Raw genomic sequence first — 57671 nt, forward strand, 5'->3', positions numbered from 1 at the left:
CATATATTAGGACGAATTAGCATTACTGTTTTACACGAATTTAGTCTTCGAAAGGGAAGGAGGTGATCGGCCAGGAATCAGGGTCATCAAAATCAAAATTAGGAAGTGATTCTTTAAATCAATCATTCATTCAAAACATCATTTCATGGGAGGTTAAAATGAAACGATTCACATCTTATGCTACGTTCTTTTGCGTTTTGTTGATAGCTGGTTCCGTGTTCGCCTCTGGTGTGGCGCTCACAGGCATTGGCGCCCGAGCTACTGCTTTGGGTGGCAACTATCGCGCAATTTCTAATGATTGGAGTGCGATGTTCTGGAACCCGGCTGGTCTAAGCCAAATTCAGGGTTTTCACATTGGTGGCAGTTTTGAGCTGATCACTCCAACATCAAAAGTGACGTTAGCTCCATACGCATTGCCATTTGCCGTTTACAAAACTGAAGAATTCAAAAATGAGCCCAAGACCTTCCCCATCCCAGCCGCTGGTTTTGTCTATGGCGCGGAAAAAATGAGCTTCGGCTTGAGCGTTTTTGCACCGTTCGGCCTCGGCGCGAAGTGGGACGCCATGAACACGGCTGCTTACAATCCCGATTATCCTGAATTCGATTTTGAAGATGATCTCCAGGTCATCGATATCCATCCGACCTTCGCTTATCAGGTGAGCGATAAATTATCTGTGGGCTTGGGGGGTAGCGTTGTTTTGACCAATATTATGATTCGCAAACCCACCACCACTCCGAATCCACTGTTGGCAGATCCAAATTATGCACCGCTCAAGGTTGGCGTCCTCAAACCTTTGGGTCTGGATCAACCGATCTATAATTATATCCTGACTGAGACCAAACTAGAGGGTGACGGCATTGGCTTTGGTTTCAATCTTGGTCTCAAATATAATCTGACCGAATGTTTATCTTTAGGTCTATCGGGCAATTATTATAACGATGTTTCTTTGGATGGCAAGATCAGCGCCACCACCTATTTTGCCAAGGCCGATCAGACGAAATTTGCCACTCTACAGGGTACATTGAACACAATGGTTCAACAGGGGATGTTGAGCGCGGCTCAGGCCCAACAGATTTTAGGGATTTATAGTGGCCAGAAGCAAGTGCGATATGATAACGCCAAAGGCGACGCAACCCTCCCCTTGCCAATGACATTAGGAGCTGGGCTCGCTTTTTCTGGCGTCGAGAATCTGCTGCTCAGCGCAGATGTCTCCTGGACCCAATGGTCTGCCTGGGACGTTATCCCCATTGAAATGGAAGACGGCACGAAAATGGAATTGGTCGAAAATTGGAAGGATGGGATCCGTGTTGGACTCGGCGCCGAATATACGCTGTTGCCATCACTAAAGCTCCGAGCTGGTTATTACACCGAGCCATCTGCTATTCCCGATGAGACATTGACCATCACCATTCCCGATATCAGTCGGCGCCATGCCCTGAACTTTGGCGCCAGTTACCATCTCGGCCCACTTAGCGTGTTCGCCAGCTATGAGAAGATATTTATCGGCGACCGCATAGTCAGCTCATGGGTAATGACCCAAGATAAAACCGGTTTTGATAATATGGCCGGTACCTACAAAATGGACGTGAACAACTTCATGTTCGGACTGGGCTACAACTTCTAATTGTGCTTTTTATAATATCCCATGCAAAAACCCCTCAAGGCGCTTGCCTGAGGGGTTTTTTTTAGCCAATTTCATGAATCATTTCAGATCAATTCTAATTATTCCAATAGCATCAACTGATTCCAATCATTTTCAGCTTGGAATTTTTTATTCAATCAATCAGATATTCGCAAGTTTCGTGGTGTTGGGTTCGTCAGAATATGGTTTTATAAGAACTGGATGTTGATGAAATTAATTGAGAGGTTACCTTGCCAAAGTTTCAAAGCTATCTTTCGATGTGGGAGCGCACCGCGCGGACGAAATGATTAAAATCATGATAGTTCAAATGGCAACAACCATAGTTGAAAAAAACGACCCACGCGCGCGTTCGCTTTTCTGACGCATCAGCGGTCCAAATCGAAAGCTGTTTGGGGTCAAAAATTGGATCAATATAAAGGCTGGTGGTTTCATTATGATTGCGCATCAAACTCATGGCTTCCTCTAAAGTCGGGAGCCGCCAATCATGATATCCACCATAGCCTCTTTGGTTTAGGGCCTTGAGCCATTCTTGCGTCTGTTCAAACCACATAGACTCCTGAGAGCCGCTCTGTTGCCAGAGCAATTTGGATTGCGGGTCGAAAACCATGGCGTCCCCTGATAGTTCGAATATTTCCAGTTGGCCTGAAGCCCCTCGCCCAGATATGTTTCGTTTGATGTCAAAAAAATCACACTTTTTAATCAGATTAGTAACCTGTGTTTCACTCAATTGCTGGGCTTGGTCTCTGGGCTTCATTCGGGTAGGATTAGCAATATCGCTGGTCTGACATGATTTTGCCTCAACTGGAGCTGACGACGGTTGGTCATTTAAATTCAGCAAGGTTTTGAGAGTGGCATAGCCATGATCGAAATCAGCAAATCTGACAAATAGAAAGCTCCGAAATGGGTCCAATTGTCGAGTATCGTCTAACAAACAACTCAGAATGGTCTTTTTTAGCTGCGAGGCCATTCGCCATTCTGCAAAAACATTCCGGGCAGCAGCAGCATGATATGACCAGACTAACAAAAAAATATCGCAATCTTCAATCGCGCTTCCAAACATCTCGACGGGATAATCGCGATCCTTGAGTTGCGCAAAATAAATCCAGACCTCAACTCCGTCATTCCGTAACTGTGTTGCCAGACGTCTGGCAAATTCATTGTCTTCCCAGGCATGGCTGATAAACACCTTCAACATGGGTTGTTTGACCATATTTCATCAATGCTCTTGTCGCGGGCTGAGATCAAGCCACAGCTCCTTGCCTTCTCTAAGTTGCTTTTGAAAGCTGCGCTCTGTTAACATATTATAGCCCAATACGACAGCTTCTGCAAAAAAATTTGACAATCTTTTATTGGAAAAATGGCAATTGTTTATTATATTTGCACGGAGGGTCATGGGTCATGGTAACACGCTTTGGTTTTCTGATCAATATTAACTCCTGAAACCGAAGCAGCTTCGTTAAAAAATTCGAAAAATCCCTGAGTTCAGAGATCAAACATCCCAAATGTGATCCAAGCACTAATCTGGAGGGACTGAAGCAGAATGAAAACCTATCAAATTTTCTATATTGCAGGATTGGCTTTGCTTATAATTTCGGTTTCAGCTTATTTCGTCGGCTCGCTGGTGATATTCTCCGCCGACGATGAAACGGCGGCCAATTTGCTCGGGAGAAAAATTCAACTTGACTCTAATTATGATATTCAGGAAAGCATTTCCGCGTTTGTTGATTCGAACCGTTTTCACTATCGCTGGCTGCTCTGGTTCGGCGGAGCGATTGGAGCGGCATTGATAGGGATTGGTCTTTGGCTGGAACGAAAAACAGAAGGTCCAGATCTGTTTTTAGATGATGAGTTAGATGAAGATGAAGAGGAATCATCATTTTGAACGCCAAGTTTCTGCGAGATATAGATTGTTAAAAAATCAAACACGTATCCTTCGGCCCCCAATGATCTCACAACTCGATCTCTCCATCGCCAAACCATTTTTCACCCCTTTTCAGCTGCTTTTCCGCAAAGACCAATAGCTGAATGTATTTTCTGGTGATACTTAAAACATTATAGAGCACTGCTCTGCATTCAATATTTCTAATGATAAATTCGAATTGTTTAATAATCTGTTTGCCGATTGCTTTTGGACCGTTTTCAATACAAAGAAAAGCGAGCTGTAAGCTGTTTAATCTAACAAACTGCCCAACGGACCGACGAATATGTCTATTTTTTATATGAGGGGCTTCGAAAGGATAGTTGCAATCCGCATAAAACGGGTCTCCACTTTACCGTTTCCATTGCAATATGGGCTATCTACACGTTACAGAATTTGAATGTCAGCCACCCCAGATAAACCTTTTTTAATAATCTGATTGATTGATGAAATAGTGATGATCGAGTGGGAGTCAAGATACGAATGAAGGTGAGAGGAAAATCGAAAATCGTATTTATGGGAGGCAATCTACTGGGTTGTAATTGTCTCCGATATTTGTTGCGGGCAAAGAATGTGAAGATTTTGAAAGTGGTTGGCAATTATCATGACAATGGTTCTGTGATTGAGCCGCGCGTTTGGAATGCTTCTTTGGCTCGGGTGGCATTGAATCGGAATTTGCCGTTTATTCAACCGAAATCGACGCACAACTTGCAATTCATCAATGATATTCAAAACATCGATCGTCCCGATTTTATTTTTACTCTTGAGTACGACAAGATATTGGATCCGATGATCCTCGCCATCCCTCGGATTGGAACGATCAATATCCATTTTTCACCTCTGCCAAGGCATCGCGGTCAGTTTCCAGTGGTCTGGTCATTATTGGAGGACGACGAAGCGGGAATCACCCTGCATTGGGTGACCGAGAAAATCCACGCTGGTGATATCATCGCCACTCAGAAAATCCGAATTGAGCCAGAAGATACAGCCTATTCTTTGTATATGAAACTAACAAAGGTCGGCTTAGAGCTGTTCAAAAGCTATTTTCCAAAGATCATCAAAGGGACTGCTCCGCGAATCCCACAGGATGAGAGTCAAGCCAATTATCATGCCGCCGGATATCCAGAACAGCGCATTATTAACTGGAACAAATCAGCAAAAGAGATCGATCGCTTCATTCGAGCGCTTACTTTTCCTGAGTTCGAACCAGCGCGCACCTATTTTCATGATATGGAGATAAGCATACTGCACCCCGTAGAGGTGCTGCCCCCTGAATCTAATGGTTCACTGCACGCACCTGGGACAATTGTTAATATTGGCACAGATGGACTGATTGTCAAGACCGGCGACGGTGATATTTTGATTAAAAAAATCCGGATCAATGAATCATTGCCGATCGATGCTTATAAGCTGGCTCGATTATTTGATCTTCACGTTGGCGAAGCATTCAGAAATATCGAAAAGCTCCATGTCGAAACGCAGCTCAATCTCATTGTTCCCTGATAACCTTTTCCGCAATCAATATCACATGTTCGTAATTACTTTGTTACTCTGATATCACTCCAGTGCAAAAAAAAGAGAATTCATCTGCTTGAAACGACAAGAAATCATTATAGAGCGGGTGAGGCTGATGGGCACTTTTGCTTTTGCAAATCTTTTTGATTGAAAGAAATAGACTCAGTTGATCTATGAGTAATTTCGAGGGAATAGAAACTTTGGACGTCATTGATTGTTGTGTTCAAAGGAAGATTTGGGGGGAAATGCTATGATAGAAAACAAGGACAACTGTCGTGTAGTGATTATTGGATTGGAAGGGGCTACTTTTAATCTCATCCATCCGCTGATAAATCGAAATAGCCTACCATTTTTCCAAAAATTGATGGGGAAAGCCAGCTATGGGATCGTCAAATCCAATCTTCCGCTTAATAGCGCCTGCAATTGGACATCCTTATTTACTGGTATGAACCCGGGCAAACATAATATTTACGATTATCTGCGATACGATAATGGATCCTATCAACCTGATTTGATAGGGTCGGATAGTTTTAAAGCTCCTTTGCTTTGGAACATCGCTAGTGCGAATAATGTGCAAACCATTCTTTTAAATGCCCCTATTGCCACATGCCCCGAACCTCTCAATGGCATTATGGTCAGCGGTATGCTCTCTTCGCATCATTCCTGTTATGCCTACCCAGAATCGATTGCAAAGCAACTACAGCAGCAAGATTACGTTGTCGATTGTAGTGCCGCTCGCCACGACGATCCAGAACGATACTTTGAAATGATCACGCAAACTCTCATCAAGCAAGAACAGGTGTTTCTCCAATTGATTCAGCAATATCCCTGGCGACTTGCAATTGTAACCTTCAACGCATTGGGAAAGGTCCAGCACAATTTTTGGCGGCAACGAGACAAACTGGAGTCGCTTTATATCCAATTGGATCGGTTCATCAATCAAATTTATAAAGCGACTTTGGGTAATACCTATTTCATCGTTGTCTCGCATCATGGCTTTAAATCGGTCAACAAGAAGTTCTTTGTCAACGAGTGGTTGTGGGAACTGGGTTTATTGGAGAAACGAATTACAATTCATCAACCTCGAACCACGGATGTCTATGATCTACTGGATCAAAACTTGAGCCAAGAGAAGCATTTTATCACTGACCTTTTGTCCAAAACTGGGCTTACAAAAGATAATATCAGGTCGGTGCTCCCGGTGGAGATTGCAGAATTTCTGAAACGGCTGGTGCCTCGTCGGATCAAAAAATTCTTCCCAAAAGAATATCTTGATATCCTTTGGGAAAAGACCCAAGCGTATTTTGTTTCGACCAATGTTCAAGGGATAAACATTAATTTAAAGGGTAGAGAGCCTCAGGGCATCATTGCCCCTGGCGCCGAATACGAACAATTGCGAAATCGGATTATTACCGAACTTTATCGGCTGAGAGATCCATATACATTCGAAAATGTCATTGATCAAGTTTATCGGAGAGAGGAATTGTTCGATGGTGAGTATCAGGCAGCCGCGCCAGATATCATTATCGTCCCAGCCAAATATGAATATTATTTGGACGCTGGCAAACGAACCTGTCGCTTGTTTATCGGCTCAACCAATGATGACTATCCGGTTCATGCCTATCATGAGCCGAAAGGCGTCTTTTTCATGACTGGCCCGGATGTGATCAGAGGCCAGAACCTGGGCGAAATTAGCATCTTTGATATCGCTCCTACCGTGCTCTATTTGCTTGGGCTGCCGCTTAACCAGAAGTTTGATGGAAGGGTGCTACGATCGCTATTCCATGAAAGCCGAGATTTCCATTTTTATCCTCTCCCCTCGTTCTTCACAAACGAAATTGATCAACCACTAATTCCCGATGAGTATTATGTGACAACAGATGCTTTTTCTTCTGTTTTGCCATGAGGCTTTGACAATTAATATCGATAAGCCCTATTGGCGTTACTCTGGTCAGCAGGCGTTGGTCATTTGCCAGAACAAATGCTCTTTCACCGCCATCGATAGAGCAATACAGCATTATGAATTCGGTAATTGATAGCTTGCCCATTTTGTTGATCCGAAAAGTGGAGCACTTGTAATTACCCGGCCCATTAAAAGAGCCGGGTTTTTTATTGCTTTTTGTGACAGAAATTTGTATAATTGGGCGCATTCATTTCGCTGGTGTCAGGTATTTTTTGGCGGGTAGTGGATCCGAATGGATTGCTAAAATCTTTGTAGTTCCATTTCACTTGAGATGAGATGCTGGCATTCGCAAGATCGATTGGCGTTCAATTCATCATCGTTACATCGTCGCTTTAATGGCATTATTTTCTTTGAATTGATTCTGAATGCAATCATATCCTTTTTTTACGGGGCAAACTCGTTATATTCAATCACAGAAATCGATTTTATTTATCATCAAACAAGGGATCGAATTTGGTCACAAAAATTGAAATCGGCACCCAGCCGCAATATGATAACCCCGCTAGAGATGCGATCACCAAGGATATTCAAGATTTGGGAATCCGTGGGGTCACTCAAGTCAAAGTATTTCAAATTTTCTATTTTCATGGTAACCTGAGCGAGCATGAAATTGAGCGGATCTGTCAGCAGTTATTGATCGATCACGTGAGTCAAGTTTTTGCGGTGAATCATCCGCTTGAGCCGGAAGGCGATCATGTCTGGAGCGTGGAAATTACTTATAATCCTGGGGTGATGGATCCAGTGGCGGAAAGCACTCTGAAGGGGATCAGCGATCTGGGGATCGTGGGCGTGTCTCAAGTGAAGACCGCTAGCAAATACCATATCTACGGGTCATTGAGCGATGCAGAAAAGAAGCTCATTATTGAAAAACGATTGGCCAACAAATTGATCCAGCATGTTGTGCAACCTGATGAAAAAATCTTTGCGGAACCAAAGCGGTATCAATTTTCACGTATCGAGGTGCCGTTGCTTCTGGCGGATGATGACGAATTGCTTGCGATCAGTCGTAATGGCCAATTATTCCTCAACCTCGAGGAGATGAAGGCGATTCAGGCTTATTATCGTAAGTTAGGCCGCCAGCCGAGCGATGTTGAGCTTGAGACATTGGCCCAGACCTGGTCGGAACATTGCGTTCATAAGACGTTCCGCGGCATTATCGATTATGATGGTCAGCGTATCGATAATTTGTTAAAGACCACCATCATGAAGGTCACCAGGGAACTTAACAAGCCGTGGTGTGTTTCGGTTTTTACCGATAATGCCGGGGTGATTGAGTTTGATGAGCATTATGATGTTTGTTTTAAAGTTGAGACGCACAATCATCCTTCAGCTCTCGAACCCTATGGCGGAGCTAACACTGGAATCGGCGGGGTCATTCGAGATCCTCTTGGCACTGGGCTCGGAGCGAAACCGATCGCCAATACTGATGTGTTCTGTTTCGCGCCCCCCGATTACCCGATGGATCAGCTTCCTCCAGGGACATTACACCCCAAGCGGATCTTTTTGGGAGTTCATGCGGGGGTACGGGATTACGGCAATCGCATGGGAATTCCTACAATCAATGGCGCAATTTATTTCGACGAACGATACGTCGGCAATCCACTGGTCTTTTGTGGCAACGTGGGCTTGTTGCCCAAAGGCATGACCGAAAAACAGGTGATGCCAGGGGATCGTATCGTCGTTGTCGGTGGTCGTACAGGGCGGGATGGAATTCATGGCGCTACTTTTTCCTCCGGGGAGCTGACCACTGAATCGGAGCTGGTTTCCAGCGGCGCGGTTCAAATCGGGAATCCAATCACTGAGAAAAAATTAGTCGATACCTTGCTTCAGGCTCGAGACCGAAGGCTTTATCGCGCCATTACCGACTGCGGGGCTGGTGGGCTGTCATCAGCAGTGGGTGAACTCTGTGCGGCACTTGGTGCCGAAGTGGACTTGGATCTCGTCCCGCTCAAATATGAGGGACTCAGTTATACGGAGATCTGGATTTCCGAAGCGCAGGAGCGAATGGTGCTGATCGTTCCCCCACAAAATGTGGACACCATTTTGGAACTGTTCGCTTCCGAAAACGTTGAGGCCACCGTCATTGGCACAGTGACCCGTTCTGGCCGCTTGGTGCTCCGATACCAGGGAAATGAGGTAGGCGACCTTGAGATGGAATTTCTCCATCATGGCCTGCCACGACTGACGCGACGCGCTATCTGGAAAGCCCCGAGCTTTTCTGAGCCAGAGTTCCCAGAACCAGACAATCTAACCGACATTCTGAAGCAACTTCTCAGCTCTTGGAATATATGCAGCAAGGAATGGGTTATTCGACAGTACGATCATGAAGTCCAGGGCGGCAGTGTGCTCAAGCCGCTGGTCGGAGAGCAAAATGATGGCCCCAGCGACGCAGCGATCATTCGACCTGTATTGACCTCGAACAAGGGCATCATCCTAGCCAATGGCTGTAATCCCAAATACGGTTTGATCGACCCTTATTTCATGGCCGCATCCGCCATTGACGAGGCAATTCGGCAAATCATCGCGGTCGGTGGCAAATTGGACCGCATCGCATTGCTCGATAATTTCTGCTGGGGCAATACCGATAAGCCCGATCGGCTGGCTGGTCTGGTTCGCGCAGCGCAGGCTTGTTACGACATCGCACAAAGCTATGAAACGCCATTCATCTCCGGCAAAGATAGCCTCAATAACGAATATCAAATCGGCAGCGAGTCTATCGCTATTCCGCCCACGCTTTTGATCTCCGCGATCGGCATCATGGACGATGTGACCCGCGCCATTTCGATGGATGTGAAACGAGCTGGGGATCTCATCTACATTTTGGGCGACACCAAAGATGAATTGGGCGGCTCACACTACTACGATATTCTAGGTCTGAAGAGTAGCAACGTGCCACAAGTCGATCCTAGGAATGGCAAAAAACTAATGACCGCTTTGAGTGCTGCCATGGAAGCAGGGCTGGTGCGTGCCTGTCATGATTGCTCCGAAGGCGGATTAGCCGTCGCCGCTGCTGAAATGGCATTCGCTGGCGGCTTGGGAATGGTGCTCGATTTGCGCCGAGTACCATCTTCTCATGGCTTACAGCGCAACGACAAGCTCCTGTTCTCGGAATCCAATAGTCGGTTTGTCGTTGAAGTTCCTCCCGAATCTCAACAGCGATTCGAACAAATCATGGCTGATAACCTTTTCGGCTTGATCGGCCAAGCAGTCGCAAAGCCGAGGTTTCGCGTCGTTGGGCTTAATGGGAATACGATTATTGAAGCCAACATATATGAATTGAAAGAGGCCTGGCAACGACCGTTACGCTGGTGACAGATCCTCAAATTGCCCGGCTCACTTTCATTGAATCGAGCTCAATTTTGACATCGTCATCGATTTGCCACAATTCCATAATTTGGAATTTTCCCGCGGCAAAATTGAATCGAGCTTTTTAATAAAATCAGAGGATTTTCATTATCATGAAAGTTGTCAAGACGATCGTAATTCGAACAGCAGGATCAAACTGTGATTATGAAACCGTCCATGCATTTGAACAAGTCGGGAGCCAGGTTAGTTTGGTTCATATCAATCAGCTTATTTCTGGCAAAATTCGATTGTCGGATTTCGACATCCTCGCCATTCCTGGTGGCTTCACTTATGGCGATGACATCTCTGCTGGAAAAATATTGGCCAATGAGATCAAATACAAATTAACCGATCAAGTAGCCGCATTTATTGCTGAGGGCAAATTGATCATAGGTATATGCAATGGATTTCAGGTATTGGTCAAGGCTGGATTATTACCAGCGGTGGATTTGCTCGGAACAACCCAATTGGCGACGCTGACGTTCAACGATTCTGGCAAATTTGAGGACCGCTGGGTTTATCTGAAGCTGGTCAGCCAAAAGTGCGTTTTCACTCGATCGCTCGCATCAATTGTTTACTATCCGGTGGCCCATGCTGAAGGGAAATTCATTGTCAAAGATGCAACCGTACTGGATCAATTGAAAAACAACGACCAAATCGTATTTCAATATGTTGACGCAACAGGACAGTTAGCTGGCTATCCGTGGAACCCCAACGGTTCCATTGAAAATATTGCAGGGATTTGCGATCCCAGCGGTAGGATCTTCGGCCTAATGCCGCATCCCGAGCGCCATTTTCACCCTACGCATCATCCGCGCTGGACCAGAGAAGGGCTGCGGCCTGAGCCAGATGGGGTAATGATCTTTCGAAATGCCGTCAATTACATTCAAGAAAACTTATAGCGAAAAGGAGCAAAAGCGATGCATTATGGAAAAGTAAAAATGTGGGATGATTCCAAAGGATTTGGCTTTATCATCACAGAAGATGAAGAAGAGCTTTTTGTCCACGTGAGCGATCTGGACATTTCTGTGAAAGAAAAGCGCCTCAAAGTTGGGCAGCGGGTCGCGTTCGATATTCGGCACGAATTCAAGGGGGATAAGGCGATCAATGTCCGAGTGCTGCGCTGAAAACTGAGATCGCCTTCTCTCTTTGGAATCATCCCGATTTGCGGAGAAAATCCACCTCGCTGCTTTCCATCAGATTCAAAGCGCTGCCTATTCCCTTTGAAAGCACCCCAGATAAAATTATTTGATTAAATTTTGCATTAGCGCAGGACAAGGCTCACTTCAATCTCTCCCATTGCATCGTTATAGAACCAATTCTGGATATTTTTGAAGGAATCAGTAATTCTGAGCGGCAAAATCGTGGGTAAATAGGGGGCAGAAAATCAGAATTCAATCCATCTGCAAATATTCTTAGATTTAATTATCGACCAAGCAAGAGGCGCAAATTCTGCTGTTGCAATTCCGATAGATTCTGAAAGATGGGATCATCTTTTCGCACTTTTTCCCGCTTAACGATTGCTCGAAACGCCCGACGAACCAGCGCCTGATGTCCTTTCGATTTACGATAAGCATGAAATTGATTGATCAGAGGCAGCAAAAAGTCTTTGTTCCCGACATTAATGATGGCTTCGAGGACCAAATTCGATTGCCGACGCTGACCATTGCGGATCATGGTTTTGAGATCATCCACAGCGTCACGGCAGCCATAGATTGCGAGAACGAAATGAATATAGGCCCGAAAATATTCATAATTGCGCAATCTTACTTTCCGGATCATTTGAGAGGAACTACTGAGGAAATCTTTCAAATGCTGCAACAATAACATCAAAGAATTGGCCATGCTGGAAAATTTTGGATGGGCCACGATCTCAATCAGATCTTCAATTTCCAATACTCGATTGATATCATCGAATTGATTAAAGCTCTCGAACAGTGATTTCAATGCGGGAAGAGATTTATGGCCCATCCGCTGAATAATGCGGTGGGCATAAACTCTCAATGTGGAATTTCTTAAGTCCTGGAAAAGCTTCTGCAATAAAATGCGTGCGCTCAGTGTTCCCCCTGCCACTAAACGCTCCTCAAGCTGAATTGATTTGATCACCTGCGACTCTTGCAAAAGTTGCTGAATCATTTTCTCAATGGCGCTTGCTTTTTCATCCGGATCTCCCTCCAATCCATCCTGCAAAAATAGCACTTGAGAATATAGCGTGGCATCGCCGAGCTGCTTGAGCTTTGTTAAAATAGGTGTTAAGTCTTCAGCTTCGAGATGTTGCAGATTCCCCAACGCCATGCGTCTGACTTCGATCGGATATCGCTCATCCTGGATCACCTCAACAAGCGGCAGATGGGCATCGATCACCCCGCGTTTAATATATGACCCAAGCGTGTCGATTACAGCTAAACTCAATTCCTCATTCTGCGGATTCAAAACCGACACCAGCTTTGGAATGATTCGTTCCTCTGGAAAATACTGCAGCGAATCAATAGCAGCCAGGACGATATCTGTATTAGGGTCGTCCAATAAAGAAAGTAAAGGATCAATACATCGATCATCTAACATCCCGCCAAGGATGTAAGCGATCCGCTGCCGAATTCGATCACTGCCCCATTCCAAGCCGCGGATTAAATCTTTGAGCTCTCCTGGGGATGAAATCATTAATAATTCGCTAATCGCTCGATCCACAACATCTGGATCCTCCGTATCGAGATCCATGATCAAATCTTCAATTTCCCACTTTGCTAAATATCTGCTCAATGATTCAATTTCCTCTTAATGGATCGTTCAATGCTTTTGCGCGTATCATTAGTTCGCCCTAATGACATCCGCATCACATGTCACTCACGCAAACAAATATTACAAAATTATTCCTTGAATATCAAGAGATTTTTTCGCAATCCATTAAGAAAGCCAGCGTATTCTCAAGAACCATTTAATATAGGCCAGGGACTTTTGTTCTGCAAAATTTTTCGGCCAATTGGACAAATCAGGAACAACAGGATATCAAGATTGCTTAGCGGGAATGCAACGATTGCCAGTGCATCATTTTGCCCACAGTGCCCCAGTGGTTTCCATCCAATCGGCAATGTTTTCCACTGCGGTTGTGACGTGATTGTCCGAAACGTCAACCTCTAACCAGGGCAATAATGACTGGGAAATTACCTTTCGATAATGCTCTTGTTCAGAGACGAATTTGCTCAGGTCTTGATATTGTGCTGGATTCCCCGAAACCTTGAGCCGTTCGGCTCGAGCGTTTTCAAAAGATTCTGGTGACCGGGTACAAAAGATCAAGCGAAAGCCCAGCGCCTTCAATCGCTTCTCCAACCAGGTGAAATCGTAGAATACCTCATAAACCCGCTGCTGATAAACCTGGGTGGAAATGTGAAAGCGATCTACGATCCAAGAATAGTACGGTAACAGCTCAAAAAGGTGAACCCAGGTGCGATAAGTCTCCATTGCGCGCTCCTGCTCGTGGGGCTCGAAGTTGATCAGGCCACGGCCCCAAGGATAATTCGTGAACGCGCACCATTCCGCTGATATCAATGGGGATGGATAGCGATACTTTCGCGGCCCGACGATCCGCGGATGTTCATTCAGCGCCAGCGCAATCTCGGTCTTGAGGGTCAGACGCGTCCCCTCTAATATTATCTTCGGGCAAAGTTTATTGGCCATAATATCCCTCTTGATTGATTCCAGCGCCATTTTAAGAATAATTGGAGTCGAAAACAAGCACTTTATTGTTGTTTTCTTTATCTGCCACTATTTGATCGATCAATATAACAATAGGGCTTCCACTTAAGAATCGTAGGAGGCTCAAAAGCGACGGAAAGTCGATCCTTCGGTGAGTTTGAAAAATTTATTTCATCAGGAAAAATTGAATTGTCATGCTTGTGCACAAATGCGTTTTTTTGCACAACGCATTGGTCGGCTTATGACGAGATACGTATACTCGCAAAAATGCCATGATTGCGTCATATTTCGATTGGTGCAACCAGAATAGATCGGATCGATTTTGGGAATGATAATGTGAAATGAGGTAATCCATCTCGTTCAGTTTCAATTTTAAAATTTTCTTGGATCCGCTCTGTTGCGCGGAGGTATCGGTCCCTTGATATTTGACACGGATTCAATTGATTATCAGAGCGTCCAAATCTGCATTTTTGTCAATGGGGCAATCTCGCAAAAAAAACACGCTAGCGCCTTGACGAGGTCTTTTACCATCGTTGCTTGGCACTGCGTGTTTTACGGGGGGAATTTTGTGGAAATTGCTATTTTCGCCAATCTGAACTACCAAAATCATGGTTGAGAATAGAAGTGAACCATGACCCGACGATTGAGTTGGCGACCGATGGGTGTTTCGTTGTCGCCCAGCACCACAGTTTTGCCATCATAAGTTTTGAAAGTCAATGGTTCCTTTTCACCCACCCCGATCGGTGGATCAATGCGCCGCTTGATATCTTCATATAGTTGAGGATACTTCCGTTTCACATCGCTCAGAAATTTTTCATGGAAAAATCGCGCGCGCTGTTCCGAAAGCCTCTGATTTACAGCATCGGGGCCAATCGCGCACCCATGCCCCACAAAGCGCATTCGAGTTTTATCATCTTTCAACAAGAACGGAATCCGATCCAATAAATTGGACCAATAAAAATGGTACAGCTCCTTCGCTTTGGCAAATTTGGCGATGACATAATACATTTTCTCCCGGCCAAGGATCTCCCGCTTTAGTAAAACTGTTTTAGGAAGCGTCCGAAAAGTGCGCCCAAGGCTATCAATCACAGCGATGGAATAATCCGCGCTCTGTCCGACCCAATCGGATGATTTGGTCTGGGTAGATTCCCCGAGTGACCATGAGATCTGCTGTACGATGTCGCTCGCTTTTTCGGGCAGTGAAATTTCTGTTAAATTGGTCGTCCCATTTGCTGATAATTGCAACATCGCCTGCTTTAATGGGACGACGCCTGAAATTTTTGCATCGAAATAGACTGGATGATTTTTCATTTCATCAAACAGATTTTGCAATGGACCGAAAAGCGCCTCCTCTGTTTCTGCGTCGACCATCAATTCGACGAATTTTTTATCCTGTTGAATCCATTCTGCATCCTCGGGATGCGGCGGGACTCGATAATCGGTAAGGAGGGTGTCAGAGAGGATGGTAATCTGCTCTGGTTTGACACCTAACGCGCATAGTGTGTCCCGCACTGCCATGGCGCGCTGTTTGGCAATTTCGGCTGCTTCGCCAGTTCGGAGATCTGCGCTGCCTTTCAAATAGATCATCAGCTTTGGATCTTGTTTTGCTCGTTCTGCAAACGTGGTCAAAGGTGGTGACATGATCCATTCGCGGATGAATTTCTTATCCACAACAGCGCTGTGCGCATTGAAAAACACCTTTCCGACATAAGGCAACTCGTAAATAATCCGATCGACCGTCTGAACCACGGCTGTGTCGGCGCACATTAATCGGCCTTTTGGTATGGTATAAAAAACAGCGACAGCGCGATCCAATGCCCCATGCTCTGGACCAGCCTGAAGCTGATCGCTGATTCGAGCCACAATATGGTGCATCCCTGGCTGCAAAGTCCTCCAATCGATGCTAAATGTATCCACCGCGCCGGGTTTCAAATCTGGAATAAGGAGTTGGGCTAATAAAGACTCATTCTCGTCAGAGCGAGTTGACCGCGAGCTTCCATCCGCCCAAAGTGCTCCTGTCGAATCGTAGATCGATAGCACGAGATTCTGAGCAGTCCCGATCCCAAAATTGCCGACCGCGATTTCGATTTTGCCTTGATAATCGTCCTCAGTGATCCAAGGATGATAGTCGAACGTCAGAGCAATGATTTTTGGGGCTGGTGCTGCGATGTGAAACCGTGCAATCGGATGATTTTTCATCTCAGCGAACCGAAGGTGTCGATCTTTGTCGAATGAAAATACCGCCCAATAATAATCGCCTGGCTTAAGATTGTTTAGTTCATACCATGTTTGCTGCAATGAACGATTCACCTTGAGATCGTCCTGACGATCCAAATAGTCAAATAGCTTATCATTGTCCTTTTTAGCGAGTTCGATAATTCGAGCCACTTTCAAGCTATCTGTATCAACTAGCAACCGATAGTTGATGTCGTCGAATAGATCTGGATCTCTGGTATCCTGCCATGCCAGCGTGACATTTTTCTGATCGAGCTGGGCATCGGCTGCTGGACCGGTGAGGTTAAATTGCTCTGGCCCGCTGGGAAAATGGGTAACACTCCCGTGATATGGCGCAGCGATGAGCTCGATGCTTTGATTCGAGGCAAAATCGAGACGGAGACTGTTATTGCGACCGATGATGAGATTTTTCATCATTGCATCATCCAGTTGCAAACTGGCGCCGAAGGTAAAATGGCCCAAGATATTGGGCTCAAGGCTATAGCCCATTCGCATCGAAATAAATTGGCTCCAATTGATTTCCGAACCGAAGCTGAAAAAACCTTGCTCATCCCGAACTCTGCGGTAATCGGTTCCAATGTTCAATTGCAATCCGTCATGGCTGCCCAGATTAAGCGCCAACCCAGCACGGAACATAGTGGGAAGCGGAGTCGCCACGGCGCTGTATTTTACTGGACTACCCAAATTGGTCACAGCAATGCCAGCAGAAAGGATGGTTTTGTGAAACAGATGGCTGCTGGGATTCAGCCATTGCAATTGGTCAGTCCGAAACAACAGCCCATAATCGATCATCAGACTATTTGCTTCGAATTGAGCCAGACGACTATTCAGGAATTTGATATTAGCCCCAATCGAAATATTCGGCGATAAAAAGTTGATCGGCTGCCCTAGGCTGGTGGTGATCAATAAATTATTCCCAGAAACTGGCGCAGCAGTTTCGTTAGAACTATCGAACTCGGGAATGCCCAGATAATTCACGCCAATGGCCAAACGCGTTTGTTGGCTCCAATACGTCTTTATCCGCCTTCCATAAAGGAATGAAGCATTATAGCTGTCCGCGATCCATTTCGTGTAGCTGGCCGACCATTGCCATTCTCTCAAAAAACCGGTTGCACCAGGATTCGCATAGAATGAATAGCTATAATCCAGGCCACCGGTTAAGGTTCCAGCAACACCGAGCTCTCTGGTTCCCGGCAAAAGCTTCAGATACGCCAATCCAGCGCGCACTTGCGCTAATGTCGTGGTCGGAACAATTAGTATTAGCAGAATTACTACTATGGCAATAGCTCCAAATGCTCGATATATCCGAGAAAGTTGTGCTGTCCTGTTCATTGTACGACCATCACTTTCTTCATTTGATGAAAATTGCCAGATTTTAAGGTGATTAAGTACACACCGCTTCCGATCTTTGAACCATCTTCAAGCGTCCCATTCCAATGCAAAGCGTTCCAACCAGCGGGATAGAACTGTTCTGCTAACGTCGTAACTTTTCTGCCAGCAAAATCGAACAATTCTAATCGAGCTAATCGATTGGAACTAAGCTTGAAATGAATACCGAGCGGATCGGATCGGTATGCCTCGAACACATTTCGATCGAGATAAAACATATTGCTACTTTGTACAGTGACTGCCGCCTGTGCAGTTCGTAACTTGCCATATTCATCAAGAGTGCGAAGCTCGAAGATGATAATCTCTTGCTCGGCTGAAGTAATCAACCGTGTATCTGCAAACTTTTGACTCACTTCATGCCATTGATTCGGCTCTAATTTATGAGTCGCAATAAACTCATCAGCATAAGTTGGATCGATGCTCCCGTCGGCTCGATAAACCCACAGGTCATAGCTTTCGACAGGATACGGCACTTGTACTTTGACCGTGATTTCTTCGCCAACTTCAACTTGCGGAGGAGTGGCAGCTATTTGAGGCTGCCAATCTAATGGCGGTTTGACCACGCAATAAACCGTGTCGATGGCAATGTTATTAGAAAGAAAATCTGGGTGTTCATTATCAGCCATTACCAGAGCTTTATTGATAAATAAGTAGGTGCCGATGGGCAAATCTTCCGAAACAGTGAAGTCAAATTGCAATTGAATTTTCCCATGTGCGGGCAGTTCTTCGAATTGCCATGAAATCGAGTCCGCGGTGATGATCTGCGGTGTTGGTTGAAAAAGTTTCGCCACACCGTGGGAAGGGGCGTAATTTGTCACTCGAACCGATCTGGCAGGTTCATCGCTCAGATTTATAACCGTAAGAATCCAATGCACACTTTGGCCAGCCTTAACGAAACGCAAAGTATCATCATTCACTAATGCCACGGAATCCGTAATTGCTGTTTGCCACATCCCGACATCCACTTTGCTCTCGATGGAATCCTTTGGAATCGTCACACAATAAACCGTGCTTTGGGTTGAATCATTTAGACTATTGCTATCATTCTCAGCAGTAAGCCAAGCGATATTTACCAACGGCCAGAGATTAGCTGGCAACGATTCCGCTACCTTTACTTGAAACGAAATCGTCAACGAATCGTTGGATACTAGCGAGTCGACCTGCCATACTAATTTATTTTCATCTTTGATTCGTGGTTGCAAATCGAAATCCAGCAACTGAGCAAAGTTGGGCAAAATATTTTGTATTGAAAAATCCTTGGCTGTCCCAGGTCCAAGATTCTCAATGAAAAGTTGATAATCAATAGTCCCATTTGCTGTGACCGCAGGAAAGATTTCGCCTCCAATCACAATCACCGAGTCAGCACGAACCCGCTGCTTGAGCGCTAAGTCATAATAAGTGTCACTTTGTTTATTGGGCAGGATGGCATAAACTGTGGTTGTGGCCGAATTATTTTCTAACCATGGATCCTCCGCTGCTACAATCAAACTAGTATTGAACAGCGGTGTAAAGTTCACAGCAATTGTGTCAGTTAATTGCAGGCGTAATCTGATCTCGATTTTGTCCCCAACTTTCAGAGAATCGAAATTCCAGAATAATGAATCCGTTCTCTGACTTGCCGGTCGAGGATTCATTTCAGAAATTGCTGTCAAACCAGGGACAATATTGACAACAACAAAATCTCGCGCTGGCCATGGTCCGAGATTTTGAATAGTGAGTCGATAGTCGATCATTCCGCCGGCAAGCACTACAGGGACCAAATTTTCTCCCAGGAGTGCCAGTGAATCCGTATCCACGGTTTGTTCAATCGCTAAATCATAACTGATTACTGGTGTTGGATACAGGACATGAATTGTATCGCTCGCGAGATTATTCTCTAAATTGGTCTCATTGTCTGCTGATGCTTCTACCTTGCTAATGAGCCACTCGATTTTGTTTGAGATGTCCGAAGAAAAAGCGACGCTAACAGCAATGGTCTGCTCTTGATCAGGAGCCAGATGAGCCAATTTCCAGAATAACTGATGATGTTCAAAAGCTACTGGTGGGGGCGTTGCATGAATGAACGTCACGGAATCAGGCAAAAGCTGAGAAATTTGCACATTGTCGGCGCGTCCAGCACCGTTGTTTTTAATTTTGAGCATGTATTGATATTCTTGCCCTGGCATTACCGCATTGAACGTTCGGTCTCCAATCATCACCGTCGTATCCGTCGCAGACACAAGCTGGATCGAGAGGTCAGATGGGGCTGGATACAAGACATAAACCGTATCCTGAGAGCGATTATTTTCCAAATCGTAGTCATTATCTCCCAGCAGCTCTACTTGGCTGATCAATTGCTGAAGGACGTCAGAATTGAATTCTGGAAAATGAACTACGGTAGTTATCATCCGCTCTTCATTGGGAGCGAGATTGCTGAATTGCCAAACAACCTTGGGACCCTTTGCGAACGACGGTTGCATCGAGGTGTTTGTCAGTGTAACGGAGTCTGGTAAAATTTGGGTTAGTCGCACATAACCAGCCCTTCCAGGGCCATGATTTTTGATTTTCATCTGATAGCGATAACTCTGACCAGGCATCACCGCATTGAATTTTTGATTATCAAATACGATACTCGTATCCGTAATTGAAGATAGCTGAACCGAAAGATCCGCAGGGATCGTCCCTGGGACAAAGTAGCTGCCGGTTCCTCGGAGACTGTAATTGCCGAGCTGAGGCGGCAAATTCACCGTGACATCAACCACCCGCCAAGTATTGTTACGAATTGGATCAGGAGAAAAATGAGCCAGCAAATAAAAATGTTCGATCAGATCGGCCAATCGTTGATAAATTTCGGACATTTGATCAGCAGAATAGGCCATATAAAATAATCCCCCAGTCTGGTCTGCAATCTTTCGCAAGATATCTCGGATCGTGAAATCGCCGAGACAAATTGTATAAATTGGGATATGATATTTCAAAGCACTATCAATGACGGCCTCAGCAGTGGTAGAGGAATTATTATCTCGACCATCGGTATACACAATAATCCGAGGCCGACTGGCTTCGAGTTTGGTTTGCTGAATGGCTGCCATCAGGGCATCATAAATAGCCGTTCCAAAATCTGTTTTTGCTTCGTCAATGGTCTTTATTAAAATATTTTTGTCACTGGTAAACGGCTGAACTTTAACAACTTTATGATTAAATAATATGACCCCTGCCCGATCAACTGGTCGGATTTGTTCGATATACAATCGGGCGCCAGCCTTAGCTTCGTCCAACTTCTCAGTCATGCTGGTGCTCACATCCATAACCAACATCGTGCTCGTCGGGACATGCCGGTCATGTAAAATCTCTCGAATAAGCGGTGCAGACAGTTGCTGATAAAGGTCTTGGTTCGCTGGAATCGAATGATTTTCCGCATGATATTCAATCAAAGGAGACCAGATCGATTTAACCGGCAACCCGATTTGAGCGATATCATCTGGCCCCAGCCATCTCGTGGTATCCGCCAGATCGGTCACAAAATTGCCATTGCTATCAAATACGGTAATCGTCGAAATGATCGGGTAAGGAAAATTCGGAGTTAAACCGTGGATCACAGAATCGGCCTGAATGCTGATATTTTCGATATTAACACTCAGCGCGTTTTTCGAGACGCGCGATTGAAGATCATTTTGAGCATGTAGCGCTACCCCACTATGTAGCGCCAAGGATAGGATCAATGTCATCCTCGCGATGAATTGAGCCGCAGTTTTTCTCGTTGTCGGACCCATAGCTGCTTACCCATTGTTGAATAATTGTGAAAGATGAATCTAATTTTAACCGGAACATGGAATCATTCCAGATGAAAGAATGCTCACTTTTAATTGTTCAATGAAAGCCAAATCTTATAACCCATTTCGGATCAGTAAAATTTAGCTAATTTTCTATTTCCCTTTTTTATTCAAATGAATCGCAATTCTTCAATGAAAAGGATTTTCTGATAGGTGCTGCAATTTTTCTTCGCTTCTATCAGATATAGGGACAATTTTCGTGCCAGATAATAGTGAGGATCAGTAACAGTCACGATTTTTTTGAGTTAAGAGGGGCAGCCAATAGCAAAATCGTAATTGGTGAAGACTCAAAAAGGGGTAAATTTAGCAGTGAAACATGTTAAAATATGAGACATTTAAGGCAATTGTGAACGGTTATTAAATTTTTTGCATATCTGATTTAAGAAAATTTTTTAACGATTATGGCCACATGACCTCATGAGGTAGGTATTAATCTGCTGAAAAAGCGCAGATCATCCATAGTAAACTTGTGATAGCATATGAAAATCCCCTCCCTCAGCCTGATTTGCGTTTTCGGGAACGAAATGAAGGCCGAGAAAAAGCAGATATAAAAATCGAAAATCACAAGAGTTTTTCTTTGCACCTGATAGGGTAAAAATTTCTTTTAATAAGGCAAAGCCACTGCCATTGGTGAACTTCTGGACATCTTTGGCGATTGTTAGGAAACAGTGCGTATATTAAAGACCACGCCCTTCGGATCAGGGCAGCAGAGCTGGGCGGTTTCCTTAATCCAGTTATTGGCAGGAAGTTCCGCCTCATACTGCTTGCTAATCAAGAATGGGATCAAGCTTTGCAAGGCGAACATGCAAGTGCCTTTGCCGCTGGGGATTACAATTTTTCCCTGGCCAACGACTTCAAAATAATCTCCAGGTTTAAGATTAGCGCCACATCGCTCTTTCACATCGGCAACTTCGACGATTAAATTTTTCATGATCGCCCCTCTCAAATTTTGTTATTGGATTTTGATCCTATCGATTATGAACTTCGGTCCTCGTTTAAAATAATTTAACACAAAAATTGTAATCCGGCAAGCATTATTTTCGGAACTTTTTCGCTTATTAATCAAATATAATTGGAACTTAATCTCAACAACTAAATATAAAATGCAGCAACTTTGCTGGCTCGCTCTGAAAAACATTTCTATTGATTTTTAATGCATAAAGATTTATATTCGCAGACTAATTTCTATTGGCTGATGAATATTGAACAAAATATATTGAGTGTCAAACGGCGCATCAAAAATGCATGTCAGAGGGCTGGAGTTGATGAGAACAGCATTTTATTGGTTGCGGTTTCTAAGACGGTTCCCGCAGAGATTATCAAAGAAGCGGTAGCTCATGGAATTGCTCATATCGGCGAAAATCGCGTCCAGGAGGCGGAACAAAAATTTCGCCAATTGGGCAGGATTGCCACTTGGCATCTGGTAGGACATCTCCAAACCAATAAGGTTAAAAAGGCATTGCAGCTATTCGATCTGATTCAGTCGCTCGATAGCCTTCATTTAGCTGAGGAAATCAATCGCCAAGCTTTGCGTTTGGGCCGCACCGTCGACTGCCTTGTTGAAGTGAATACCTCTGGCGAGCCATCCAAATTTGGAGTTGCGCCGACTGAATGTCAAAAGCTAATTGCCGAAATATCCCAGCTACCTGCTATTCACATCCGAGGTTTGATGACGGTTGGACCTATCTCCCCAGACCCAGAGCAGGTCCGACCCAGTTTTCGGCTGTTGCGAGAACTGAAAGAAACAATTCAGCGCCAGAATTTTCCCAATGTGTCGATGGATTATCTCTCGATGGGCATGACCAATGACTTTGAAGTTGCCATTGAAGAAGGGGCAAATATGATCCGCGTAGGACGAGCGATTTATGAACAAAGCTACACCTAAATCAATCAAGAAATCTTTTGCTGAACAAGTCAGAACGTAACAAGAGCTTGAACTATGATCCGATTGATCAGTTTTATCGCAGATGTTTACATCCTTGTCATCATTATTCGGGCGATCCTTTCTTGGATCCCCCATAATCCTTATCAGCCAATAATTAAAATTGTCTATCAGATTACCGATCCACCGCTCCGTTTCGTTCGACAGTTTATTCCACTGATTGGTGGGATCGACATTTCTCCGATCATCTTGATTTTTGCAATTTATTTGTTCGAAAAAATATTAATCATGATTTTTTAGTCCCCCTAACCAAATGTGGAGGAAAAGAGCTTGAAGTTAACTCCGTTGGATATAAAAAAGCAAGTATTCAAAAAGGTTCTCCGAGGATATGATCCGATTGAAATCGAGACCTTTTTGGAGATGGTGGCCGAGGAGTTCGAGGCTTTGATCAAAGAGCGAAATGACCTTTCTGATGAGGTATTGAAGCTTAAAACACAGCTTCGAGATTATCAGGAGGTTGAGAAGACCTTTAAGGAATCGCTCATGAATGCCCAGCAGACAATCAATCAGTCGCGCGAAAATTCCAAGCGCGAAGCCGATCTGATCATCAAAGAGGCTGAAGTTCGGGCTGAAAAGATCATCGAAAATGCGAAAATGCAATTGATCGAGATCAAAAATGAGCTTATGGTGATCAAAGCCCAGAAAGATTCATTCGCCAAGCGGTTGAGACATCTATTGGAGTCGCAATTGGAATTGCTGAGCGTCCTCGAAATTGATGATCTTGGCTTCGGTGAACCGAATACTGCTCCAAAACCAAAAGAATTGAAATATCAGATTCGGGAGCCAGCGTTTTTGGCAACGGCTTCAGATCAAAAAAAAAAGGACTCTGATGCCTCAGCCGATGAACGTCGCAAAGACGTGAAGATTTCTGATCAGTTCATTTTTTAGCAGCCCCGCAACCGAGGCAGGCATCAGCTAAAAACACTTCAGTATAATTGGCAATGTTTTTAGCGCAAGATCGTTTCAATTGAATCTGATGGAACGCTATCGGCGGATTTGAGCAAAGATAAAAGCATCTTGAAGAGTGATCGTTTCAATCCCATGCATCAGTAGTCGATTAATAAAAAAACAGAATAAGGGAGAGCAGCTATGAGAGTACAACATCAAATTCTGAATTTTTTAATTGTTTTTGGTTTTATGTTCTCAGGATGCGCCAAGCGGATCCAGTTCAGCTACGACGAAATTAAACCCAATTCCATCTTAAAAATCCAAACTGTATCAGGAAAGCTATGGAACGGGTTGGTTCAAACCAAATCATCTGATCATTTGCTTCTCAAACAGAGCCGCCTCGATGATCAATATGTGAAAATTAATCGGTCAGATATTATCCGAATCACTGGTCGCCAACCAGTTTATGATGATTTAGGGGAGGTGATCTCTGAGTGGGAGATTCAAGATCAACGCACCAATAAGAATTTAGCCCTTTACAGCATTGGCGGATTAGCGCTGAGCTTTGGTGCGAGCTTTTTTATTGGATCTTTAGTGAACCGCAGCATTGAAGATGCGGATCGGGGGCAACAGCTACTTTGGAGCACAACAGCAGCGGGGACTGCGATTGGCACTTATTTATTTGCCAGATTGGGAAGGGACAAAGATCGCCAGTTAGCAATAGAGAAAATCCGCGATCAGCGTTTTGCTGCAGCAAAGGGGAAATATGAAGAGCGAAGGAAAAAACACGAATTGATTCGACAGCAGTTAGAGAAGGAAAAGGCAGAGCAAGAGCGGCAAGCTCGGGAGTTGAAACTTCTGCAAGAACAGATAAAATCAAAAAAAGAAAAAGAAAATTAAATTGTTGTGAGGTGCAAGATTGTCGGAATTGAGAGAGAAGATTGAAGAAACGGTTCGCTATCTACGGACGAAAACCGCTGCGACACCAAGTATCGGCATTATTCTTGGGACTGGTCTGGGCGCGTTGGTGGACGATATCAACATTGAAGTGGCTATTTCTTACTCTGATATTCCAAATTTTCCCATTGCCACCGTGGAGTTTCATGCAGGAAAACTCATTTTCGGCAAGCTTTGCGGTAAATCCATCGTTGCGATGCAGGGACGCTTTCATTATTATGAAGGCTACAGCATGAAACAAATCACCTTTCCTGTGCGCGTGATGAAGTTTTTAGGGGTCAATACTTTGCTGGTTTCCAATGCTTGCGGCGGCATCAATGCCAACATGAAGCCCGGGGATATCATGCTGATCACTGATCACATCAATCTATTGGGCGACAATCCGCTCATTGGAGAGAACGACGACACACTTGGACCCCGATTCCCCGACATGTCTGAACCCTATTCGAGGAAACTCATCCAATTGACCGAGCAGATTGCTCAGCGGGAAGGGATAATAGTTAAAAAAGGCGTTTATGCTGCGATGACCGGTCCAAATCTGGAGACGGCTGCCGAATATCGCTTCCTGCGAACCATCGGCGCAGACGTGGTGGGCATGTCCACCATCCCAGAAGTTATCGTCGCTATTCATAGCGGCATGAGCGTATTGGGCTTTTCCGTGATCACCGACGCCTGTGTCCCAGAAGAGCTCAAACCAGCAAATATCCCAGAAATCATCGAGACCGCTAAGAGGGCTGAACCCAAATTAACGCTGCTGATCAAAAAAGTTGTTGAGCAACTGTAAGTAAGGCTGAAAGGCTTGGGTTCAGTGACCCAGCATGAGAATCTTGATCATCAGGAGGATTATTTTCTCAATTTAAATTTTTCATTTGAAGAGGTGATGATTGTTCCCCACGGCTTTCGGCTGGTCTGAGCATCCGATCCAATTCCCGCGCATAGTGGCAAACGATGCGCTGAGATCTATCGAAAGCGAGCAATAAATCTTTGTCGTTCGTTGATCGAATTGGACATCAAAGGGAGACTTTGACTGCTTTCCAACTTACGAGCGAAGCTATTCGATGCTGGGATGTGCAACAAAGAATCATGATTATAGTTGCAGCGGGTTGATCATTGAAAAATTTGCAGTGTAAGGAACTTCGGGACGCAAATTTCGTTACATTTGCCTCGACAAGAATTTGGTGGATCGGAATTGTTGGCAAAAAATTCGTCCAGCGTCCGATTAGCCTGAGAGGCTTAAAAATACAAATCAAATTTTGCATGTCAAATACGATCAAAATGCCATGAATTTTTGTTATGGATCGCATAAGGAGGAGCTATTGATTTATGGGAACACTCGATTTAGAGCATTATCGACAGCTCATATTGGAAAAGCGCAAGGAAATTTTTGAAGAGCTCAATGAGGGCGAATTGAAAGAATCGATTGAGGAAGGACCAGGCGAAAACTCCTATGCCTTCCATCTGGCAGATGTTGGTTCCGATAGCAATGAACGGGAAAAATCCTTTCTGGTTGCCTCAATTGAAGGAGACCTTTTGGCAGAGTTGGACGATGCATTGCAGCGAATTGAGCACGGGACATACGGGATCTGTGCGATCTGCGAGCAGCCGATCGATCCGAAACGACTGGAAGCGATCCCCTATACGAAATTATGTATTCATTGCAAGGCAAAAGAGGAGCGTGCCTGATCTGCGATCTTAGATGCGAATGACTGACGGGAAATATTCCCTCGTGCAAACTTCAACTTTTCGCACGTTTATTAATAATAAGCAAAATCGACGTTCGTCCATTTCATCGCCTCATTGGAAAAGCAAAGGGATTCTGTGTACCGATCGAACATAAAATTGCTGGGCTGGTCAGCACTCATTGTTTTCATCGATCAATTCACCAAAATGATGATCAAACAATCTATGCACGAGGGAGAGCATAGAGAGATCATCGCGAATATTCTGAGACTTACCTATGTGAAAAATCCTGGCATGGCATTTGGCATCCAGATTGGAGGGAATCTTTTTTATACCATTTTTGCGTCAATTGCCTGCATTATCATTCTGGTCTATTTCTTTCGGCTGCGCCCTGAAAATTTCTGGGCCCGGTTTGCGTTGGCTTCGATCCTTGGGGGAGCCATTGGAAACTTAATCGACCGTTTCCGTTTCCAAGAGGTCGTCGACTTCATTGATTTTGTCATCATCCATTGGCCAGTGTTTAATGTCGCTGACATCGCTGTGTTCATCGGCATGACCATCTTGATCATCGTCGTTATCTTCGATAAGGATCATGGAGAAACCGAGGAGGAGCAATTGGAAATCAGCTAGATTGTTTCGATTGAACCAGCCTGGTAAATGAACATGGAAATTGCATGTTTTCATCGCAATCACGAATTATGCCATGAATGCGACTCAAACTCCCGATAGTTCTACCAAGGTGATCGTCGTATCAGTAGATCAGACACCAGATCGGATCGATCACTACCTCTCAAAACAAGTGGAACGCCTCACCCGTTCTCGCATCCAAAAATTGATCAAAGATGGCAAAGTTACCGTAGATCAGGAAGTCGTCAAACCGAGTTATAAAATTAAACCGGGCCAAACTATTATCATCACCTTCCCACCACCGCCGACTTATGAACTCATCCCCCAGGAAATTAATTTGAATATCATTTATGAAGATGAAAGTCTGCTGGTGATCAATAAGCAAGCTGGACTAGTGATGCATCCTGCTTATGCCAATGTCAGCGGAACACTTGTCAATGCATTATTATTTCATAGCCAGAGCCTCTCGACTTTGAGCGGCATTTACCGCCCTGGAATTGTCCATCGTTTGGACAAAGATACTTCTGGGCTATTGGTCATCGCCAAAAACGACTTTGTTCATGCCAAATTGGCCGAGCAATTCTCTCAGCGTACGATTCTGCGGGAATACCGAGCTCTGGTCTGGGGGCACTTCAAACAGAAAACTGGCCGAATCGAAACGCTCATCAACCGCAGCCTTCGAGACCGAACACGGATGACAATCTCCGCTACCACAGGGAAACCAGCAATTACGAATTATGAGGTGCTGGAGGAGTATCCGTTGATCTCCTTGCTGCGAGTGAGGCTAGAAACTGGGAGAACGCACCAGATTCGAGTGCATCTGGCTTCGAAGGGTCATCCAGTGCTCGGAGATCCCACCTATGGTGGCCGAGGCAAGCAGGTGCCGAAGTTTAATCAACAGGATCAGAAGATTGCTTTGCAATTGCTTCGCATGATGCCGCGACAGGCGCTTCATGCGAAAACATTGGGATTTGTTCATCCAGAGACTGGACAACAACTGCTATTTGATTCGGATTTGCCAGAAGATATTCAGCAGGTCATCAATTTTCTTGAAAAGCTAAAAGCTTCTAGGCAAAATACGAGCTATAAAGGATAAGATGCCTCCTCAGTTGCCCCTAATAAGAATCTGTAATTCACCACGGTGGATCTCCATTATTCGAGAACCAAATGATCAAAATTTCGCCTGAAAATAAGTCATCATCATCCGCTCCTTTTGCCTGATTTTTTCAAAAAGTCGCGGTAAGGCTTCGTCATTTTTACAATAAATCACTGGCCAATTCTGCTAATTTGGATCGCTCTCCCTTTTCAAGGGTGATGTGACCGTAAATGTTCTGTCCCTGCATTTTTTCGATCAAATAGCTGAGGCCGTTCGATTGGCTATCCAGGTAAGGATGGTCGATCTGAAATATATCCCCGGTGAACACCATTTTTGTGCCTTCACCTGCGCGAGTAATAATGGTCTTGATCTCGTGGGGGGTCAAATTTTGCGCTTCGTCCACAATGAAATAGACCTGCACCAGGCTCCGTCCCCTAATATAAGCGAGCGGTGTGATCACCAGCTTCTCTTCCTCCAGTAGTTCCTCAATCTTCTTGTGTTTTGGGTCTGACTTCGCAAATTGGTTTTTGATCACTCCGAGATTATCATAGAGCGGCTGCATATAAGGATCGAGCTTGGATTTAATATCCCCAGGCAAATAACCAATGTCCTTATTGCTCAATGGCACGATTGGCCGCGCCAGGTAAATTTGTCGATACAGCCTCCGCTTCTCCAGGGCAGCAGCCAGCGCAAGTAACGTCTTCCCGGTCCCAGCCTTGCCAGAAAGCGTTACCAACTGGATCTCGGGATTCATCAACAATTGGAGCGCGAATATTTGTTCAGCATTTCTTGGGACAATTCCGTAAACTGGCACCTTATCCACCCGTTTAATCGTCTGGGAATGCGGGTCGAAGTAACCTAACGCCGATTTTTTTCCATCTCTCAAGATGAGGTTTTCATTCGGCACCAGGGGACTATCGAGTGGAATGCCTGAGACCTCGACTTCAAACGGTGACCGGTACATTTGATCGATAAGCTGTTCCGGAACGTTCTCGACGATGCGTCTTCCTTTATATAACTGCGAAATATCACGAACGTGATCTGAGGTGTAATCTTGAGCCATTAACCCGATCGCTTTAGCCTTCATCCGCAAATTGACATCTTTGGAAACCAAAATTAGTGGTCGCCGCGGTTCTGATTTAGCGAGAAGAAAGGCCGTGTTCAAAATATGATGATCTGGCTTATTGGGCGAGAAATTGAATGCCAGTTCCTCGTGAAACTTCTGCTCCAATTTGATGGTAATCTTTCCCAGACCCGGCCCGATCTCTACCCCATTGTCAAAAATCTGATCCCCACTGAGCGAGTCCAGCGACCGCAAAAACTCCCGTGCATGGTAGTTCAGTGTCTCATTTCCCTTTTTAAATTGATCCAATTCCTCCAAAACAGATATCGGAATCACGACATCATGCTCTTGAAACTGATAAATGCATGAACTGTCATGAAGTATCACATTGGTATCAAGAACAAAAATTTTTTTCTTTTTCTGCTTCATGAGTAAATTTCCACAATCAAGACCATTCGATTTGGCATCATGCCCCGCTTTTTATTGATGCAAGTTCCGTCCTTTGCCTTTAAAATTTTTGATGAATTGATCATAATTTGCACATTTTGTTCTTGCCTTAATACTGATCGTCCATCGGGATATTTTCAAGAACCTCAGACCTCAGATCACGGTTAGGGGCAAATCTGGCTTGGCATAGCTCAATCGCGCCAACCGGCGGGTAATGTGATAGCAATCAAGTCCGCTTACCGCAACGGTCTCAGCAAGCTCCAAATCCACATATCCATCGTCCTTCAAACATTCCCGCGGCAGAAACGTTTCAACGATTGATCCAACGACGAAAATCGTATCATTGGCTTTAATATGATACTCCTCTTCATATTTCACACCCAATTTTATCAGACTTTCTTTGACATACGGCGCTGGATGTGCTGGGCTGAAATCTGGCGTTAACTGAACTGCATCGAACTCGGAAACATCGCGGTCATAGCGGGCGGCAGTTTGATGTGCGTTTTTAAAGAAGGATTGATGAACATGGTTAATGGTGTAGTAACCGCTTGCCTGGATATTCTCATACGTATGCCGTGCCACCGTCACTGGCCGAAATATTAATCCGATCAAAGGGGGACTGGCACCGATATGTACAGCAGATGAAAATATAGCAAGATTGAGCTTACCATCTGGAGAGATACTCCCTATCAGATTAGCGCTTTTAAATCCAGTGAGCGAATTGATAAAATTCGTCCGAAAACGTTTTTCCATCTCTTGAATTTCTTCTCGATTGAAATGGACTATTTCCATAATTAACTCCTCATTCTAGATAAAAAAGTCTGATTTTAAAGCCAAATATTCTTCTTGGTCTACCTCTTCGTTGCAACCGTCGCCTGCTGGTGCCCAAAAATTAAAACCCCCAATTATTCCTTTGAATATGCAACTTCTCGTTAGAGCGAGACCTTTACTGGCTTTAACAACATCAGATTTCAAGCGAATCATATTGACAAGATTCGAATCGTAATTGGCCTGTTTAAAATTGATTTCAATATTTATTTATCCGCAACAATCCAAGAAATATAATTCCCATCAGTCTCGATCCGTGCTGATATCCCAAGCTCTTGCAGCATGGTTCTAATTTTTTCTGGGGGAACAAAATGGCTTCGCATCAAAAATAATTTCTCAGCAATGGCAACGAGCTTTACGGCAAAATGATGGATATTCGGTTCTTCTATGACCAACCGGCCGCCGGGCTTTAGGACCCGAATCAATTCAGAAAGAGAACGCCTATGATCGCACAAATGATGAAATGCATCTACCATCACAATTCGGCTGAAGGTGGCATCACGGAACGGGAGCAACTCAATATGCGAGCGAACTGGCACCAGAGCTCCTTTGTTCTTCGTTTGCTGCAACATCCGTTGCGACAAATCACAAACAATCACCCCATCGACCATAGTGCTCATTTGCCCAGAAACCCTACCAGTTCCACCAGCTGCGTCCAGCAGCCAGCCAACGGCTGGCAGTTGGAGAATTTCAATCAGCCGATCGTGCGATTGCATGCCGATAAATCGATCGTAAAATGAAGCTATTAAATCAAAATGATCAATCATTGAAATCTGCTCTCTATTCGACTTTTAATGAATCAGCTCTCTACGATAGCAACTGGCTTAATATTTTTTTCATTCGGCGACCATAAAGCAATTTTCTCACTTAAAAACAACAGGTCTTATTTTCCCGCACGACCGCACGGATTAGGGTTAATTTTGGGTTCCGATGAAGGCGACTCTCCATTATTGTCTATAAGTAATTCTTCTCCAACATCCAAAAACCGAGCAGCCATCATTTTTGCCGCAATCTTGCCCACCAAGTGACAAAAAGTCTTGCTAAAGTAGGACGATATTGTGTTGTCGACAGAGCTGGATCATTTCATCAGGCCAGATGCCAGCCTGAATTTCACCAATATGGGCTTTACGCAAATAGAACATGCATAGCCGCGATTGTCCAATTCCACCGCCAATAGATAACGGTAGCTCACCTGAAAGCAATCGGCGATGAAACATTAAAGATTTTCGATCCAGGCTATTGGTCAATTGAAGCTGGCGTTCTAGACCTTCAGGATCCACACGAATTCCCATCGAAGATAATTCATAGGCCATATCCAATAACGGATAATAAACAAGAATATCGCCATTAAGGCCGTGATAGCCGTTCGATGTCGGGGTTGACCAGTCATCATAATCGGGCGCTCGGCCATCGTGGGGTTGTCCATTTTTCAGTTTTGCCCCAATACCAATTAAAAACACGCTACCATATTTCTTGCAAATTGCTCTCTCTCGCTCTGCGGGCGATAGATCTGGATATTGATCTAACAATTCCTCACTGTGGATAAAAGTGATGTCCTCTGCTAAAATTGGCTTAATGGCGCTATATTGTTGAGCCACATATTTTTCAGTTCTTTTAATTACCTCATAAATTTTTCGAACAATCCTCTTCAGAAAATCGAGATTTCGCTGCGCCGGAGAGATGACCAACTCCCAGTCCCATTGATCCACATACAGAGAATGCAGATTATCCAGAATTTCATCTGGCCTTATGGCATTCATATCAGTGTACAGGCCTTCCCCTTGTTTAAAACCGTAATCGGCCAATACCATCCGTTTCCACTTAGCGAGGGATTGAACAACCTCGACTTCCATATTATCCATGGCTTTGACGCGAAACGATACTGGCTTTTCGATCCCATTCAAGTCATCATTAATCCCCGTTCCAGCCCTAACAAACAGCGGAGCCGTCACCCGAATCAGGTTGAGCTCCACTGCAAGATTAATCTGGAAAAATTCCTTAATCAATCGAATGGCTTTTTCTGTTTCTTTGAGACCGAGTATCGGGGTGTAGTGGTTCGGAGGGATGAAGCGCGCCATCATAAAGACTATGTCTCCTCTTTTGAATACAAAATTTACTATCGCTTTCCTGAGGTCATCTGGGCAAGGAATTAAACTAAGGTGGCGAACCCGTTCGTAGATTCGATCTGCCTAGTGATGACGGTCGGTTGATTTTTCGCTTGATTTTTCGTTTTTTTAATGGTAATATATAATACAACTTTTTTGTTCATAAGCAACATTTTTCTTCATTGCCTTACATCAATCTTGATGAATGCCTGATCTGAGCATCCGAATAATTTCAAATTTGTGAGTCATGCTTGAATCCATGCACTTCATTCGAACATAGATTACTCGATTCAAATACCAAATTTTGCTGCCCTAAAATTGTCCAATATGAAGTGGCCGAAAATTGGTCACAAAAATCGATAGCGCCAAAAAAGACAGAAAATTCATTTTTGAAATCTCATTAGATTCAAAGTAGTTACAACAAAGAAATTTTTTTGGCAAGAAAGTTGCTATCTGGCTAACAGTATTGTTCATTTAAAAATTGGTGATTTTGGGGCGGCAGAGCAAAAATCCGATCGATATCATCAAAATAAGAAGGATTAAATCGTGAAACAATTTTTGAAATTTTTGATCAGTCTGCTCTCGCTGCCATTTTTGGTCCCATGGTTTGTGGCGGATAAATTTTTCGAATTGTTCTTTCAGCCTATCATTTTTAAACGCTATAGACTCCCAATTTCGCGCACAAAGCGATGGATATTAAAAACGATCAAGTGGGTTTTGCCGTTCGGATTTATTGGGTATCTGGTTATTAAGACCATCGGCTTTTTTAAGCATTATTTGAGCTTTTGGGCTGGGCTCAAACATCTGCCATGGTTGTTCGCTTATATCTACAACACCGATATTCGACCAATTCTGGTCTGGCTGGCAAGACCAGTGAATCATCTGATATACTATCTGGGTGGCGGCAATATTTTCCCAGATGTATTAGATTTTTTCTGGTCATTCTATCTGTGTTCGATTCCCATTCTGTTCATTGTCAATCTGGTTTATCGCTCGATTAAAACGTATGTGACGATCAATCGGGCGGTCTCGCTGCGCAACAAAGCGGTTCGGGAGGTGAATATTGTCAAATTTTCTGAGGCAGCCCAGTCCGATGAGGTATTTTTGGGATTGGATTTGAACCGCAGCAGTCAGCCGTTCTATGTCAAGCGAAACTGGCTCAAAGGTCATATTCAGGTGATCGGTGGCCCAGGGACGGGCAAGACAGAAAGCATCGTGCAGCCGATATGGTTTCAGGAGATGAGACGCAATGTGGCGACGATCGTATTAGATGGCAAGGCATCCAGCCGCAACATCGATCGCTTTTACACCATTGCGACCTCGCTTGCGCAGGCACAGGATATTTTATACTTCAACCCTACGGATCCAGTGCGCTCTGCCACTTATAATCCGTTGCTTCGAGGCACAGTGAGCGAAGTGAAACAGAAGATCATGGCCAGTATTAATTGGGCAGAACATTCGGTCGAAAGCCGTGATCGCCTGGATTCAGCTTTAGACATCTTTCTCCGCGCTATGGAGGAAACAAAAGTCTATTTTAATCTCCGAGAATTGCTGGAATATTTTCAATCGCGTGGGTATGTGGGCCGACAAAGTGAACGGGTCAATGATTATTATATAAAAAATGGCTTAAAAGAGATCTTCGCGAACTTCGCTGCATTTCAGTCCAGCACATCATTTTTCACTGCATTGTTGCGGGACATTTTTCAATCGAGTTACGGACAATTATTAATCACAGATAAACCAGAAATCGATATCGTTCGCATTTATCAGAATCATAAGGATTGTTATTTCACGCTTCCGTTTCAACAGAATGAGGCAACGACCCGTTTCTTGGGTCAATTGATCCTTCAGGACATTCAACATTGTTTTCATCATATCGCATTGAATTTGGGCGATAGCAGTCCTGCGGAAGGGCTTTTAATTATCGATGAGCTGGCGAAATTTGTCAGCCCGTATTTCTTGAAATTGCTGGAAGCCAGTCGCAATGTGGGGGTCAGCGTATGTTATACAAATCAAACTTTGGCGGAACTGGATAATCCAGCATTAAATTTGTCAAAAATTTTTATCGATCAATTGGCTGAACAAACCAATATCGTTTGTTGTTTTCAACTTGGAAGTCCGGAGAGCATTCAAATGATGTTAAATCGTTTCGGGAAGACAGCATCCTCAGCAAATGGCACCAGCAAAGGATTTAACTTCAATGATCCAAATTTGCTTAAATACCTGGATATCGGAAAATGCGTCGTTTTTATTCGGCGTCCCCATTATGTCACGGTGCTGAAAACTGGATATTTTAAGTTTGACAAACTGATTCGATTTGGAGGGACAAAAGAGGGAACTGTTGGCAATTGATTGAATCATGAGAGCTCCTTAACCAGTTGCACATCTTAGCAGAGACTAAGCACAAACTTCGAAGTTGTGCCAAGTATCTGATAGGATCAAAAATTGGTCTAGATGCCAAAAATCTGATATTGAATAACTCATTTTTAATTACAAACTGATTTAGGCCGATTAATTCATCAAATTGATTATTCAACACGTCTCATTATTCCATTCCACATTCAATGAAGGTCGGATGAAGGATTAATATTCGCTAAAAATCAGAGTTCAACGAAGCAATGTGAGCTTCTTTAATAATAGAATATCTTTAGCTGAGTGGCTCAAAAAGATGAAACTGGAGCCAAGGCTGAAAGCAGTTAATGAATGCTAGGCTGGATCGTTTGCGGAGCGGTCCTGCCAAGGCATATGCTGTGGGTCAAATGTTTTGTTTTAGGAGGACAGTCATGCAAACAGTCTTACAAGCACTTCAAAATGTCATCAATTATCTCATATTGTTTGCCTCGCCCATTCTGGTCATCGCGCTTATCATGGCTGGGTTCAATATGGCCAGTTCAGATAGCAGCCGGCATGAGAAGGCAAAACGCCAGCTCATCGGCATTGGCATTGCCGCTATTCTGATCTTTGGGGCCCGGTTCATTGTCCCAGCTCTGATCTCACTCGTCCCTGGTTCTTCTTTCTAAACAACATTAGCGTTTCCCGGCAGAAGCTGCCGACCAATGTTGGGGTCGCTTCTGCCTCGATCGGGACACTTTGCAAGCGTCGATTGCAAGTCCGCACGAAGCTTCGGTGCCAGACCATCCAAGATACCCTGATAAGACTTCTAAATGTATCGAATATTCATGTATGGTTTAGGAGAAGACTGCTGGCTCAACCGAACCGCGGGATAAGTGCTAAGGGGGATAGCATGCTCAATAAATTAACCAACGCAAACCTGTATCCCCAGATAGGACTCAGAACAAAAAGCCATGGCTCTATCAAGGCTAGTGCTCTATGAAAAGAATTATCTTTTTATGGTGCGGTGTTACTTGAAATTCTGCTTTAGTTGGTATCCCGAGTGCGGCTTGAATGGACGGTCTTGAACATTTGACGCAATGGGATCAGAACAAATCCTCTCAACAAGTTTTATAGAGCAATTACATGCATATCTTTATGAGCTTATCAAGGAATTTTATCGATAATTTTGGAAAACCATGATCGAAAAATGCTATCGTGACATTCAAAGTCGGGGGCAACTCGCTGGGCTCAGCTTAGTCGAAGTGTTCATTTTGTTGGGCGTACCTATTTTATTATTCCCCATTTTTACGTTGTTAAAACTGAGCTTTGGCATCATATTGATCATCGACATTTTGCTATATGCATTATTTCGATTTGCGGCACGCTCATCCCAATTCGATTATGGGCTTTTTTCATTTTTTTATTTCCAATTTATTTGGCCGAGGCACTTATCCGCTTTTGGCGCTGATGAAAAAATATATTTGAAAGAGGATGAAGAAAAATTATTAAATGCCTTAGGGAATAACCAGTCAAATTCTCATTCGGACAGTCATCGCATCGGGCGCACTGGCTAAGCGTATTCAAGCGACTCAGATCCTGCCGGAGGGCCAATCATCCGGATTACCGAAAAATCGTCCAATGGAATTTTTCATAGCATCATTTAGTTTAGGAATCAGATTTATCTTATGAATTATACCAAACTGACAGAACGAGAAGCCTATCGATACCGGGCTACGCTGCCAAAATATTTGCCGTACCTTGATATTCTTGATAAATTCATCATCAAAAAGAACGGCAACTTCGTGGCTGGCTTCGAAATCGAGACGCTGGATAACATGGGTCTATCGAGTGACGATTATGAGATGATTGCTCTGACCTTCGAAAACGCACTGAATAGTTTGGATCAAAAGGTCAATTTGCAATTTTATTACACATTCGATTACTACCCTTACGCTGAGGATTTCGTTTACACCGATGACCCAATATTGAATTATTTCAAATTTCACCGGCATCAATATCTATCTTTTTATAAGTACCTCAAATGTCGCACTTACTTGTTCGTCGATTTTGATGCAGCGACTTCATTTCGAACGCCGTTCAATATTTCGCTATCTAATGGGACGGTTGTGCAACGGTTTAAATCAGAGCACGAGCGACAGGTGGCAGCTCGAGAACAAGACATCAAATCGCTCAAAGCCAATTTCGAAAATAGTGGCATCATTTTGCGCCGATTGAATGACAGCGAGCTGGCCGAGATCCTTTATCAATCGATCAATTTGACGAACGAGCCATTCGATCGTCCCATTGATAGCCTGGCGCTCAATAGCCAATTGTCAGCCAATGACTACAGTGTCGAACGGGGATTTCTCAAAATTGGAAGTCAGTACGTGGCATGCCTTTCTTTGAGCTTGCTGCCCGAGGTCACTCGGTCGCATCATCTTTACAATAATATCCCGTTACCCTATATTTTTCCGCTATTGCATAATTTGCCTTTTCCACATCGGGTGGTGCTGTCGTGTCAGAACGCCGATATGGAAAAAGAAGTAAACCGACTGTCTCGCAAACTCAATTTCACCCGCTTTTTGATGAACTTTTCCCAGAACAAAGAGGGGCGTCGCAGTGAAATTCGCTATCGGGAATTGAACGAGCTGTTGGACGAAATTTATCATAAGCATAAAAAGCTGGCCTCACTAAGCTTGACGGTCGTGCTCTACGATACCGATATCGATCGACTGAATGAAAAGATCAATCGGACCAATCTGGCGTTCAGCAATATCGACAAGAGTCAGGCAGTACTGGAAACGCTAGACATTCTGCCGATCTATATGAGCTGCCTGCCGGGCAATTCCGAAGAAAATTATCATCGGCTATTGGTCAAAACGTCCAATGCCGCGCAATTCATTTGTGTGAGCAACTTCAACCGTGGTCATCATCGCGGCGTTGTGGTGAAAAACCGGAATAATGAGCCAATTTTATTTGACTATTTTGATCCTCGGCTCAATAGCTGGAACGCCATTATTATTGGACCCACCGGGACTGGCAAAAGCTATCTTATGCAGGCATTGTTATTACAATTGCTGGAACAGGGGGTGAAAGTATTTGGATTGGATGTTGGGGGTGTCGGAAATATCGGCGGCAGTTATAAAAAAATGATCACGCTTCTGAATGGTAGGTATATTGAGCTCAATATTGATCATCCGATTCCGCTGAACCCATTCGCCCTAATTAAAGACAATTTCGATACCAAAAAGCAATTATTTCTCCGAGCGTTCCTCGAGAAGCTCATTTTGGAGCGCGAGGAGAAATCTATCTCGAAGGTGGAGCAAGCATTCATCAGCAAAGTATTGGAAAAATACGTCGCCGAATACAAGGGGACTCGCAATCTGAAGACCTTTGTCGAATTTTTTGCCAAGCAGCGTGATGAAGAAGGTTATGTTGATGTAAAACTGTTGGCCCGAAAGATGTATATATATACGCATGGCGAATACAGTCGCTTCCTCTGCGCCGATGAAATGATCGACATCAAAGAAGATCTCGTCTGCTTCGATCTGAAAGGGCTCGAAAATCATCCTGATCTTCAGGGCATCATCGCAATCATCATCACTGGCCTATTGTGGGATTTGATGGAGCGCAACCTCAATCATCAGAAAGTCATTTTCGCCGATGAGCTGTGGAAGGTGCTTGGGGACAACTCGACCATTGGTCATTTGGTGGTTGAGCTATTTCGGACGTCTCGAAAGATGGGAGCTGGCATCTTCGCGATTTCTCAGTCAATCGATGACATTGAATCAGTCAGTTTCTCGACGCCGATCAAAGATAATGCGCTCAACCATTTTATTTTGGCGCACAAGCCGAAACAATTGGAGTCGCTGGCGCGGGCTTTTGGTTACACCGATCATCAGTTGGCCCTGATCGCTAGCCTCCGCCGAGGCGAGTTTTTCTTGGATCGCGATGGCCGAATTACCGTGCTGAAAATCGACACCAGCCAATACGACCATTATCTTTTCACCACCAATCGCCAGGAAAATAACGAGCTGGAGCAGAATCTAATCAAATATGAGGGCAACTTATTAAAGGCAATTGATCAATTAGCCAAGAAAAAGGTGCTGTCGAAAGATGCGGTTTTGGTTTGATCAGGAATCCGACAAATGCGATATTATCTCAATCGCATTCTATTCGGAATCGAAACCATTAAAGGCCATAGATTGGATCGCTTCGCTATACCGATGCAATTCCGATCGAAACATACGGGGTCAAAACGAGCTAACAATCTACTTGGGTCGAGGAACATAATATGAAATCTAAAAAAGCATTGCATCTTAGTGGAGCCACTTTAGCGGGGGCGTGTTTGCTCGTGACACTTTTTTGCAGCACTGTCCAAGCTCAATTTTTTGATCCGAATAACACGCTGATTCTGAATACACTGAGGGAGATCGCGACAAAACATGCCCTAACTTTGGACGAGCAACGGCTCCAAACGGCCAAACTGATTCAACAGCTCCGCCAGTTCTATGATACCTACACGTTGCTGCGCAATGATATTGAGTTCAGCCAAAGCCTTTATCGAGATTTCAAGGCGATCGAAAATATGGATCTGACGAATGCCTATGCTCTGTCTAATTTCGTTCTGAATGCGGATCGGCCTGACTATTGGTTTCCCGCAACCACCAGCCAGTTAAGCATGACCTCGATGGACGTGGAAGCAGTGTTGAACAATTCCAGGAGACTAAAAGAGACTTATGAGAGCTTCGCGCTGTCGGTCAATGACGAGATGGAGCCGAAAGACGCTGATCAGAGGCTTTATAACGCTATGGCCGGTCAGGAGGCGTTTTCAAAGGCGTTGTTTGAATATGCACTAAAATGCCAGGTGCTGGCAAAAACTTATGACTCCCTTGCCGTCGAACTGCACAAGCAGATCACTAATAATGAGAACAGATATACCGTAGCAGAGCGGACGCAATTGCTGTTAGAAGCGGTCAAATTGCGGGATCAATCGAACCAGTACTATGAAAAATATCTGGAGCTATCCCAGAAATCCCATGAAAATGAGTTAAACCTTTATGACCAGAAGTTAAATTACTTGCGCTCCAAGGTGAATTGGAATGTGTTAAAAAAAGAAGTCAATCGAACATCAAAAATTCGTTACGGTTTCTTCGATGTGATTCGTGCACCGTTCGAATAATTGTCCGGGAATGCTCCATGGGTTGCAGAGCAACAGATGATTGTATCGCGAAACTCGGCATTCCGTCCAGAACTGGATAAAAAATCTAAACGTTTTTTGAGGAATTTAATTTTTTCTCCTCGAAAATCTTCAACGGTTATTGTTGCGTGACAAAAATTTTGCGCCGCACAATGCTGAAATCCTGTCCTTTGAGGTCGATTAATAGTAGGATTTAATAACAGGAGCCAGATTCCGCTTGATCAAATAACTCATCTTGTTCGAGGCATCTATGTTAGAAATGTTTTTCGATTCGGTGTTTTTCAATTCAGTCAATCAGATGGTGGAATATATCATTCGAATTTGCATCTATATGTTCACGCTCGGCGTGGTGGTTTATTTCATCACCATGTTGTTTCGATTGTCCACTGACACCGAAGGCCGCGACAACATTTATCATTTATTTGTGGTAGGTTTTGGAGCGCTGGGCCTGGCGACCTATCGCATTTGGGCGATCTGGCTCGGGAAACTGTTTGTGCTTTTGGCACGCGCCATCTTCGATCTGGAAAGCGGGAATATCATGACCGACTACCTGGGAGCATTCTTTGCCAATCCCCAAGGCCAAGGATTGCGCATGTCATTTTTTAACCTGTTCAGCCTGGAGGCGCTGTCTTCGCTATCTTATTTTTTGGTGATGATCGTTTATGAAATTTTCGTGGTGATCCAGGTAATTGTACAAATCTTCTTTTATTTGATCGGGCCATTGGCAATCGTAATATCACTATTTCCCAATTTTCGCGATACGTTTCGATCCTGGATCTCCAACTTCTGTGCAGTAAATTTCTGGTCAGTATTGATCGCGATCCTTTTCCGGCTGGTCAAAACACTCACCAATTCGCCTGCGTTCAAAGCATCAGTGGCAGCCGGCGACAAAAGTGTTTTGTGGGAATCTTTTATACTTGGGGTCATTATCTGTATCATCATCGTGCTGATCCCCAAGTTGTCGCTCGCCATTTTTAAGGGTGGGGGCTCTGCTGCTGATCTGGGCACCTATGGGACTGGTATCACTGCTGGGGTGGTCATCTCCACCGTTTGGAAGCGGCTCAAACATATTACCATCGCAACCACCCAACAGATAGCAGCTCACACCAGCACTGGCGTTATCTCGGGTGCTCAACGCCTATCCCAAAGTCCAACGGCAAGTTCGACTGAAGCAGCCCTGCGTTCATTGACCGATGGCGCTGAAGGCAGCCCCGGAAATTGGCCGTTCGAGGGTGGCAGGGTAGAAAACTTGGTGGAAGGGATGTGATGGATCATAATCAATAATCAATGTTCAGTAGTCAGTAATCAGTAGTCAGTAATCAGTAATCAGTAATCAGTAACAGCAATCAGAAACCAGTATTCAGTGAGCATTGATATATCTTTGCTCGATTCAGAGGATCTCGGCGTAAGCGAGATGAAACATTGATTTCAAGCGTTAGTTTTCCTCCTGGACTTGCTCACCTCTTGGACGAAGACAAGGAGATAAAATGCAACGGCTGATGAAACAGCATCAGGAAATTAGAGACAAGAAGCAAGATGACATTCCCATTAGACGAACATTAGTTTTAAAGCTGAATAAAGCTTACTTGGAGTTATCGAGGTGAAAACTATGGCAGAGCGAACCAAATACTATGAGATTTACGGAGAGCTAGTAAAAAACAAAATATTTTTGCAGCGGTTGGTCATCGGCTTGCTGGTGATCAATGTGGTGTTAATCATCGTTTGCTACATCGGGTTTTCCCGACCGGCACAAACTTTTGTGATCAAAGATGGCTATGCCTATGCCACTCAAGCTTATCAGCATGAACGTTCGATCTTCGAGGTTAAACGATTTTGTTATGAGTTTGCCAAAAATCTTCTAGAATTCAATCGGGAAAATTTCAATGAGCATATCAAAACAGCGTTGCAAATGTGCTCTGAAGAGCTGGAATTCATCATGTATAATACGATTAAAGGCTCTGAAATCCCTAAACTTGTGCAGAACACGAATGGAACAATTAAATTTGAAGTGAGTGAAATACTGGTGAAACAAGGCGACCCATTTCAAGCGCGAGTGGTGGGTAAACAAGTGTTTCCTGGACAGGCTCCGATTGATATCACATTTGATTTGGATATCAATGTGGTCGCCCGATCAGAAAAAAATCCATTCGGTCTAAAAATCATCAATTTTAAACAGAGTTGAGCTTGAAGAAACTGACCATTGCATTGGTGTTTTGCATAGCCTATTGCACCGGAGACCAATCGCTGGCCCAATCCAATCAGGTGGTGCGAGTTGCGCCAGGTTTCGCTACGGTGGTCGTCTGTCCTACAGCTCCTGAACTGGTGACGGTGGGCAATATGGATGCCTTTTCGGTTCAAACAACTGGCAATTATATCTTGATCAAGCCATTGACCAGTAAGGGCACCACCAATATGTTCATCAAGACGGCAACAGAGTCTTTCAACTTGTTGATTCAAGTATCAGAGACCCCGGATCTTGAGGTTCGGCTGGTCTCTCGTTCACCAGCATTGCAGGAGCTCTTTCCTGAGGATCGCTCGAGCAAGGGCGCTCAATCGATTGAGGATAGCGAAACCGCCCGCAAAAAGGCCTCAGAAGCCCGGCGGCAATCCCTCTCCAGCTTAAATCCCAAAACGCTGGCATTATTGGCTAATTTGTTCAAAACTACAAACCGTTATACTTATAGCGTCACCAATTCAAAGGTGATCTTTGCGGTCGATCACATGAAGCAAATCAAAGATAAGATGTTTTTGATTTGCACCATTATCAACAATTCCAACATCCCCTATGATGTCGGATATGTTCGCTTTCAGATGATCGATTATCAAAGAAGCTATTTGTTTTGGAAAAAGAAAATAAAAGAGACCGAGCTGGAGCCAGTAAGCGAATACTATAACGTCACGATCAAACCCCATGCATTTGGCAGACTGCTATTCGTATTTGATAAATTGGGCTATTCGAGTACGAGCACTTTAAATATCAAATGCACGGAAGAGAACGGCCGGCGAAATTTAGAGTTGGAGGTCCCGGGATCAATCATTAAATAGTTCTGCAATTTTTCTCATGATCTCGCTTTAATCGCTAGATGGGCTGTATTGCTGAATTGATGAAGGAAGGCCAGCAACTATCCGTTTTTTGAAGCGAGCAAAGCACAGCGGCCCAATTAGGCATTTTAAGATTTTAAAAATTGACGATACCTCCATGAAGCCAAAGGAGTTGGTATCACCAACAAAGCAGAGATCATTATTAGGTTTGGTCTCTGATCGAAGACTCAGAACAGGATATTTATCAAGAGGGTGGCAGTGATGAATTTGGGAAGACTATCTGATCGATTGGAACAGTTGCGCAAAATCAATTTGCCCCGTGTCAAGCCAATGTTGATTGGGGGGCTTGCGTTCGTGGTCGTACTGATGGTAATGGTCATGGTCTCGACCAAAAGTCCGAGCAAAAAAGTGACCGCTCATAAAGTGAATTTGCTGCCTGGGGAGGCGATGCCTCGCTCTCGACCAACATTGGACTATGAGTTCATCAAATTCGATAGCATCAGAATTCCGAATTTTTCTCCGATAGAACAGCGGGTTACATCCGGGCCAGCGATTGAGCCAGTCTCATTCCAGCAAACGATTGAACCGCCGCGTCAGACTGCAAGTGGGGTTAAAAATCCAACTAGCGGTACTCACGCCAGGATGGAAAAAAGTTTCCCTGAGCCCACAATTTCCCTCGAACCAAGAACCATCAGTCAAAACCCGAACATGATTGTGACCAACAACTTGACTGATGTCGCTGGGACGGCTGGATCAGGATCGGCGGTTTTCACTGGGATGCAAGCAGCGCTCATCAAGGTCATTCTGCCCAATCGCACGCCGGTCGCGAACGGCAGTTTGGTGGAAGCCCGAGTGCTGCGCGACAGCAACTGGGGCAACGTTTTCATTCCGAAGCGGACCAAACTGATTGGTGTTGCTTCATTGATGAACCTCAGAGTTCACATCGATTTTCAGGAGATCTATATCAACAATACATCTCGTTCTTGTCGGGGTCGGGCGTTTGATCTCAAGCGGTTGCAGGGTTTGGCCTATTCGCCAGTGAGTTCCGAGGCAAAGCGGGTGCTATTGGAAGAGCTGCGTGACGCTGTGGCAGGTGTGCCTGTTTTGGGACGCGTCGCCAATCGAGCTGCATATTCCGCCAACTACTATGATCAAGAAGCCTCAGTGCTGGATGAGGGCTTAGAATTTTATGTAATGATTGAGTCGATTTATTGATTCAAGCAGCCGTCGTCTTTCATGGATAACGAGTGATTAATCGCGAATGAAAATGAAACCAATATTCCCATTTTTATTGACCATCATCATTCTTTTCGGTACGATCGCTTCATGTGAGAAGCATAAAGATCCATTTTCTGCATTGAATAAGAAACCAGAGCTTCAGCTTTTCGCTTTTGATGCAGATTCATTGAAATTCAAACGGGATCTGCCATTTTATATCCGGCTGAAGTATCAAGACGATGAGGGACAACAACTGACTGCGACCTTCACATTTATTTCTGGCAGCGGGGACATTTTCCAATCAGATTTTAGGCCTGTCAGCAAAACGAAGACGACCCAAGTTTTTCAAGCGCCTAGTAGCTTCGATGGTCGGCTCAGCTTTCTGCCAGACACCACTGGAAAAGTGGAAATCGAGCTGGAGCTGTCGGATCGGGTGAAGCTCAGCACGGGCAAAGCAACGACCTTTTTTTATTTCAATCTCAAACCTGTTGCGAAGTTCACCTATCGATTATTAAGCTCGGTTAGCCCCTATGATGTCGAGGTCGATGCCAGTTCCAGCTATGACCGAGACGAAGGGAATATTGAATGGTACTATTGGTGGTTCGCTGATGGAACCAGTGAAATTCGCACGCGGGCAAAAACCTGGCGCCATACCTACCAAAAAGCAGGCTCTTATCCGGTTCGGCTCAAAGTTGTTGATAACGATGGAGGGAACGATAGTACAATTGTGGTTATCCCCACCAATAATCAACCGCCTGTGGCCCAATTGCAAGTACAGCCCTCATCTGGTCAAGCGCCATTAACCATCCGCTATACCGCTACCAATAGCTTCGATCCTGATGGGAGAATCGTCGCCTATCGGATCGATTTCGACGACGGAACCAGTGCACTCGATAGTGCAGGTACCCACATCTATTCCACCGATAAGAATTACCGTGTACGGCTTCAGGTTACAGACAATCTGGGACAGACTGACACGACTGGGATAACCGTCCGAGTATCGACGCCGCCGGTGGCCGTGCTAAACGTGACCCCTGTTGAAGGACCATTCCCCCTGGACTGCATTATTGATGGCACAGATTCGTATGATCCGCAAGGTGGAAAATTAAAACATGATATTTACATCTCAGGAGAATTGAGATACAGTGGCACCGACAGCGTCGTACATACATTTTTCGCTCCAGAGAAATATCAAATTCGATTGTTAGTCACCAGCGAACGCAATGGGCTGACTGATCAAAAAGTTCAATCAGTCAACGTGGTCAATTTGAATCCTAAAGCCGATTTTATCTGGTATCCCGAAAAACCACAGCCTCGCACCATCGTTCGCTATACTTCAACCAGCACCGACTCGAATCTGACAGATTACATTTCTTATTACAAGTGGACTTTTCCAGATGGTGTGGAACAAGGCGAGGACAAGGCGATCGTGGATCATCAGTACAGCTTGGATTTCAATCCCTATGTAGTCAAATTGGAGGTATGGGACAAGTATCGTGGCACCAAATTTGAGGGATATAGCGTGGTGGTCAAAACCGTGCCGAGCAACTAATTCCTTGTTAAGATTGCTGAGGTCATGCATTGTTGGTCGCACCAGTAACTAAAAATTCATGATAAAAATATGATGAAACGAATTGTCTTGCTATTCATGCTGCTCAGTGGAGCTTTTTTCTCCCGCATCGGATTTGCTCAGGAGCCGTATTATTTTCATACTATTCATTCCAATGGACTTTCGTTTGTCGCCGGTCGAACAATCAAGCTGAATTATCTGTATCAACTCAGTCGAGTGCGGCAACTGAAACTATCGGGCACTTATGTGTATGATTCTTACGATCAAGGTCGCAACCGAATTCGCGCCAATGTATTCTTGGCCAATGCTCAATTTCAATATCAGCTCATCCACTCGAATCAATTTTTCATTAATCTGGCGTTAGGCGGAGGGGGCTATCATCTTCAAGCCAAAGATAAGCTCAATATCAAACATAAAGAATGGCGCTTTAATTTTCTTGGGGGAGTGCAAGTGGAGTATTATATCGTAAAGAACACTTTAGCGCTCACAGTCGATTATGATATCTTATACCTTCCGTGGAGTAAAATCTACGAGTTTCTCCATGTCCCAACTGCTGGAGTGACCTTATTCTTCTTTTGATTCTTCTCCATCGAAACCATTTCGCCCGAAAATAATTTGCGGCCGCTGATCACGGCCGCTATGGTTCCAATGAAAAGTTACTTCATTTAGCTCTTTTTTATCCTAACTCGCATCGGAGTGCATTCATGTTTGAATTGAACTAATGCTCTCCTGAAGCTACTTTTTGAGTGCTTAGCGATACCAAAATTGGTTATCAGTCCAAAGGAACCAATTTCGGTCGAACGTCACTATTGGCAATGAGCCAGGCACAGGCAAAGGCAGCGCGGGCGACCTGAGCCATTTTTTCTGGGACGATTTTTTCAGCCGTATCAGATGGCTGGTGATAATCGTCATGCATACCGGTAAAAAATGATAAAAATGGAATATTCATGCGAAAGAACGAAGCATGGTCGCTGCCACCAATGCGGCGATCATCGCTGAATTTGAAATGCAATTTCACTTGCTCATTAGCCCTCAGGAAGATCTCTTTCATTTCTGGGCTTCGGACCGCTCCGCTGACCTCAACGGCACTGGTGTCATTCCGAGCGATCATGTCCAAATTGATCATGGCAACCGTATGCTCCAGTGGAAAAATTGGATCGCTCGCTGCGTAGAACCGAGAGCCGAACAATCCCTTTTCTTCCCCAGCGAAACACATAAACAGCACTGAACGTTTCGGACGTTGCTGACATTCAGTAAATGCCTTCGCTACAGCTAATACTCCAGAGGTTCCCGATGCATTATCATCGGCACCATTATAGATTACGGAATCCCCTCTTGCTCCGATGTGATCATAGTGGGCGCCGACTACGACAAGCTCCTGCTTTAGCTGGGGATCTGCTCCTTCCCAGAATGCAATGACATTTTGGGTCTTTAAGCTGTCACTCTCCAAATGTGTTGCGATCGTGGCAATAATCCCTGGTAGCAACTGCGATTGCGGCTTGAGCTCGAGATCGATCTGCTGATGAATCTGTTCCATCGTTCTTCCAAGAGTGGACATCAAATCCTCTGCCAATTGCTTCCCAATCCGTACCGCAACGATCTTGTTCTGTTCTTTCTCGCCCAACGTTAGTGGGATGGCCTCTTCAGGCGCCGATCGAAGCAACGACGGCCAAGGGTTCGGTGGCCGTCGGAATCGATGGGATGGATTGGTGACAACGATCAGCCCAACCGCACCATGGTCGATGGCGTTCAAGGCCTTTTCGCTCAATTTGCTGTGGTCAGTGGCTTTGCTGCCGTTGAAAACACTGGTGCTATCCCTTTCCTGGGGTTCTTCAGTGAAAACCAGCACAATTTTGCCCGCAGCATCGATATTTTGATAATCATCATATTGATATTCTGGCGCGGTGATACCATAGCCGGCAAAGACCACAGGCGCCGTTACCTGTCGACTGGCTGAAAAATAAATCGGCACAAAATCGTCCTTAATGGCATAATGCTTTTCCACTCCATTAATTGACAGCAAAAATTTCTGTTCGCCGGCCAACCGAGTTTTCAATAGAAAAAAATCTTGAAAATAGCCACGTTTTTCCGCTACTGGTTGGCACCCCAGCGAGATGAAATAGCGCTGAAGATATTTAGCGCAACTATCGAGTTCGGGACTGGGAGTGTCACGCCCTCGCATCTCATCTGCTGCCAGTATTTTCACATGAGATAGCATTTCCTCGCCTGAAATGGCTGTTAGGCCAGCAACTGGTACAACGGACTGACCTAATAAAATGCCCCATCCAATGAATAGCAACAATACAATTAGCAGAAAATATCGGAAATTTCTCATCACTCTTCCTCCGAAACCCAAAATATAATTTTAAGTAGTGGCGCTTCCTTTACACAACGATTAAAACGGCAATCGAGGAAATTAAGTTGCATCTTTTTTAGCTGAATTTTGATATGCATGGAACGCCTCGTGTTCAGAATCCCTCATGGAATTCAGCAATCCGACAGCAATAAGGTAATAGCCGTATTATTGTTTACCAGAAAAAATCGAGGTTAAAGAACTGGGTAGGGATCGCAGAATAATAACGAATCAATCACAGCGATCGAGCTCACTCACCCGAATTCGATTGAAAGCGCATTCGCGGTTGAATGATTGCTGCAAGCTCGTTGAGCTGAAAGATCTCAATATCGTGGTATGGATAGCTACCATTGGGCAGACTGCAACGATTGGGATTATACCAAACTGTCCATAAACCAACCTGCTTTGCAGCGATGATGTCTTTCTCATAATCGTCGCCGATCATCACTGCGTTTTCTGGAGCGACAGCAAGCTGCTTTAAAACGTTCTGATAAAAATCAGGGGCTGGTTTTCGGACATATAGCTCGGCGGGCGTGAAAATTTCCTCAAAAAATTCGTCCAGATTCACCCGGTTCAAAGCGCGAATAACTTGAACACGGTCGGAATCCTGAGCATCACTGACCAACACGATCCGAAATTGCCGCTTCAATTTCGGTAGGACTTCCAGTACGCCATCCATAGCGGCAACCGCAGGCCATGAAGCCATTGGACCGCGCTGATCGGGGAATACTTTCATCACCGTATTCCCCCAATCGAATAGCAGCGCCTTGATCTCAAATGAAAGTTGTTGGATATAGTCAGAAATATTCACACGCCGACTCTAAAACCTATTAAATGAGTAGGTAGGGTGCTCAAACTGTCAGGGGCTTTAAATTTGCCTTTTTTCAATAGCCAGGTCCCATGAAACCATGATTGGGATATTTTTGCAATTGCTACAAAATTGTTCAGCCTCAATTTGAGGCAGCACAATTTTATTTCCCTCTGTGAAATGATGTAAGGAGTAAGCAGATGCGATCCTGAACATCCATGACGACATTGGCATCACAAAGGAAGTTATTGAACATAGTGGAGAAAACCAGCGTCTCGCCATCCTGCGTAATGGCATAGCCCGAAAGGCAGCGAGCATTGGAGATGGTGCCGGTCTTGGCAAAAACCCGTCCCTGCGCTGGCGTGCCCTTTAATCGATAATCGATTGTCCCATCCACACCAGCAATTGGCAGGGCTTCGCGAAAAATCTGACCATAACGATGATAGAACATATTCCGCAATATCGTGGTCAAGTGAACTGGAGCGATATAGTTGTAGCGGCTCAATCCAGAACCGTCTTTATAGCAATATGCATTTGGATCAACCCCCAGTCGACGTAAGGTTGCTTGAACCACCTTCGCCCCTTCATCGAAGCTGCCACCTTTGCCAAATCGGGCTCCTAATAATTTCACCAAGCTCTCCGCGTATAGGTTCTGCGATTCCTTCATCAACACGGTCAGCACTTGCTTGAACGGAAGCGACTGATGAACGAATAATAATCTTTTTTTTGCCAACTTTTCTGGGTTGCCCAGATCATCGGCATCCTTTGGTTGACCATAAACTGGTATGCCCAACATCACCAATTCCCACTTCAAAGCGCTTAAAAAATGAACGGTGGGATTGTGAATGGAAACATTTTCGATATAGTATTCGCCAGGCTGCACTTTACCTTTAACCTTCAGTCGATTTGTTTCAGGAATACGTAGGATGGATAGCTCGGTGGCGTTGGGATGAATTTCCAGATCTGGCTCCAATTGCAGATATCCAGGATCTGGTTTGAGTTTAAGGCTCAGATAATCGCCAGTGCTATCAGATAGAACAAACAGTCTGGCCATATTCTCGTTGTACATGAACGCCCCGATCGGTGCAGAGTAGGCATAACTCAAATTATTGAGCGACCAGCCATAGCCCACTGGTTCTTCATCAAACAAATCATCAATGCCGATAACATCTCCCTCAATGGCATAAATGCCTCGTGCGTGCAAGGAGTCGGCCCAGGCGCGAAAAATAAAGCCGTCCATTTTGCCCTCACAGAACCGGAAACTAAAGGTGGGGTCCCCGCTCGCCACAATGATCAAATCACCCTTTAATATTCCAGCTTCAATGTGACCCGAGATATACACTGGGGTTTGATATCGGAACTCTGGGCCCAGTTTGATCAGCGCGGCCGCTGCGGTAAGGATCTTTTGGTTGGAAGCTGGCATCATTAGCGTATTGGCGTTATGCTGATAGAGTATTTCTCCGCTGCTGGCAGATTGAACCATGATACCGACCACCGCGGTCTGCAGCTCTGGAGTGGCGATCTGCTGATCAATTTGCTGAGACAATCGCTGCTCAGGAGATAGCATTGTTTTTGGTTGATACCATCCTGCACAGCTTGTCAAAAAGACCAAGATAGCAGGAAACAACCATAGCTTATTTGATTTGCCCATTGTCATTTTGTCTATGAATTTCAAGTTGCGAATATCTCCTTTGGTCGAAATTAACGGCTCTGGTCGGCCAATGGCAATCGAGGAAATTCAGTATTAACTTCTGGACTGCTCGTTCCGTTTTTATAATAGACTGCTGCTCGGTATCAAATATCGAGCTCCTGAGAGAATCCGCCAAGGTGCGGCGACATGGTCATGTTTTCCTCAGAAAGAATTACAAGCTCGCTTTGCCTCGTTCGGAACGACAGCTTTTCCCTATTTTGCAAGAGCCGATCCTTTGGTCAAACCAACTATGGAATAATTTACCATCGCATCAAGATCGATCCCCAGGTGAAGCCAGAGCCAAACGCGACTAAAACCACGTAATCGCCTGGTTGAATTCTTCCTTCCATTAGGGCCTCATGCAGAGCGATTGGAATCGATGCGGCGGTGGTATTGCCATATTTGTGGATATTGCTGAACACCCGATCCATCGAATAGCCAAATCTGGCAGCGACAGCTTCAGTAATTCGTTGATTGGCCTGATGAGGGATCACCAGCTTCACCTGCTCTGGGGCGATCTGATTAGCGGAGAGACATTCTTCAATCGCCTCGCAGAAGCGAACCACGGCATGCTTAAAAACCTGTCGCCCATTCATAAACGGGTAGATCGAAGTGCCGTCGAGCATCTCTTTGGTGAGACGAGGGACGTGCAAGCTTCCGGGGTTTTCCACATACAATTCCTTAGCAAAACGGCCGTCAGCGTGGAGATGGGATGAAAGGATACAACGGTTTGGATCATCACTCCGTTCAACAATAACAACACCAGCGCCATCGCCGAACAACACCGCCACGTCGCGACCCCGCGTAGATAAGTCGAGCCCAGTGGAATGGATCTCAGAACCTACCAGCATAATTCGGCGGTACATACCGGTTCGGATGAACTGGTCAGCCACTGCCAGACCGTAGATGAATCCGGTGCACTGATTTCTGATATCCAGGGCTGGAACTCCTGGAAGACCCAACTTTTCTTGCAATAGTACGCCAGACCCTGGGAATTGATATTCAGGACTTAGCGTGGCGAATATGATGAACTCGACATCTTTTGGTTCCAAATGGGCATTTTGAAGGGCTTGTTTCGCCGCCTCAACCGCCAGTCCTGCCGGGCCAACTTCAGGTTCGGCGAATCTTCGCTCGATAATGCCAGCTCGTTCCCGGATCCAAGCATCACTGGTATCCATGAGTTTTTCCAGATCAAAGTTCGTGACAACCTTTTCGGGGACATACATGCCCGTCCCAGTGATCCGCGCCTTATACATCCTTCCCTCCTAATTGTGTGATGGTAAAGCTCTGCAAAATGGGGAAATTTTTCATCCCCAACCGTCAGCCCACTGGCTGACAGTTCCTGAGATTTGCTGCGGTGATTTGTTTTGCAAAGGTCTTTTTGTGATTGAAAAAAATTTTGCACAATATAGCAACTTAGCCTAATAAAGTCAAGCTGAAATTTTGAACCGACAATTAATCCGCTTTTGACTCCGTAAGCAAAATTCCACTTGACTTTTAAATTGCCGATTCTTATAATCGGGCAGTATTTGTGCCCGAAGGTTCTCTGGTGCGAGCCACATAATTTCTATCCGGACGAACGCAGGAGCATGTTGATTTGGGCAATTTTCGATGTAATTTTCAAATCGCTCCGCCTGCTTTGCAACTTTAATTTAAAAAAAACGTCCTATTTTACAAAATTAATCAATACTCGCTGCATGCCTTGGCATATCTTCATTGAATCTATTCGCAACTGAAAATGCAGTAACAAGTTTTTCTACACTCAGGTGTTTAATGTACAAGTCGAATTTTGGTTGCTCATTAACATCTGAGATAGCGGTGTTTGCCACACCGGAATTTCATCATCGGATAAATTTCGACCCGACATTGAGGAATAGAAGCTATGAAAATCACAATTGAAAATTTAACCAAAATCTACAAGAACGGCATCCAAGCTCTCAAAGATATCAACCTCGAGATCAATAGCGGCATGTTTGGATTATTGGGGCCGAATGGCGCGGGCAAAACGACGTTGATGCGGATTTTGGTGACGTTGATGAAGCCCACCAGCGGTCGCGTTACTGTAGACGGTTTGGACTTGCAGCGGAACCGTCGCGAAATCCGCGCGATGCTTGGCTATCTCCCTCAAGACTTTCGCTTTTTCACCAAACTAAAGACCTGGGAATTTTTGGACTATGTTGCCAGCCTGGCAGGACTCCACGATAGCCGCGCGCGAAAGTTGGCAGTCGATGAAATGTTAGAACGAGTGGGTTTGTACGAGGCGCGGGATCGAATGGCCAATAGGTTGTCTGGCGGAATGAAACGCCGGTTGGGTATCGCTCAGGCGCTGATTGGTGATCCGAAAATCGTCGTGGTCGACGAACCCACTACCGGGCTCGATCCAGAAGAGCGAATCCGGTTCCGCAATCTGCTCACTGAAATGAGCCAGAAGGATATCATCATCATTCTTTCCACCCATATCGTGGGCGATATCTCCAGCACCTGCAACAACATGGCGTTGCTCAACGATGGGCAAGTCGTGTTCAATCAATCACCGGATAAGCTCATCGACAAAGCCCGCGGCCATGCCTGGCTCATTCACGCATTGGACAGCGAACTGGATCAGATTAAAGCAAAATATCCGGTCATCGCAACAATCCCGTCCCAAAATGGTTGGGAGGTCCAGGTTGTGGCAGATAAGTTGGATGGTTTTCCAGGGAAACCCATTGATCCCAATTTAGAACATGCCTACGTCTATTTTATGGAATATGAATTGGGGAGATCTTTGAATGGAGAACTTGAATAGGAGGTTGGGCAGAAGATGCTTTTAATCAGTGATCAGTAATCAGTGATCAGTGATCAGTGATCAGTGATCAGTAGTCGGCGTCCCATCGCTGACAACAGGCATATTTGAATAACTAGTTTTGAAAATGAAAATAACCAAGGGAAGAGAATATGTTATCATTGTATAAAATCTGGACGGTTGCGAAATATGAGATGAAAACCCTGCTGCGAAGCTGGTTTTTTCGGATCTTTGCGCTAATCGCGATTGCCGTATTGACCTTCACGAACGTGCCGTTTTTCGCCTTGAAAGGCAATACGCCATGGGTGTTTCGAGGCATCTCAGCTTCGATCCCCTATTACAATATCTTGATCCTCAATGTCATCCAGGCGATCATCGCGGTGTTTCTGGCATCCGATTTTCTCAAGCGCGACAAGAAGCTGGATACAACCGAAGTGGTTTATATGCGTTCGATGAACAATAGCGACTATGTGTTGGGCAAACTGCTTGGCATCCTTTTGGTGTTCCTTGGCTTGAATTTGGTCGTGCTCATGATCGCTGCGGTGTTCAATATTTTTTTCAGTGATGTTCCGCTGGTCTTTCTGCCCTACCTCCTGTATCCGATATTCATCAGCATTCCAACTTTAATTTTCATCTTCGGACTCTCATTTCTTTCGATGGTAACCATTCGCAATCAAGCCGTCACTTTTATCTTATTGTTAGGCTATATCGCCGTTACCATTTTTTTCCTGGGCAACAAATTCCATTACCTGTTTGATTATATCACATTCAATGTTCCATTGATGTACTCGGATTTTGTGGGATTTGGCAATTTGGCCTTGTTGCTATTGCATCGTGGGATGTATTTACTCTTAGGCCTATCGTTTGTTTTCGCTACCATTTTGCTGATCAAGCGGTTACCGCAATCGGTTTTTATGACACGCCTCTCTTGGATCCTCATGATCTCATTTTTAGGAGGCGCTATTGCGTTGGGTGCTAATTATATTTCCCATTTCACCGAGGGCAAAAAGCTCCGTGCCACCATAACAGAATTGAATAAAACCGCGATCACCATGCCTAAAGTGACATTACAAGATTGTCGGCTTCACGTTCAGCATCGCGGTCGGACTATTCAAGTCACTGCCCAGCTAAAAGTGATAAACAAAAACCGAGATCCGATCTCGCGATATCAATTCAGCCTTAACCCTGGATTGGTAATAAAACGCGTCAGTTCTGGCTCTTCTGAGTTGAAATTTGAACGAAATGCTCATTTACTCTTCGTCGTTCCACGGCAACAGCTTCAGGTCGATGGATTGGACTCGCTCACAATTGTCTATGACGGAACGATCGATGAGCAAGCTTGTTATATTGATATCGATGAAAAGAAACGAGCGGAACTCTACCGCGCCTGGTTATATAATATTGCAAAGCGTTTCAGCTTCATCGAACCAGATCATGTGCTGTTAACGCCAGAGGCCAATTGGTATCCGATTGCCGGCCTGCCCTATGCAGCAAGTTACCCCAAACTCACAGAAAGAGACTTCACCAATTTCCAGCTAACGGTTGCAACCAAAAAAGGACTCACGGTCATTGCTCCAGGAAAGATGACCTCGCTCGGCGACAGCAATTATCGATTTGATGCCGAACAGCCCCTTCCTCAATTATGCTTGGCGATCGGCAACTATGAGAAACGATCCATCCAGGTTGACAGTGTGGAATATTCGCTATTCAATTTAAAAGGTCATGATTATTATTCACCATTCTTTAAGGACATTGGGGATACGCTGATTGCGTTGATTCGAGAGATGAAGCAGGATTATGAGAACAAATTGGGGCTCAACTATCCGTATCCGCGACTGGCATTGGTTGAAACGCCGATCCAATTTTTCAGTTATGCGCGTTCTTGGACCGATGCGAGGGAGAACGTGCAACCATCGATCATTTTCTTGCCAGAAAAAGGGGTGCTATTAGAGCGGGCGGATTTCAGCCAAATGGCCCGTTGGCAAAAGCGTCGCCTGGAACGATCGAATCAAACTTTAACCCCACAGGAGTTGCAGAGCGAGCTATTCAGAGACTTTGTGTCTGGTTCATTATTGGGGACTATGGGCAGGGGCTTTATGGCTGAAATTATCAAAGGGATGGTGAATTGCACCATTTTCCCGAATTATTATAGCCTGGTTAACAATTTTTCATCGGGCCAATGGCCGATATTTAATGTTGCGCTGGAGTCGTTCCTGTTGCAAAAAACCACCGAGGGTTCGCCTCCGTTCCGTCGATTTTTTGCTGGATTATCTGATGAAGAAAAAGCAAATTTGGCATTAATGGAGCAAACCCTGCCCGAAATATTGGCTGACGTAAAGAAGAAAGAACTGACCCCCGCGGTGCTAAAAGCGAAAGGGAACTATTTATTTAAATTGATAGAGAGCCAGTTGGGGAAGGAACAACTTCAATCGTTTTTATCTGACCTTCTAACGAACCAGCGGTTTAAAAATATCGATGTAGCAGATTTCATTGTTCGACTCAAAAATCAGTTCAATTTCGACTTAGAACCGCATTTCAACGAATGGTATCAGCAGCGGCAGCTTCCAGGCTTTATTATTGCAGACGTGGAGGCTTATAAAGTGCTAGATAAAGATCGAACCCGATATCAAATTAAATTCAAAGCATCGAATCCAGAGCCTGTCGCAGGGTTGCTTTCGATCTCCTTCCGAACTGGCGGATTTAGAGGTCCTGGATTTGGGTTTGGTCGACCACCCATGGAACCAACTCAAGAACGGTTGGTCTTCATGAGGCCAAATGAAACCAAGGAACTTGGTGTGGTGTTGGATGAACCTCCTCGAATGATGATGATTAATACACTCATATCAAAGAATCTGCCAGCAACCATCAATCGACCATTCGATGAATTGGAACTGAAAGAAAAGGCAGAACCATTTGATGGGGAGCGGCTTCTTAGTGAGCCTATCCGTCTTGTACTGCCAAATGAAACTATTGTCGACAACGAAGATAGCGGCTTCCAATTGCTTTATAATCCGAGCGAAAATTGGCTGAAACGGCTGTTGAAAATAGAGAAAACCGAGGATAAATATGTCGGGATGAATTTCTGGCAGCCTCCAAGCCGGTGGCGCGCCACCACCATGGCCGAGTTTTACGGGGAATATATCCATTCTGCTCTTTATATAAAAGCCGGAGATGGAAATAAAAAAGTCGCCTGGAAGGCATTCATCCCCACAGGCGGCAATTATGAAGTGTTTTATTACAACGGTAAGATTCGCGCCCCATGGTTTCGTCGCATGGGCGAAAGACAACAAAGTCGCCGCGATCAGTTCATCGAGCAATTCAATTTCAAAGTTTATCATGATGACGGCGTTGAAGATGTCACGCTAGATCTTTCCAATGCTGAAGAAGGATGGATCTCATTGGGCACATTTTATCTTTCATCCGATACCGCCCGTGTGGAACTGACGGACAGATCCAAGGGCCGCATAGTCATCGCCGATGCCGTGAAATGGCTGAAGCTTTAGACATCATAAGCCATCTTTCGGTGAA

Annotated in this window: 42 protein-coding genes; 28 read left to right on the forward strand and 14 right to left on the reverse strand. The window is 44.7% G+C overall.

Features of this window, described 5'->3' with window-relative positions; all coding sequences use genetic code 11:
* Positions 1–158 precede the first annotated feature (158 nt).
* The gene (locus ONB37_05100; protein MDZ7399524.1) at positions 159–1625 is read left to right on the forward strand and encodes an outer membrane protein transport protein; all 1467 of its coding nucleotides are present in this window, start codon (positions 159–161) and stop codon (positions 1623–1625) included.
* A 265-nt stretch (positions 1626–1890) separates the two neighbouring features.
* Here ONB37_05100 and ONB37_05105 read toward each other — a convergent pair whose 3' ends face one another.
* Positions 1891–2853 (reverse strand): DUF1566 domain-containing protein, encoded by a 963-nt coding sequence (locus tag ONB37_05105; protein MDZ7399525.1) that lies wholly within the window; start codon positions 2851–2853, stop codon positions 1891–1893.
* Positions 2854–3183: 330 nt separating this feature from the next.
* Here ONB37_05105 and ONB37_05110 point away from each other — a divergent pair, with 330 nt between their 5' ends.
* From ONB37_05110 to ONB37_05135, 6 genes are all read left to right on the forward strand, one after another.
* A complete protein-coding gene (locus tag ONB37_05110; protein MDZ7399526.1) occupies positions 3184–3525 on the forward strand; it encodes a hypothetical protein in 342 nt (113 codons plus the stop codon).
* Positions 3526–4044: 519 nt separating this feature from the next.
* Positions 4045–5064 carry a methionyl-tRNA formyltransferase gene (locus ONB37_05115; protein ID MDZ7399527.1) on the forward strand — a complete coding sequence of 340 codons (1020 nt, stop codon included), beginning with the start codon at positions 4045–4047 and terminating at the stop codon, positions 5062–5064.
* Between the two features lie 262 nt (positions 5065–5326).
* Positions 5327–6982: an alkaline phosphatase family protein gene (locus ONB37_05120; protein MDZ7399528.1), complete on the forward strand. Its 1656-nt coding sequence runs from the start codon at positions 5327–5329 to the stop codon at positions 6980–6982.
* Between the two features lie 510 nt (positions 6983–7492).
* Entirely contained in the window at positions 7493–10351 is a 2859-nt protein-coding gene (gene purL / locus ONB37_05125) for a phosphoribosylformylglycinamidine synthase subunit PurL (GenBank protein ID MDZ7399529.1), read from the forward strand.
* Between the two features lie 146 nt (positions 10352–10497).
* Positions 10498–11286 (forward strand): phosphoribosylformylglycinamidine synthase I, encoded by a 789-nt coding sequence (gene purQ, locus ONB37_05130; GenBank protein ID MDZ7399530.1) that lies wholly within the window; start codon positions 10498–10500, stop codon positions 11284–11286.
* Positions 11287–11304: 18 nt separating this feature from the next.
* The gene (locus tag ONB37_05135) at positions 11305–11511 is read left to right on the forward strand and encodes a cold shock domain-containing protein (GenBank protein MDZ7399531.1); all 207 of its coding nucleotides are present in this window, start codon (positions 11305–11307) and stop codon (positions 11509–11511) included.
* Between the two features lie 298 nt (positions 11512–11809).
* Here ONB37_05135 and ONB37_05140 read toward each other — a convergent pair whose 3' ends face one another.
* From ONB37_05140 to ONB37_05160, 5 genes are all read right to left on the reverse strand, one after another.
* Positions 11810–13144 carry a HEAT repeat domain-containing protein gene (locus tag ONB37_05140; protein ID MDZ7399532.1) on the reverse strand — a complete coding sequence of 445 codons (1335 nt, stop codon included), beginning with the start codon at positions 13142–13144 and terminating at the stop codon, positions 11810–11812.
* A 285-nt stretch (positions 13145–13429) separates the two neighbouring features.
* A complete protein-coding gene (locus tag ONB37_05145; GenBank protein MDZ7399533.1) occupies positions 13430–14059 on the reverse strand; it encodes a hypothetical protein in 630 nt (209 codons plus the stop codon).
* Between the two features lie 624 nt (positions 14060–14683).
* Positions 14684–17644, reverse strand: a complete 2961-nt coding sequence (locus tag ONB37_05150; GenBank protein ID MDZ7399534.1) for a PorV/PorQ family protein — start codon at positions 17642–17644, stop codon at positions 14684–14686.
* Positions 17641–21453 (reverse strand): VWA domain-containing protein, encoded by a 3813-nt coding sequence (locus tag ONB37_05155; protein MDZ7399535.1) that lies wholly within the window; start codon positions 21451–21453, stop codon positions 17641–17643. The genes ONB37_05150 and ONB37_05155 overlap by 4 nt, the downstream gene beginning before the upstream one ends.
* Before the next feature lie 718 nt (positions 21454–22171).
* On the reverse strand, positions 22172–22444 hold the full coding sequence (locus tag ONB37_05160; GenBank protein ID MDZ7399536.1) for a TIGR04076 family protein: 273 nt from the start codon (positions 22442–22444) through the stop codon (positions 22172–22174).
* 222 nt (positions 22445–22666) lie between these two features.
* Here ONB37_05160 and ONB37_05165 point away from each other — a divergent pair, with 222 nt between their 5' ends.
* The 8 genes from ONB37_05165 to ONB37_05200 all read left to right on the forward strand — a co-directional run bounded on the left by ONB37_05165 (position 22667) and on the right by ONB37_05200 (position 28703).
* Positions 22667–23398 (forward strand): YggS family pyridoxal phosphate-dependent enzyme, encoded by a 732-nt coding sequence (locus ONB37_05165; GenBank protein MDZ7399537.1) that lies wholly within the window; start codon positions 22667–22669, stop codon positions 23396–23398.
* Positions 23399–23452: 54 nt separating this feature from the next.
* Positions 23453–23695, forward strand: a complete 243-nt coding sequence (locus ONB37_05170) for a YggT family protein (protein MDZ7399538.1) — start codon at positions 23453–23455, stop codon at positions 23693–23695.
* 30 nt (positions 23696–23725) lie between these two features.
* Entirely contained in the window at positions 23726–24343 is a 618-nt protein-coding gene (locus tag ONB37_05175) for a DivIVA domain-containing protein (GenBank protein ID MDZ7399539.1), read from the forward strand.
* A 201-nt stretch (positions 24344–24544) separates the two neighbouring features.
* Positions 24545–25243, forward strand: coding sequence for a hypothetical protein (locus ONB37_05180; GenBank protein MDZ7399540.1), 699 nt, complete (start codon positions 24545–24547; stop codon positions 25241–25243).
* A gap of 19 nt (positions 25244–25262) precedes the next feature.
* Positions 25263–26084: a purine-nucleoside phosphorylase gene (locus ONB37_05185; protein ID MDZ7399541.1), complete on the forward strand. Its 822-nt coding sequence runs from the start codon at positions 25263–25265 to the stop codon at positions 26082–26084.
* A gap of 539 nt (positions 26085–26623) precedes the next feature.
* Positions 26624–26983 carry a TraR/DksA C4-type zinc finger protein gene (locus ONB37_05190; GenBank protein MDZ7399542.1) on the forward strand — a complete coding sequence of 120 codons (360 nt, stop codon included), beginning with the start codon at positions 26624–26626 and terminating at the stop codon, positions 26981–26983.
* Positions 26984–27118: 135 nt separating this feature from the next.
* The gene (gene lspA, locus ONB37_05195; GenBank protein MDZ7399543.1) at positions 27119–27610 is read left to right on the forward strand and encodes a signal peptidase II; all 492 of its coding nucleotides are present in this window, start codon (positions 27119–27121) and stop codon (positions 27608–27610) included.
* A gap of 73 nt (positions 27611–27683) precedes the next feature.
* Positions 27684–28703: an RluA family pseudouridine synthase gene (locus tag ONB37_05200; protein ID MDZ7399544.1), complete on the forward strand. Its 1020-nt coding sequence runs from the start codon at positions 27684–27686 to the stop codon at positions 28701–28703.
* 160 nt (positions 28704–28863) lie between these two features.
* Here ONB37_05200 and ONB37_05205 read toward each other — a convergent pair whose 3' ends face one another.
* The 4 genes from ONB37_05205 to asnA form a co-directional block, all read right to left on the reverse strand.
* Positions 28864–30195, reverse strand: a complete 1332-nt coding sequence (locus ONB37_05205; protein MDZ7399545.1) for a PhoH family protein — start codon at positions 30193–30195, stop codon at positions 28864–28866.
* Between the two features lie 171 nt (positions 30196–30366).
* Positions 30367–31005: a flavin reductase family protein gene (locus ONB37_05210; protein ID MDZ7399546.1), complete on the reverse strand. Its 639-nt coding sequence runs from the start codon at positions 31003–31005 to the stop codon at positions 30367–30369.
* Positions 31006–31247: 242 nt separating this feature from the next.
* Positions 31248–31808, reverse strand: coding sequence for a class I SAM-dependent methyltransferase (locus ONB37_05215; GenBank protein ID MDZ7399547.1), 561 nt, complete (start codon positions 31806–31808; stop codon positions 31248–31250).
* A 273-nt stretch (positions 31809–32081) separates the two neighbouring features.
* Positions 32082–33119 carry an aspartate--ammonia ligase gene (gene asnA / locus ONB37_05220; GenBank protein MDZ7399548.1) on the reverse strand — a complete coding sequence of 346 codons (1038 nt, stop codon included), beginning with the start codon at positions 33117–33119 and terminating at the stop codon, positions 32082–32084.
* Between the two features lie 573 nt (positions 33120–33692).
* Here asnA and ONB37_05225 point away from each other — a divergent pair.
* From ONB37_05225 to ONB37_05275, 11 genes are all read left to right on the forward strand, one after another.
* Positions 33693–35498, forward strand: coding sequence for a type IV secretory system conjugative DNA transfer family protein (locus ONB37_05225; protein ID MDZ7399549.1), 1806 nt, complete (start codon positions 33693–33695; stop codon positions 35496–35498).
* A 407-nt stretch (positions 35499–35905) separates the two neighbouring features.
* Positions 35906–36166 carry a TrbC/VirB2 family protein gene (locus ONB37_05230; GenBank protein MDZ7399550.1) on the forward strand — a complete coding sequence of 87 codons (261 nt, stop codon included), beginning with the start codon at positions 35906–35908 and terminating at the stop codon, positions 36164–36166.
* Between the two features lie 510 nt (positions 36167–36676).
* Positions 36677–37054 carry a hypothetical protein gene (locus ONB37_05235; GenBank protein MDZ7399551.1) on the forward strand — a complete coding sequence of 126 codons (378 nt, stop codon included), beginning with the start codon at positions 36677–36679 and terminating at the stop codon, positions 37052–37054.
* Between the two features lie 111 nt (positions 37055–37165).
* Positions 37166–39613: an ATP-binding protein gene (locus ONB37_05240; protein MDZ7399552.1), complete on the forward strand. Its 2448-nt coding sequence runs from the start codon at positions 37166–37168 to the stop codon at positions 39611–39613.
* 161 nt (positions 39614–39774) lie between these two features.
* The gene (locus ONB37_05245) at positions 39775–40662 is read left to right on the forward strand and encodes a hypothetical protein (protein ID MDZ7399553.1); all 888 of its coding nucleotides are present in this window, start codon (positions 39775–39777) and stop codon (positions 40660–40662) included.
* Between the two features lie 268 nt (positions 40663–40930).
* The gene (locus tag ONB37_05250) at positions 40931–41947 is read left to right on the forward strand and encodes a hypothetical protein (GenBank protein MDZ7399554.1); all 1017 of its coding nucleotides are present in this window, start codon (positions 40931–40933) and stop codon (positions 41945–41947) included.
* Between the two features lie 342 nt (positions 41948–42289).
* The gene (locus ONB37_05255; GenBank protein MDZ7399555.1) at positions 42290–42862 is read left to right on the forward strand and encodes a hypothetical protein; all 573 of its coding nucleotides are present in this window, start codon (positions 42290–42292) and stop codon (positions 42860–42862) included.
* Between the two features lie 2 nt (positions 42863–42864).
* Complete coding sequence (locus ONB37_05260) at positions 42865–43725, forward strand: DUF4138 domain-containing protein (protein ID MDZ7399556.1); 861 nt, start codon at positions 42865–42867, stop codon at positions 43723–43725.
* Positions 43726–43983: 258 nt separating this feature from the next.
* Positions 43984–44937 carry a conjugative transposon protein TraM gene (gene traM / locus ONB37_05265; protein ID MDZ7399557.1) on the forward strand — a complete coding sequence of 318 codons (954 nt, stop codon included), beginning with the start codon at positions 43984–43986 and terminating at the stop codon, positions 44935–44937.
* A gap of 52 nt (positions 44938–44989) precedes the next feature.
* Positions 44990–46492 carry a PKD domain-containing protein gene (locus ONB37_05270; protein ID MDZ7399558.1) on the forward strand — a complete coding sequence of 501 codons (1503 nt, stop codon included), beginning with the start codon at positions 44990–44992 and terminating at the stop codon, positions 46490–46492.
* Positions 46493–46561: 69 nt separating this feature from the next.
* Entirely contained in the window at positions 46562–47089 is a 528-nt protein-coding gene (locus ONB37_05275; GenBank protein MDZ7399559.1) for a hypothetical protein, read from the forward strand.
* Positions 47090–47282: 193 nt separating this feature from the next.
* On the opposite strand, the gene ONB37_05280 is transcribed toward ONB37_05275, so the two are convergent.
* The 4 genes from ONB37_05280 to ONB37_05295 all read right to left on the reverse strand — a co-directional run bounded on the left by ONB37_05280 (position 47283) and on the right by ONB37_05295 (position 52617).
* Positions 47283–48845, reverse strand: a complete 1563-nt coding sequence (locus ONB37_05280; protein ID MDZ7399560.1) for a M28 family peptidase — start codon at positions 48843–48845, stop codon at positions 47283–47285.
* 268 nt (positions 48846–49113) lie between these two features.
* A complete protein-coding gene (locus ONB37_05285; protein MDZ7399561.1) occupies positions 49114–49674 on the reverse strand; it encodes an HAD family hydrolase in 561 nt (186 codons plus the stop codon).
* Between the two features lie 160 nt (positions 49675–49834).
* Entirely contained in the window at positions 49835–51217 is a 1383-nt protein-coding gene (gene dacB / locus ONB37_05290) for a D-alanyl-D-alanine carboxypeptidase/D-alanyl-D-alanine-endopeptidase (protein ID MDZ7399562.1), read from the reverse strand.
* A 404-nt stretch (positions 51218–51621) separates the two neighbouring features.
* Positions 51622–52617, reverse strand: a complete 996-nt coding sequence (locus tag ONB37_05295) for a ketoacyl-ACP synthase III (GenBank protein MDZ7399563.1) — start codon at positions 52615–52617, stop codon at positions 51622–51624.
* Positions 52618–53243: 626 nt separating this feature from the next.
* Between ONB37_05295 and ONB37_05300 the strand changes: the two genes are divergently transcribed.
* Positions 53244–54146, forward strand: coding sequence for an ABC transporter ATP-binding protein (locus ONB37_05300; GenBank protein ID MDZ7399564.1), 903 nt, complete (start codon positions 53244–53246; stop codon positions 54144–54146).
* Between the two features lie 149 nt (positions 54147–54295).
* The gene (locus ONB37_05305) at positions 54296–57646 is read left to right on the forward strand and encodes a hypothetical protein (protein ID MDZ7399565.1); all 3351 of its coding nucleotides are present in this window, start codon (positions 54296–54298) and stop codon (positions 57644–57646) included.
* The last annotated feature ends 25 nt before the right edge of the window (positions 57647–57671 follow it).

The sequence above is a fragment of the candidate division KSB1 bacterium genome, from assembly GCA_034506395.1.
Lineage (GTDB): Bacteria > Zhuqueibacterota > Zhuqueibacteria > Thermofontimicrobiales > Thermofontimicrobiaceae > Thermofontimicrobium.

Coding starts and splice junctions, on each gene's coding strand:
- ONB37_05270 (MDZ7399558.1), top strand. CDS start 44,990: ATGAAACCAATATTCCCATTTTTATTGACCATCATCATTCTTTTCGGT.
- ONB37_05305 (MDZ7399565.1), top strand. CDS start 54,296: ATGTTATCATTGTATAAAATCTGGACGGTTGCGAAATATGAGATGAAA.
- ONB37_05120 (MDZ7399528.1), top strand. CDS start 5,327: ATGATAGAAAACAAGGACAACTGTCGTGTAGTGATTATTGGATTGGAA.
- ONB37_05180 (MDZ7399540.1), top strand. CDS start 24,545: ATGAGAGTACAACATCAAATTCTGAATTTTTTAATTGTTTTTGGTTTT.
- ONB37_05215 (MDZ7399547.1), bottom strand. CDS start 31,808: ATGATTGATCATTTTGATTTAATAGCTTCATTTTACGATCGATTTATC.
- ONB37_05240 (MDZ7399552.1), top strand. CDS start 37,166: ATGAATTATACCAAACTGACAGAACGAGAAGCCTATCGATACCGGGCT.
- ONB37_05245 (MDZ7399553.1), top strand. CDS start 39,775: ATGAAATCTAAAAAAGCATTGCATCTTAGTGGAGCCACTTTAGCGGGG.
- ONB37_05205 (MDZ7399545.1), bottom strand. CDS start 30,195: ATGAAGCAGAAAAAGAAAAAAATTTTTGTTCTTGATACCAATGTGATA.
- ONB37_05135 (MDZ7399531.1), top strand. CDS start 11,305: ATGCATTATGGAAAAGTAAAAATGTGGGATGATTCCAAAGGATTTGGC.
- ONB37_05155 (MDZ7399535.1), bottom strand. CDS start 21,453: ATGGGTCCGACAACGAGAAAAACTGCGGCTCAATTCATCGCGAGGATG.
- ONB37_05235 (MDZ7399551.1), top strand. CDS start 36,677: ATGATCGAAAAATGCTATCGTGACATTCAAAGTCGGGGGCAACTCGCT.
- traM (MDZ7399557.1), top strand. CDS start 43,984: ATGAATTTGGGAAGACTATCTGATCGATTGGAACAGTTGCGCAAAATC.
- ONB37_05300 (MDZ7399564.1), top strand. CDS start 53,244: ATGAAAATCACAATTGAAAATTTAACCAAAATCTACAAGAACGGCATC.
- ONB37_05190 (MDZ7399542.1), top strand. CDS start 26,624: ATGGGAACACTCGATTTAGAGCATTATCGACAGCTCATATTGGAAAAG.
- ONB37_05210 (MDZ7399546.1), bottom strand. CDS start 31,005: ATGGAAATAGTCCATTTCAATCGAGAAGAAATTCAAGAGATGGAAAAA.
- ONB37_05250 (MDZ7399554.1), top strand. CDS start 40,931: ATGTTAGAAATGTTTTTCGATTCGGTGTTTTTCAATTCAGTCAATCAG.
- ONB37_05255 (MDZ7399555.1), top strand. CDS start 42,290: ATGGCAGAGCGAACCAAATACTATGAGATTTACGGAGAGCTAGTAAAA.
- ONB37_05160 (MDZ7399536.1), bottom strand. CDS start 22,444: ATGAAAAATTTAATCGTCGAAGTTGCCGATGTGAAAGAGCGATGTGGC.
- ONB37_05115 (MDZ7399527.1), top strand. CDS start 4,045: ATGAAGGTGAGAGGAAAATCGAAAATCGTATTTATGGGAGGCAATCTA.
- ONB37_05200 (MDZ7399544.1), top strand. CDS start 27,684: ATGAATGCGACTCAAACTCCCGATAGTTCTACCAAGGTGATCGTCGTA.
- ONB37_05145 (MDZ7399533.1), bottom strand. CDS start 14,059: ATGGCCAATAAACTTTGCCCGAAGATAATATTAGAGGGGACGCGTCTG.
- ONB37_05230 (MDZ7399550.1), top strand. CDS start 35,906: ATGTTTTGTTTTAGGAGGACAGTCATGCAAACAGTCTTACAAGCACTT.
- asnA (MDZ7399548.1), bottom strand. CDS start 33,119: ATGGCGCGCTTCATCCCTCCGAACCACTACACCCCGATACTCGGTCTC.
- ONB37_05110 (MDZ7399526.1), top strand. CDS start 3,184: ATGAAAACCTATCAAATTTTCTATATTGCAGGATTGGCTTTGCTTATA.
- ONB37_05150 (MDZ7399534.1), bottom strand. CDS start 17,644: ATGAACAGGACAGCACAACTTTCTCGGATATATCGAGCATTTGGAGCT.
- ONB37_05100 (MDZ7399524.1), top strand. CDS start 159: ATGAAACGATTCACATCTTATGCTACGTTCTTTTGCGTTTTGTTGATA.
- purQ (MDZ7399530.1), top strand. CDS start 10,498: ATGAAAGTTGTCAAGACGATCGTAATTCGAACAGCAGGATCAAACTGT.
- ONB37_05280 (MDZ7399560.1), bottom strand. CDS start 48,845: ATGAGAAATTTCCGATATTTTCTGCTAATTGTATTGTTGCTATTCATT.
- ONB37_05170 (MDZ7399538.1), top strand. CDS start 23,453: ATGATCCGATTGATCAGTTTTATCGCAGATGTTTACATCCTTGTCATC.
- ONB37_05165 (MDZ7399537.1), top strand. CDS start 22,667: ATGCATAAAGATTTATATTCGCAGACTAATTTCTATTGGCTGATGAAT.
- ONB37_05295 (MDZ7399563.1), bottom strand. CDS start 52,617: ATGTATAAGGCGCGGATCACTGGGACGGGCATGTATGTCCCCGAAAAG.
- ONB37_05105 (MDZ7399525.1), bottom strand. CDS start 2,853: ATGGTCAAACAACCCATGTTGAAGGTGTTTATCAGCCATGCCTGGGAA.
- ONB37_05275 (MDZ7399559.1), top strand. CDS start 46,562: ATGATGAAACGAATTGTCTTGCTATTCATGCTGCTCAGTGGAGCTTTT.